The sequence below is a fragment of the Snuella lapsa genome, from assembly GCF_039539345.1.
Taxonomy (GTDB): Bacteria; Bacteroidota; Bacteroidia; order Flavobacteriales; family Flavobacteriaceae; genus Snuella; species Snuella lapsa.
Genome location: NZ_BAABCY010000070.1, coordinates 1 through 47,357 on the forward strand (window position 1 = coordinate 1; position 47,357 = coordinate 47,357).

Genomic DNA, 47,357 nt, shown 5'->3' on the forward strand with positions numbered 1-47,357 from the left:
ATGTTTCTAAGATATTTGTTTTGTAACAAACAGTCTTAAATTTTATGTCCGAATAAAGGTAACAACTCCAATTTTAGATGGTAAAGAAATTACGGAAAAAGATATGGGCTATATCGATCCGGACAATATATATTCTATTGATGTTTTAAAAAACAATGCCATTTCGTCCTTATATGGTGATAAAGCAAAAAATGGTGTTATTGCTATCACATCCAAAAACATCTGGAAAACTGAATTTATCATTGACCACCCTTTTGAATCGACTAAAAGTCAGAACTTATATAGCATCTATGGAACGGTAAGATCCCTTAACGGAACCGGGTTAGCATGAACCAACATTACCGTTAAAGGAACCACAAGAGGAGCATCCTCCGACTACGACGGCAATTACTCAATAAAAGTAGCCAAAGGAGAAACACTTATTTTTTCGTATAAAGGAATGATTACACAGGAAGCTACTGTTAAAAGTAAAGACAACATAAATATTATACTGATGGAATCGTCATTCAATATAGGTGATTTGCAAAAAGCCCTCATAATAATTGATGGTAAAGAAGTACATGATAAAACAATTGACGATCTGGATATTGACAAAATTGAATCTATTAGTATTTTAAAGAATGAGGAAGACATTAAAAAATACGGAAAAAAAGGTAAAAACGGAGTTATTATAATTACGAGCAAAAAGAACTAAAATTACTCCTTAAAAATTTTAAAAATGGCACCTTGTAGAAGGAGCCATTTTTTTTGTTTGAATATGAACAAAAGATGAAATTCCCTCAATAGGTCATTTTTTAAGTAAAATTCCCCTTGAAAATAAAATGCATTCAAAAAACACCCCTACAAATATTTAAAATTGAAACTATTAAAACATTATTTAGTAACAAATAACAACTTATACGTAGACAAAAAATAAAAAATAATAATTTAAATCATCTTTTTAGTTACAAATACGTATTCAAAATCATAGATTTTTAACAGATCCCTTGGAAGACATATTAGTAAATATATATCTTCAAAAAACATTGATATAGTTAAACTATTTACTAACCTTTAAAATCTAAAAACTATGATAACACTTGCCATGCTTATAATCGATATTATCTTTTCGATTATATAAACTTAAATACGTAAAACTTAGTTCTAGAATAAGTTTTACTATTTTTACCTCTTAAGTAAGGGTATAAATTATGAAAAAGCAAGTCTTCAAATTTTTAGCAAGGGTTAATAAACTAATTTTACCTAGCTATTCCAAACAGCGATTGGATCTATCAAAAGCTACAAAACTGCAAATGGCCATTATTGGGTGGCGCTGGTTTGTTACCAAAAATGCTTTGGATTGATATTTATCAATTAATCTATGACAATACAACAGATTTGGTTCTTTCATTGCGAATAGGCCTCTTTGTTTTGTCCCTATATAAAACAGACTAAAACAAAAAAAAAACACTGATAATCATACAATTAACAGTATTTTTATTTTACCTATAATTAGGTTCGTCGGGATAACAGGCAGATAACCTAATTCCATAAACATCTAAATATCAATTATTTATTAATTTTAAAAACAAACTGTTATCCGATTTGTTGACGATTCTATAAATGAACTTAAAGTAAAATACTTTACGCCCTGATAGTCTAAATATTAAAGATTATTTAGTAACATAGCAATACAAACAACTATAAACTTTATTGTTACAAAAAAGATATTCCTTTTTAGGGAATAAAACTATAAGAGAATTTGAATTAGACATGTATAACCTTAAACTAGCAGTTTAGTCATTCAACTAATTGTTCTGTTTTTTGTTGCAAGTCCAAACCTAAATAAAGAATTTCTTTAAACGAACTATCCTCGAGGCAGAGCCATAGAGGTAGTTCGCTCGTTTCATTTTGACCTTTTAGGTCAAAAACCGAAATTCTATATTTAGATTCCCATTTCCATGGGAATGACAATGTCAGTGGAAACCCCGACACAAAGCGTCGAGGAATTCTTTTCGATTAAAATTTAATCCGCTAAAAGTATTAGATTCTATTTAAATCCAAAAAAAATTATTTTCATTCCCATTAACACATAACAATTTCGTGGTTTTAGTAACACTAAGGCTTCATAAGTTCCAATGACAATCCCTCTTTTTCTGGATAGAGTGCCTTTTTACTTTTCATTTCATTAGCCAACACTTCCATCATGAACTTTAACTGCTTTGGATTTTTATCGGACAAATTATTGGATTCAAATGGATCTTCTTTTAAGTTATAAAGCTCATAAGTCGGGAGATCATCTATTTGATAATGATATATAATCTTCCAATCTGATTTAACTAGACTCGTAAAATAACTGGAACGATGACTATGAGGAAAATGATTAAGAAATAGTTCATCACGTTCATGGTTTTTGTTTCCACTTAATTGATCTTGTAATGAGAATCCATCCAAAACATATGCCTCATTGTTATTCACATTAGCGATACTGCATAATGTTGGAAAAATATCGAAGATCGTTCCCAATTGTTCCTGAATTGCATTTTGTTTAATTATTGTTTCTTTTTGACAAGGAACATCTTTGTTTGGTGTGATCCATGATGCTATAAAGGGAACTCTCATACCACCTTCCCAGTGGTTTCCTTTTTTACCTCTAATTGGTGAAGAACTACTGTAACCATCTTTAATAGGTAAAGGTGCATCCGAACCATTATCTCCTAGAAACAAAAGTAAGGTATTCTCTCCCAGACCAAGCTCTTTGACATGTTGAATGATATCTCCTAATGATTTATCTATCCCCTCAATTAAAGTTGCATAGGTCTGCGCCTTTTGTGATTTCCCAGAGTCTTTGTAGTGATGACTAAAGCGAGGATCAGACTGAAAAGGAGTATGGACAGCATAGTGTGCCATGTTAAGAAAAAAGGGCTTCCCATCTTCCTTGGCCTCAGATATAGCTAACTTAGCTTCCAATGTTAAGGCTTCTGTAAGGAATATGTCTTTGCCATGGTACTTCTCTAAACCACCAACGGCTCTTGACTTATTACCCGAAATATGTCCAAATCCATCAATACCAAAGTAACTACCGGGTTGTCCTATGGAACTACCGGCAATGTTAATATCGAAACCTAAATTAAGTGGATCTTCTCCTTCACTGTTAAAGGGTCCAAAATGAGCTTTACCTATATGAATCGTTCTATATCCGTGCTGCTGCAATACTCTGGGAAGTGTGAGCGACGTCTTAGTTAGTCCTTTCCAGTTCCAATCTTTTGGACCAAATTCTGTTCTATTGTTTTCTTCAGACCTAATCCAATTGGTAACTCTATGACGGGCAGAGTTTTGGCCTGTTAGAATTGAAGCACGTGTTGGAGAGCAAACTGAATGAGCATAAAAATTTGTAAATCGGATGCCTTGCTTTGCCAACATTTCCATATTGGGCGTTCGATAGAAATCATTCAACGAATGTTTCTCTGGATTACCGTTCGAATCTATTAAAAATGGAACTGATGTATCCATAAGACCCATATCGTCTATTAGAAAAACGATAATGTTTGGAGGCGTACTGTCCTCTGATTGTTCAGTGCATGATGTCACACCGAGTAATGACAGAACTATTAAAACTATAAAATTGGTACGCAATTTATCTTTTTGTTTCATGATTTTCTTTATGTTTTAATTACAAACGATTTCTATTATGGTCAAAAGCATAAAATTTCAATGGCCTATTATTTCTCACAAAAACCAACTTATCATTTCCGTTGGCACCTTTTAGCATGTTCACTTGCTTTACTTCGCCATCAACCAATAAACCACTTTGAAATGCTGGTAATGCTTTAAAAGTAGGGCTTCCTCCTTTGAGGTACATTCCGTAGCCGGCATCATTCCTGGGAGTTTCTACTTCTGATCCATATAAATTTCCGGCTACTATAATATCTAAGTATCCATCTTTATCAAAATCGAAATTTAAGATGCTATTAATTGATGACACTTGGGATTTCTTGTCTAACGGTACTCCCCTCATTTTTTGTTTATCCCCTGTATTTTCAAAATACATACTCGAAAAATTTGAAGCTTTATAATTTAAAGCATTATTCAAATTATCCGGGCCATAGACTTGTACCAAAGTAGCCTTCCCGAAGGCATCATATGACTTGAATTTATCCTTAATAAAAGGCATTTCATTAGACGAGCACTGCCTACCCCTTAAAGGATACAAATCTCCCCCGTTATAATATCCAAGAACTATATCTAAATCACCAGAATCATCAAAATCTTTAGTATAGACGTCAAAAGTTTCTTCTTTAGAAGCTTTGTATTTATAATTCAACCCTAGATTACCACATACCAAGTCCACATCACCATCATTATCGAAATCAGCTGCCGAAACACTGTTCCACCAGCCTACTTCTTCATTCAAACCGTAAATATCTGATTGATCAGAAAAGTATCCCTCTTCGTTAATAAAAACTTTTATAGGCATCCATTCTCCAACTATAACCAGATCTTTTAATTGATCATCGTTTATATAGGCCCAAACAGCATCTGTAACCATTCCCAAACGCTTAAGATCGGGCAATACTTCTTTTGAGACATCAACAAAACTTATGCTTTTACCTTCTGTTCTGTTCTCCAATAAATAACTGTCTGCCGGATATGGATATTTTTTTGGTATTTGACGTCCTCCAACAAACAAATCTTTATCTCCATCATTATCATAATCGTACGCCCGGACACATGATCCACTTGTAAAAAACTCTGGAAGAGCCAGAGGCCTTTTCACAAATGTTCCATTATCATTTTCATAAAATCTATCTTGGTAATACTTTGAATTTTCTTCACGCTCATTTCCTCCGCTAACTACATATAAATCCAAATCTCCATCATTATCGGCATCAAATAATGTCGCTCCAACATCTTCAAAAGTCCTGTCATTATAAAAATCTGAGTTATGTGTGGCTTCTTTAAAAGAACCATCATTCTTTTGAATGAATATTTTCCCTGAGTAGCCAAGAGCACCGCCTATATAAAAATCATCTAGACCATCTGCATTTAAGTCGCCAACCGCAAAAGCAGGTCCTTGTTCAGACATTTTATGTGGCAGCAGACTTTCCTTTTCAAAATCATTATAACTGTTTTCCTCATGTTTATATTGAATCAAATCAGTAGATATTACATTAAATAGTTTGCTTTTATCAACTGATTTTAGATTATTAACAACCTGTGCATCATTATAATCTATTTTAAGTACTTGGTTGGCTTTTATATTTTCCAACACCTGTTCTTTCCCATCATTCCAAACTACTCTAAGCTCCTCAACTATATCAGCTTTATCCAATCCAAAATGCAAATAATTCCCAACCGAAGATTGAAAACCTCTTGTATTATAGTGCTCCTTCATTTGCTGATTGCTACCACTTTTTACATATACTTTTGCTCCAATCCCCATTGTATTGCCATTAGGACCATTTAGCTTTAATTTTAAATAATTCCTATCATCTTTTTCGGATTGATTGTTTTTATAGATATGAGCAAAATCATCCATGTTATTAACAACAATATCTACATCACCGTCATTATCAAAATCGGCATAGGCTGCGCCATTGGAGGCGGTAAGTAAACTGTCTACTTTTTCAATACCTCCTACTTTAGAGAACGTAAGATCTCCCTGGTTCCTAAAAAAATAATTACTTTTCTTTCTTGTTGGCATCTTAGTCATTATGTGAGAGATATAAGCTTCTTTATTTATTGTCTTATTTTTTGAAAGCTCTTCTCTTACTTTTTTATGATACTTTACAAAATCATTATTTCTAAAATCCCTTTTTATGCCGTTAGAAATAAAAATGTCCTGCCAGCCATCATTATCCATATCAAAAAACAAAGGCGCCCAACTCCAATCTGTATTAGAAATGTTTGCCAGATGTGCAGTTTCAGAAAAAAAAGGAGTTTCGCTATCTAAACCAGTTCCATTGTTTGTTTGAAGTGTATTGAACATGTACTGATAGTGCAAACCTAAATCGACATGGTTATAAAATCGTTCTACATCCATACCACTCATACTGGTTTTTATACCGTAGTTATCTTCTGAAACCATATCCACACTCATAATATCCAACCAACCATCATTGTTGTAATCAGCGGCATCATTACCCATGGAGAAAAAGGAAATATGATTGGTAGCCTCTTTAATTTTTTCCGAAAAGGTACCATTACGATTGTTAAGATATAAATGGTCTTCTCCTGAAAAATCATGACTTACATATACATCCGGCCAATTATCGTTGTTAAAATCACCAATAGCCAATCCTAATCCATATCCCAATCGGTTATTTATAATACCTGTTTCTTCTGTAGCATCAATAAACTCACCTTTATCGTTCATATACAGACGCTCTCCACTAAGTTCTCCTTGTGCCTTAAGGTAATGTTCTAATTGAGCATCTCCATATATTTCTACGTCATGGTTAATTAGAAACATATCCAGATCACCATCTTTGTCAAAATCAAAAAAAGCAGCTTGTGTTGAAAACTCTTCTATATCGAGAAGGTATTCTTTTGCCATTTCTTTAAAAACTGGCAAACCGTTTTTATCTATTCCCTGGTTTACAAAAAGTTCGTTACGCCTTTTATTAGGGTCTTTAAATTGGCCTGAAGCACATACATAAATATCTAAAAGTCCGTCGGAATTAATATCCACTGTTGTAACTCCCGTTGGAAAAACAGCCTTTCCTTGTACCCTTGCGGTGTTAGTTATATCTTCAAACTTAAGATTACCTTTATTGATATAGAGTTTATTAGATTCTAAGTTGGACACAAAATAAATATCGGGAAGGTCATCATTATTAAAATCACCAACAGCAACACCTGCTCCATTATAATAGTACTCATAAAAGAGCCCATTCATATACAAGGTCTCTTTTAGATTATTTTTAAAAAAGATATTGGTTTGCTCTGGACTGCATAAGGAAAATAAAGGAGCATTTATATCTTGTTTGACTTCCTCTTTTTTTTCACAAGAGAAAAGTATAATTATCATTAAACATACACTATTAAAAAAATACCTTTTCAAATCCATTGAGTAGAATTTTCTCTATTAAGAATGGTTGATAACGGTCATCAGCCATTTCAAATAATTAGATGAAAGACCAGAAGCATTTTAGCCAATGGTCTTTCAAACTAAAAAAACTAATTTAAAAACTATAATTTAATACCCAGGATTCTGTTCAATACTTCCTTCTGATATCTCCACTTCTCTTGCGGGTACTGGCATTAAAACATGGTGTGATTGTATGTTTGCTCCAGGTTCAGCTAGCCAGGGTTCTTGTGCATTTCGAATAGTCTCAACAAAAACACCCCATCTCAATAAATCGAACTTCCTAATGCCTTCAAAACCTAATTCTGTGGCACGTTCTTTTCTTAATGCAGTTCTAAATTCACCCTGTGTTAAACCTGAAAGTGGTACCAAACCAGCACGCTCTCTTACTTTGTTTATGTACGGATAAGCATTTGTTGGCCCATTTAATTCATTCTCTGCTTCTGCCCTCATTAAAAGAACATCCGAATAACGAATCACGTAAGTATTCTGACTTCCATTGTTTGCTCTTGGTGAGTCACCATCGATATTTAAATATTTACCGGTGATTGGACCTGCTCCAGGTGTTCTTGGAGATTCTAATACGTTCCCATTTATCTCGGTTACATAGCTTATATCTCTTCTTTTATCACCTGGTTCAAACATAGCCAAGTAATCACTGGTAGGAAGCATATTTTCCCATCCTCCGCCTACGGCATTTACACCTCCTACTCCAGTATCTCTCGAACCTACCCAACTTTGTTTGAAGTCATTCCGCTCATCTTGCTGAAACTGAATATCAAATACATTTTCATTAACATTTCCGCCATCTAATCCCGGCATTAACACATACTCAGCACTTTGAGACCATAAAGCATTATAATCCGCTACTAATCCATACTGTCCAGAAGCAATAACCTCTTCTGCTCTGGTATTGGCTTCAGCCCACTCATTTTGTGTTAAATGCACACGTGCCAACATAGCTGTTGCAGCTCCTTTAGTAGCTCTACCTCCATCCGTACTTCCATAGCTTAAAGGTAACACGGCAATAGCATCTGTTAAATCTTGTTCTATTAAATTATAAACTTCTGCCACTGTGCTACGGGTAATCCCGACCAAATCATCAGGTTGCGCAACGGTTGTTAATATGGGAACGCCACCATAAACTCTTACCAGCTCGAAATAATAAAATGCTCTTAAAAATTTTGCCTCACCTATTAATCTCGCTTTCAAGTTTTCATCCATATTCACAGCCGGTACAAATTCTATCACACTATTGGCTAAAGCCACGCCTTGATAATTTCGTTGCCACATAACAGTGGCGTCTCCATTGTTAGCATTTAAATCAATAAACCACGATACGGGTCTTTTATTATGCTGACCTTGGAATGCTATGTCACTAGGTGTAAACCCGTAATAGAACGAAAGAATATGACTATGTAATCTGGTATAAGCAGCCGTAGTTGCTGCGATAGCATCAGATTCACTTTCAGGAAAACTACCAGGCACCAAAAAATCGATTGGTTCTTCTGTAATTATATCTTCGCATGATACCAGTGCTATACTGGTCATTAGAAATACTATATATAATTTAATTCTTTTCATCTTAATATTTTTTTAGAATGTTAAATTCAAACCAACTGTCCATGTTTTAGCTGAAGGATCTTGAGCTTGATCATACCCTCTTCTAACATTACTGTTCCCCCTATTAATTTCTGGATCATATCCACTGTAGTTATCAAACAGCAATAAATTCGTTCCTGAGATATACAACCTTGCCTTACTAAAGGGTAACTTGGAAAACTTTTCCACTGGAAAATTATAGCCCAAACTTATATTTCTAAGTCTTAAAAAAGAACCATCTTCCAAGACACCTGTTTCAGAAACTATCTCACTTCTAAAAATCCCTCTTACAGAAGGGACATTGGTATCTGTGTTTGTGGGAGTCCAACGGTTGGCAAATTTTTTAAATACGTTATTATCAAACGCAGTATTAATTCTGGAATCGGTTTCATTAAAAATATCGTTCCCTACTGTAAAGGCCCAGTACATAGAGAAGTCAAAGTTTTTATAACGAATAGTATTATTAAGACCTCCATAAAAATCAGGGTTCGGGTCTCCTATAATCCGTTGATCTAAATCATCAATAACACCATCTGGAACACCATCCGGCCCACTAATATCCTCAAAACGTTTTCCTCCAGGGAACACACCTCTTCCTTCCAATCCGGCTGCATCAATCTCCGCTTGGGTATTCCAGATTCCATCACGAACAAAACCATAGAAAGCACCAAGAGGTTGCCCCACTTCTATAACTGCCGAAGGTACATTTACAACACCTCCAATTCTATTAATAAGCACTTGGCCATCTTCATCGGGTATTGATAATACTTTATTTTTATTGGTAGAAATATTAAAAGTTGTTTCCCATGTAAAATCCTTAGTATCAATATTAACTGAATTAATAAGCAGTTCTATTCCCTGATTCTCTACAGTACCGAAATTTGTGGGTATCGATGAATTTGGCACACCCGCTAACCATAGAATATCTTGGGATGTAAACAGGTCACGGGTTTTCTTTTTATAATAATCTAAGGTCACTTGAAGTCTATTATTAAAGAACCCCATATCTACTCCAATATCTAATTGGTCTGTAGACTCAAACTTTAGTTGATCATTACCTAAACGGTTAAGTCCTATACCATTAGAAATATCACCACTATTACCAAATAGATAAGTAAATCCTGCACCCAAACGCGCTAAAGATGTTCCTCCGGCAGCAGGGTTACCCAATGTTCCAAAACTTGTTCTGAACTTTAAATCACTAAACACATTTAAATCTTCTATAAACTTTTCTTTAGAAGCTGTCCAAGCCAATGCTACTGAAGGGAAAAATCCATATTTCTCACTAGCAGCAAAAGCAGTTGCTCCATCCCTTCTACCGCTTAACGTTAGTCTATATTTGCTGTCAAAACTATAATTTAGCCTAAATAAAAAAGACTCAATGCCAGATTCGGAAGCATTGGACTCAGACCTAAATCTATCTGTTCCTGCATCAATATTATTAAATGTAAAAAAGTCTGTAGTAAACCCTCTTACGCCCACAAGACTACCCGAATTGAAAAAACGTTGTCTTGTATACCCTATGAGCGCATTTATATTGTGCTTTCCAATATCAGTAGTATAGTTAAGGGTCTGCTCAATTAACGTACTTAAGGATTCTGAATTACTAATCGTTGCTGTACCCCCAATGTTTTGCTGACCAAATAATGTTGATGGCGAATAATTTTCACTTTTTGAAAGCGATAAATCCGTCCCATAACTTAATTTATACTTTAAGTTTTCAATAGGCTCAAATTCAGCATAGACCGTTCCATAAATACGGGATCTTGTATTTTCATTAATGGTCTTACTAGGCCCCCCTATTGGGTTTTCTGCACTTAACTCACTGGTAACTGTTTGTATTGTAAATTCACCATTTTCATCTCGCACTGGAAGTGTTGGAAGGTACCCTCCAATATTTATGATATTGCTACTTCCCGGAAGCGTATTATTTCTGGTAATCACAATTGAATTTCCAATCTTTAATTTCTCTCCTAATTTAAAATCTCCATTCAATCGTATCTGATATCTTTTTAAATTACCTTCAAAATAAATACCATCTTGGTCAAAGTGGTTAGCTGATAAATAGTATTGTGCATTATCATTTCCACCGGAAATCGATAATGTATTACTAAAGGTAAGCGCATTATCCCTATAAACTTCTTCTTGCCAGTTTGTGCCTACTCCTAGTGATTCCGGGTTTGGATAAGCATCGGTATTCTGTACCTCATTTTGAAAGGCTCCATACTCTGCTGCATTCAAGAAAGGTATTAATCGATAAGGGGATGAAGTAGAAACAAAAGAATCATACTTTAATGTCATTTTTCCTTTTTTTCCTCTTTTTGTAGTAATTAAAACCACCCCTGCAGATGCCCTGGAACCATAAAGTGCTGTAGCTGATGCGTCTTTTAATATTTCAACAGATTCTATATCTTGAATGTTTAAATCTGAAGTGTTTCCGGTTCCTATAAGACCATCTATAACAAACAACGGATTACTGTTACCTGAAATGGAATTGGTTCCTCTAATACGTATTGAAGCGGCTGCACCTGGTTGAGAAGACGTTGGAACAACCTGAACGCCAGCTGCTCTTCCTCGTAAGGCATCATCTAATCTTACTGAAGGTGTCTCGGTAATATCTTCAGACTTTATTGAGGTTACTGAACCTGTTAAATCGGATTTTTTTACCGTACCATAGGCCACTACCACAACCTCTTCTAACTTTGCAGCATCTTCGCGCATAGTAACGGTGATATCTGTTTGATCACCGACGGCGACCTCTTGCGATTGAAATCCAATATACGATATTACTAAAACAGCATTATTATTACTTACACTTAAGGAAAACTTTCCATCAAAATCGGTTTGTGTCCCATTGGTAGTATCTTTTTCCAGAATACTTGCCCCAGGTAATGGTTGACCATTTTGATCTGTAATCGTCCCCGATATTTCAAGTTCCTGATCTTTTAACTCTTCTTTTATTGGCTTTTCTTGAACTAAAACTGTATTATTTTCTGTAACAAGTATTTTAAAATTTCCAGTAGATAAACTCTTTCTAAGCAGATCGTTTGTTTTAATCCTTCCTTTTTGTAAAAATACTTTAGGAAAATTGTCAAAGACACCTTCTTGATATATAAACTTATAATGTGTTTGATCCATTATAAGGTCAAAGACTTCATCAACAGTTAAGGTTATATCAGCACTTATCTTAATATTCGAGTTTTGAGATAGTACTCCTGTTGGGTTAAAGCTAAAAGCTGTCATGCAACATAAAAAAATAAAGGCTTTCATGACAATTGTAAATAGTTTTTTTCTAAAATAGAATAGAACATTCTTTAATTTAATTTCCATAAATTTGTCAAGTTATTAGTTAGTTAAACTTTTAATTAATTAATTAATTAATGATCAAAAAGGGAATTTTGAGTTTTGTACTTTCCACGGTTTAAACTCAGTTCCCTTTTGCTAATGTTTTTAGTTATTATTTCCTCATATGCTTCAAAATTTTTAATTATTATTAATTCATTTTATCTTATCTAGGTAAATTAAAGATCCTAGACCTCTTCAAGAGAATTAGCTTTATTTTAAAATGACGGTTTTGTCAACAATTTCATATTCTTTAAGCACACTTAACGTTTTAATCGTCATCAAAATTTCTTCAATATTTTGATCTTTTCCTAAAACCCCTTTAAATGTAATAGTTTCGAGTTGTTTATTTTCAAATATCACATCTATGTCATACCATCTTGAAATCACCTTCATAATATCTTTTAATGGTTTTCCTTTAAAACTAAAAATTCCATTTTTCCATGAAACAACATCTTCCACATCAACCACAGCAACATCAATACTCATAGTTTTAATATTTAAATTTGATTGTTCATTTGGAACTAAACTTTGCTTTGTATCTCCTACTTCTACATCTACTTTTCCTTCTACTAAAGTTGTATACACATTAAACTCATCTTTATAAGCTTTTACATTAAACTCTGTTCCATAAACTTCAATATCTTGGAAACTGTTATGTACTTTAAATTTAGTACCATTGTGTTCTGAACTAGGAGATACATCAAAATAAGCCTCTCCATATACCAACTCAACTTCACGTATTTCTCCGTCAATAAAACTTACCGGATATTTAAACTGGGATTCTGAATTTAACCAGACCTCTGTACCGTCTGACAACACAAGATTGAATTGACCTCCTCTCGGTATCGTCAAGTAGTTATATTTTACTTCTTTTGTTTTTCCGCCCTCCTTTTTATAGACAATTTGTTCGCCATTACTATTAGCATTTTGGTTCTGGAAAGACTTTCCATTACCTAAAGCAATTTGCGAACCGTCTTCTAACATGAGTATTGCATTGTCCGATCCCGGTTCTATACTTTTATTTGTATCAACTATTACTGGAGCCGTCTCATTTGGAGCATTAAATATGTTGTCCCTGAAAAAATACCCCAATCCAAAAATTATAATAGCTGCAGCTGCATATCTTATTATTTTACGAATCTTGAGCTTAAAAATAGTGCTTCTATCTTGCCTCTTTTTCTTCATTAAAGCAATCTTTACATTTTCACTATTAAACTCATTCAAATTCATATCTAATGCATAATTTATCTTCACAAAACGATCAAAACTTAAAACGTTATCTTTAGTCTTAAGCCAATCAGCTAATTTTTCTAATTCCTTTTCGTTAGCTCCATTCGTTAAGAATTTTACGACTATTTTTTCTATTTCATCGCTCATTTCTAATCTGCTTCTTTATACAAAAGACGTTTACCTATTCGAACACCCCACTCCTTACTTTATTTTTTTTTTATATTTACATAATACTACTTGATTCAAACCTATTGAACATTTGAAAACTCTTGATCTAAGCAATATTGATTTTTTAGAGAAATTAAAAAAAGGAAAACTAGAAGCCTACAACTATCTTGTAGATGAGTACCATCATGAACTTTGCGTATATGCTGGCAATCTTACTCGGGATATTTTCACTGCTGAGGACATTGTTCAAAATGTATTTTTAAAGCTATGGGAACAGCGGGAAAAATTAAATTCTAAATTCTCTATCAAAAGCTTTTTATACCGGTCTGTTTACCATGAATTTATTAATCAATACAGAAAAAAAGTTACTTTAACCGAAGTAGAAAAGGAATATAATAATAGATTAAATACTATTATAGAAGGTGAAAATACAGCTGAAATAACTAATTTAATCGCTATGGTAAAAGCCGAAATCCAACACTTACCCCCTAAATGTAAAGAAATGTTTTTATTAAGTAAACAAGAAGGATTAACAAATGTGGAAATTGCGCAATATTTAAAAGTTTCAACTAAGGCTGTTGAGCGTCAAATGACAAGAGCCTTCTCTATTATCCGAGAAAAAGTGGGTAAAAAAACGGATTCTATTTTGTTTTTGTTATTTGCAAACACATTAGAGTTAGAGTTAAACCAACAACGATTAGTTGAATGAATTGTTTTAAACAGTTCCCTTTTATTATGAATATGCTCCCAAATGGAAACAAAAAAACCAGTAAAAATGTATTTCACTGGTTTTCATTTAATTACATATTAAAAATTTTCTTTTAATACCCTCTTAGTCGGGATGACAGAACTATATCAATATTCCGTCATGTATTATTATCACTGATAATTGCACAATAATCATTTCGGTTGTACACCTAATTGCACACTATTTTCTAAAAGAACTATTAAAGAATATAATTTGCTTGTCTTTAACGTCATAAATATACAAATAAGTATTATAAAAATGATATTTATACATATATTCCTAAAAATGTTTTAACTTTTCGAGAAATAAATTTTTATCTTAAGTTTTCTTTCAAGTTAACAAGGCCAATATAGTGTTGATGCTTTTACAAACTTTTTATTTACTTTATTCAATCTTTAGCTTTTGCATTCCAAACTAAAACAGCTAAAATCATTGAAAGTATAGCTGCGCCTAACCAAAATATCCTTATCTGTGAAAAATCATAAGTCATTACTCCTCCTACCATTGATGAAGAACCCTCTATATATATCCCACTCATAACCTCCTGGATACCAGCACCAGCGTAACTAGCTATACCAATCAAACCCATAGCGGCTCCTGCTGCTTTCTTTGGTGCCAAATCCACGGCCATTAACCCTCCCAAAAAAGTGATTAAAATCCCAATTGCAAATCCATGTACTATCATTGAAATTGAATCTGTTAATACACTTGAGTTTGGATAAAATAAAAAGACCGATACTGATACTACATTAAGAATGCCTGCTACCAAGGCTGGTACATTTCTACTGCCTTTAAAAAATCTATCGGATATAAATCCTGATACTACCGTTCCTATTATTCCCGATATAGCTGTCAATCCAATAATTTGTGCTGCCTCAATATTACTGTAGCCTTTCTCTGCTTCTGCATAAAACACACCCCAACTTTCTATGGCATAACGAATCACGTACATCAATGCCGATGATAGCGCAAGTAACCAAATGGCGGGATTCTTTAATATAGCTTTTTGGGAACTGCTTACATCTTTGGGGGTATTTTCAATAGGCACTTCCCCTTTCTCTTTCTGCTCTAGTGAAACTACTGATGGTAAGCCCTTGCTCTCTGGACTATCATACAAAAATAGCTTTACCATTAAGGCCCCTATTACTCCTACTACGCCAGCACCCCAAAAGCCCCATTGCCAGCCTCCTATACCAATGAGTAATGGTAAAAGCGTAAAGGCTATTGCTTTTCCTATATTATGACTCGCACTCCACGCTGCATAATAGGTGCCTCGTTCTTTTGCTTTAAACCACCGGGTAAGAGCCACTACACACGGAGCTGCACCCTGTGACTGAAACCAACCACTTAATCCCCAAACGATAATGAATACCACAAAAACAGGAAAAAAGCCCAAAACTAAGTTGGCCAAAGCCGTAAACAGCAAGCCTATGGAAATAAATTTATTGACGTTTAGATGATCTGATAAAAACCCATTAACCAACTTACCTATGGCATAGGAAAAAAACAATGCTGAACCTATTTGCCCTAATTGTGCCGGATTAAATATCTCAGCATCGACCAGTGGTTTTTTTATAACGCTTAGGCTTAACCTGCACACATAGAAAAAAGCGTATCCGAATGTGGCAGAGAGAAAAACACTCCATTTGGAAATCTTATACTTTTTACTGGATATGGCTTTATCTTTTATTAATTCCTTTGCAGGCAATGGGGCAAAAAATTCTTTAATAATTTTAAACATAATTAAATTTTTAAATATTTTGATGAGGTTTTCTGAAAGGATATTATTTGGAAAAAGCGCAGTAATACAACTGCGCCATTTCACTTTCAACTAAACTAAATTAAGACTAACTCATGCTATGAATAGTTCTTAGTTATGAAGTCCTTTGCTCCTTAAATACTTCAATAATAATTCAGGTCTATCGGTTTGAATGATATCAATATCATTATCAATAAACCAGTCATAAATTTTTGGGTCTTGTACAGCTTTTTCATCATCATGACCTGCATTGTGCTGTGGCCATAATGCATTGACCCATATACTTGAACCTCTACCCCTGATATTTTTAAATTCTTTTATGAATTTGATACTATCATGTTTTACAGTAAATTCAAATGCAATGGGAATGTGGTCGGAAGACAAATACTCATCAACTATTGATTTGGCATTTTCATTGGGCAATCCTATTATTGGCATGAAGTGCACTTTATCCAAATAGTCTCCAAATTCACTTTCAACTTCGGACAAAGATTTTGCACCTTTAATTACCACTTGGTCTTGTGTTCCAGTTTCTTTGATAATTGCATAACATTTATCAAAAATGCTATAGCTCTTGTCCAGATTAACTAGTATTTCCCACTTTGCAACTTCTAATGCCTGTTTTAGAGTAGGCACTTTATGTGCGGTAGGTACTCCTAATCCATCCACTAAACGCAGTGTTTTTAGAGAATCTAAAGTCCATTCACTAATTAATCCCTTACCATTTGTTGTTCTATCTATGGTTTTATCGTGCATCAGTACTAATTGTCCATCCTTGGTTTCACGAATATCTATCTCCACCATATCTACCCCCATATCAATGCAATTCTGTATGGCCTGCAAGGAATTTTCAGGCGCGTTACGCCAATCTCCTCTATGTGATACAACAATAATTTGATTGTTATTGGAGTCTTCTAAGTTTGCTATTTTTTGTTGAATAGAAGTAACTGTTTTACTATCCTCATTTTTGGTGACTTTAGATTGTTTATTGTCCTTGCATGAAACTAGAACAACAATTAAAATCAATATTGTATTTGTAAAAAATTTAAACTTCATGTGTTTATTATTTTAGTTTAATTAACTATTGGATATTGGAGTGTTTCAGACCAATATCTTGTGCCATTATCTCCATTTATTGATAATATGGCTTTTATTGTATTACCTAGTTGGACTAGTTTTAGTTGTCCATAATTCAAATAAGGTATAATACTTCCTATTCTATATCTGTTGTAATCTTCCTTTAAAGCCTCCCAAGAATGTGTCATACCACTAGACGTTATTTCGTAAATTTCATAGTCTAAATCGTTAAGTTTTATTTTGCTTATTTCAGCCATATGACGATCTCCACTTAAAAATAACACTCCAGGGGTCTTATATTTTTGTAATAGATTAAAAATCCGCTGCCTTGCTATTGGAAAATTAGCCCACTTTTCATCTTTATGATCGGCTGGAATAATTTGTAATCCACTACCAATAATGGTCATACTTGCATTATTAATTTTCAATTCATTTTCAAGCCATTTCCATTGTTCTTCACCCAGTATATCACCTTTAAAATTAGGTTGACAAATTCCATTGACTCTTTTGATTCCATCTTGATTATATCTTACGTCCAATAAGATTACTTTTATAAAAATCCCTCCACCAATATTAAAATTATAAGAAGAGTAAACCCCTCCATTCTTTCTCATTTGGCTGTCTTTTGGTTCATCAAAAAAATCAAAAAACAGCTGCTTACTATCTTCTTTGAAACTGTAATTCTTATTTCCATCATTGACACCAAAATCATGATCATCCCAAGTCCCAATTACTTTAACCTTACTCTTTACTTTGATATAATCTTCATTGCTGAGTTGCTGTTGGTATTTTTGTCTTAATACTTCCATATTATCTGTATCTCCATATATATTATCTCCAAGCCAAATCCATAAATCAGGGTCATTGTTGATAATATCATCCCAAAGAAGTTGAGGCTCATTCTGTTTATTACAAGACCCAAAATTTATAACAAAACCCTTATTCAAATCAGATTGGGATAAGCATAATAGACTAATAAATAATGCTAAATGAAGAAAGATATATTTGCGCATAAAAAATACATTTGAAAAGCAGGTTTGCAGAAAAAACCTGCTCTCTTATTTCAATAAAAAATTATTTTATAACCAATTTACTTGTTGCCAACTTAATATCCTCTTCTACCTTCAGAATATAAATTCCAGCTCTTAGATTTGATGTTTTTATCGCTTCATTTGCTTCAACACTTTTTGAATATACTTGCTTACCTAGCATATCAAATATTTGAATAGATTTTGCGCGATTTGAAGCTGTTGAAATATAGAACTCGCCATTCTCAACGGGGCTAGGGTAAACCTTAAACCCTTCGATATTAACTTTATTAGTGGATAAGGTTATGGCGTTTACATTTGATGTATGCTTTGAGTTTTTACCATACATAGGCCAACCTCCAACTTGTAAACCAGTTGCGGAAGTTGTTAGTGCACTTAATTTACCACCAGAAGCTGTTTCAACTCCAACGTATATTGTACCATCTGAATCAATGGCAGCCGGAGATGTAATTTTGATGCCCAAACTTAAAGGTGTATAGGCTTCAGTTCCATCAGAATTAAGTACATAAAACGTTCCGCTTGTATCCCCAAAATATAATCTACCAAGATTATCTATGGCAGGAACTACTTCAATGGCTGCACCAGCGGTATAAGTCCATAGTATTGCTCCATTTGCAGGATTAAATGCTTGTATTTTTCCGCCAGCATTCCCTAAATACACAGTACCATCTGCAGCTACAGCAGGACCACCTTTTTCGGCATTTTCGCCTGTAAAGGTTACTGACCACTTTTCAGTACCATCTGCTGGGTTATACGCTTTTAAAACACCATCACCTGCCCCATTTAGTTTTGCGGAAGCATAAATTGTTCCATCATCTGCAAGTGCTATTGCTGAACTGGCATAACCACCTGACCCATATGTTGCAGACCATTTTTGCGTACCATCTGGATTAATTGCATAAATATTATCGTTAGTTGCAATGGCATAAATAGTTCCATCAGATGCAATAGCAGGTACGCAATTAAAATCAGTTCCTGTTTCAAAAATCCAATTTTGTGTTATCAAATCAAGAGTGAAGTTTCGAGCTCCTCTATCATTGTTATTACGAGTCATTATATAAACTTCTCCATTTGTGGCAAACGCTGGAGCTGTATAGCGTGCTCGAGAGTTCATATAAAAAGTACGTAAAGTATCACCCGTAGTGGCATTAAATCTATGTACACGCCTTCCATAATGTCCGCTTATATAAACCGTTCCATCAGCATTTACCGAAGGACTGGATATAATTTGATCTACTTTATCTTGTAAAGCCCCTTCATTGACATGTCCTTGCCATTTAAGAGTATTATTGGGATTTATGGCAAACAAATTCTCTGGAGAAGTTTCATAAGTGAGGGTATTCCGAGTTGTGTAATCGCAGGCTATGTAAATAGTGCCATCATCTGCAATGGCCGGACCTGAATAAGCTACTTTATCTGGTAATGTATAAGACCAGCTTTCAACTAATTGGCCATAAGATGTCATGGTTAATAATAGTCCTAATAGTGAGTAAAATTTTTTCACAATATTTAAGTTTTAGAATGTTAGTTACCTGGACGGTTCTGAAATAGAACCGTCCAATATTTGTTTAATAAATTGATTTTGAATTCCTTACCTACCTGAGTGCTTAGCGTTTTTTGCACGCATAGGCCAACCACTGGAAGCAGGACCTGTAGCATTTGTTTTTAAGGCATATAATTTACCTGTACCGTCTGATTGATCTGCTGCTACGTAGATTGTTCCATCGGAACCAATTGTAGCCGATGACCACACTCGAGAGCCTAATTGTGTTTCTTTCCATTTCTTATTCCCATCTGGGTCAATAACATGAAAAAAGCCTGATTCATCACCTACATAGATATTACCATCATTATCAATAGCAGGCGTTACTAGTGATTCTCCTAATAAATCATAACTCCATTTTATTGAGCCATCAGCACTATTATAAGCAATTAGTTTACCATCTTGTCCTGCTAGATATAAGGTTCCATCTGGAGCAATAACCGGTCCTCCTCTTGATACCTTATTTGTTCTACCCACACGCCACTTTTCAGTCCCATCATTAGGGTCGTATGCAATTAACACACCTCCTGATGTTGGATCTAAATTATTACCCTCTCCAGAAAAGTATACCGTTCCATCTTCACCAATTGCCGTTGCGCAAGCAGTCCAACTACCAAATTCTGATTTCCATTTCTCCGTCCCATCTGCATTAATAGCATAGAAAAAATCATCAGTATTTCCTACATATAAAGTTCCATCTGCCGCAATTGCTGGTGTAGCATTAAAATCTCCGCCTGCAGGGAAATTCCATTTTTCTGTACCATCGGGATTTATAGCAAAAAGTGCATCGGACTGCGAGCCAATATAAACAGTTCCGTCACTAGCAAAAGCAGCACCATTGTACCTTGGGTTACTCCCAGTATCAAATTGAAAACGTAATGTTCCATCTGGATTAAAAGAATATAAGTTGTCATCATAGGAACCTACATATATACTACCATTATCATCTATTGATACCGTACTTCTATTGATATCTCCTGTTGCATAGCTCCACTTTAATGAACCTCCAGAGTCTATCGCAAACATATTATCAGGACCATTTTTTGCACTACACGCTATATAGACAGTTCCATCATCTCCTACTGCAGGAGAAGCACTTTCAAACTTTGCTGGCAAATTAAAGACCCACACTTTAGTTGGTTCTGTGGTTGCCGTTGAAGGCTCTACAACCTTAATGGTTTTAGAAAATTCATTTGCATTGGCATTCCCTGTATTATCAGTTACGGTAAGGACAACTGTATATTCACCAATATCATAGGTGTGAACTGGAGACTGTTCAGTTGATGAATTCCCATCTCCGAAATTCCAGTCCCATGAGGAAATACTTCCATTTTGATCAAAGGACAAATCAGTAAATACTGAGGCATTACCCTCAATCACTTCTGTTTCATTGACACTAAACGCGGCGACTGGCTTGGTATCAATTGCAGCATCATCGCTACAGGAAAATATTCCTATCAAAAAAAGGAATAATCCATATTTAAATATATTATTAGTTTTTTTCATTTTAATATTTTTAATCGTTTAAATTTTGATATTGTAATCTAGATTTAACCTCAATGGGGTTATCTGTTTGCACTATACTACCGTTAACATCAATTACTTCATTTAATTGCGAAAAATTATCAGATTGAGGCGTAACACTAGTATTTACATAGGCATTTCTGAAAATATACCAACCCTTATTTTGAATTTGTTGCTTTAATGAATTATCAACAACATTATACTGAAGTACATCTATACTTAAATTTTGATATTGGTCAAAATCATTCTGATTTCTAACAATTGGCATTGGAACAATATCAGAGTTATTTACATTAATGATTTCTCTGATAACACTAAGCTCTGAAGAATAAAACAAGACCTGCTTTAACATACCATACTGATTTACTAAAGGGTACACTTTATTAAAAGATGCTTTTTTATCAATATCTAAATCGAGATATAATTTACTTCTGGATATTTCTAAAACTTCTCTTAATGTTGGTATTTTCTCATTGGTCAATGTTCCGTTTTCTTTATACAGATTAAACTGTTGCAGTTCTTGTAATGTAAAATCGCTTACTTGTCCAGAGCCATTTGTTGTTCTATCTATAGTTGCATCATGCATTAAAACCAGCTCTCCATCTTTGGTTTGGCGAATGTCTAATTCAACCATACCAATACCACTATTAATTGCATCGGTTATTGATTGCAAAGAATTTTCAGGCGCATCTGTGTGGTTTCCTCTATGAGCACAAACCATGATTTTTCCATTAAGCGCATTCAATTTATTCTTTAAAGTTGTTCTACCCGAAATATCATTGGATAGCGATACCATCAATTCTTTTGATACGCTAGTTTCAGAAGAACCACTCCTAACGATGAGCTTTACAATATAATCCCCCAATTCACTGTAAGTATGCGTTGGGCTTTTTAAAGTAGAAGATGTATTATCGCCGAAATCCCATTCAAAAGAACTATCAGACTCTAATCCTGTGCTTTCATTGGTAAACTGGATAGTTTCACCCACAAAAGACATATCTTCTGAAATACTAAAAGCAGCAAAAGTATTTTGAGCCCCACCCTTATCAACAGCATCATCCTTTGAACACGATGATACTATTAATAAGAATGAGATAATAGATATAAACTTTATTTTAACGAATGTGACATTCATATTGTTTATTCCCATTTAGGATTTTGATCTAAATTTGGATTTAAAAGAATATCTCCAGATGGAATAGGATACAAGTAATCTCTGGACTCATCAAAAGTTTTAGTTCTATCAGCAAAAGGCACTAAATTTCCATCTACACCATTTTCTAAAGTGATTACGCCTCCAATTTCTAAGGTTTGTGGTGTATTAAAAGCTGGTGAACCTTGAAACAATTCAATATCAAAAGAACCATTGCCATCCAAATCAAATTGCCCTAATCCAGAAAAATACATGCCATTGAAATGTTCTTCTAAAAGTTTACCATTTCTCCAACGCATCAAATCATCGTACCTAAACCCTTCTAGTACCAATTCCACTCTGCGCTCTCTTCGAATTTCCAGTATAACACCAATATTAGAACCTAAGACATTTGAATATCTTGATTGTAAAGCAGGGTCTGGAGAAGCATTAGCGTTAGCAAGATTTAAACCTGGCATTCCCACCCTTGCTCTTAACAGATTAATGGATGCATCTATATCTGCTTGGGTTAATGTTCCTAGTTCTGCCTTGGCTTCTGCAAAATTTAGCAAGACTTCACCAAATCTAAAGATCGGGATATCTTGATATCCTGTTTGAAATCCGTCTTGACTTTCGTCATTAACAAATTTGGCAATCTGATAACCACTTATAGATGCCGAGAAATCTGGAAGCACAGAAGAACTTCCCCCAATTCTTGTATACCCGGGTGTTCGAATGGTTTGTGCCATTCTAGGGTCACGATTTTGAGATTCTTGATTAAAATCAAAGGTTTCATAACCAGTTACTGAGGTAAATGGTGAACCGTCATTTAATAAGTAAGTATCAACAATTGATTTTGTTAAGCCTACATCGCTTTGTGTTGGTGATGTAAAATAATAGTTTATGTTATTAATAACATCTAAATCGATACTGTAACGCCTTGTAAGCATAATTTCATCTTCCTTGGCATCATTTGACGCGAACAAGTCTCTGTAATCTGAATTAGAATTTCCAGTTGAATAAAGTCTATATGGGCCTTCATCCATAACTCGCTTAGCGGCTTGTTGTGCTAAATTCAGTAAGTCATCGGCTCCTTGACCACCATGATACTTCCTAAAAGTCCCTTCAAACAAACAAACCCGAGACTTTAGTGCCAAAGCCGTCCATCTATTGACTCTATCAGAAGATTTATCCGTATTTAAATTTGAAATAGCTCTATCTAAATCTTCAATAATCTTTTGAGTTATAAATTCTCTAGAGTCTCTAGGTTTAAGCAGAAGTTCTGTGTCATCACTTCCAATCACTTCATCATACCATGGTACACCTCCAAATCGCTTTAATTTATTGTAATAAAACAGCGCTCTAAAGAAATAGGCAACACCGCTATATTCCATTTTAGCAGCTTCATCGGGAGAACGTTCATAGTTTTCAAAGAAAATGTTGACCTTTCTTAGGTCTCCCCAACTCCAACCACCACTACCGGCTTCAGCAGGTATTATACGATTTCCTGTTTGCTCTAAAGGCACACCGTTAAACAATACATTATCACTTAGGTTATCGTTCTCAATTATACCACCAAATCCCGGTAAATCATTGTAAAAACTGTTAGTATATAATTCTAGATCTTGTGCAGTATTAAACGAATTTTCTGGTGCAATTTCAGATAGAGGTGCTCTATCTAAGAAATCATCGTTACACCCTAAAAACAGAACTGCAATTATTAAAAAAGTTATAATTTTTTTCATTGTCATTTTTTTAGAGTTTTATATCAAGTCCGAATACGTAGGTCTTTGTAAATGGATAATCATTTCCATTGCCCAATTGCTCAGGGTCTACGGTACGATCTGGATTGTTTTTATATATTGGTGAAAACGTGAATAGGTTTGTTCCAGTAGCGTATAACCTTAAACTACTCAAATGCAATTTTTTAGAAATATTTTCTGGTAAAGTATACCCTAGCGTTATATTCTTTATTCTAAGGTATGCTGCATTTTGAAGGTATTTATCTGAATTAACTCCAAGCTGTGCACCTTCATAAGGACCACCACGTTCTGCATATACTGCTAATCTTGGGAAATAGGCATTTGGATTATCAGGTGTCCAAGAATTACTCTCTACACTTTTAGGATAAAAATTCTGATACTGTCTAGCAAATGGCCCCCAGAAAAATCCATTATCTGTCCCTGGATTCCAATCTCTTTCCATAATACCTTGTGCAAATATACTTAGGTCAAAACCTGCATAATCTGCTCCCAAGGTAATACCATAATTGTATCGTGGATTACTGTTCCCTATTCTTTTTAAATCTCCAGGGTTTGATAGTGTTCTGTCTCCTGGTGTAATTTCACCGTCACCATCTAAATCAGCAAATTTAATATCACCAGCAACTGGATGATTTATTAAGTAATTATTTTGAATTCTTTGGTTAACTCTTGTTTGGTCTGCATGTGACAGGTACTCATCATCCGTTTGAAAAAAACCTTCAACTGTGTATCCCCATATTTCTCCAACTTCTTGACCTACATAAAACTGTTCTATATCTCCATTAGGGTTATCAAACTTAGTTATATGTGTTCTGCTATCTCCAAGAATAAAACCTATGTTGTATTGGAACGGTTTATTACCTAAGCTAAATTGATCTTTCCATTTTAATGAAAGCTCAAAACCTTTTGTGCGTAAATCCGCAGCATTTTCATCAGGTTCATTAGCACCAAACACTGATGGCAATTGAGCTCCTTGTGTCAACATATCTTTAATATCTCTACGATACCAATCAAAAGTTGTTGTAAACCTATTATTAAAGGCTGCTATATCTATACCAAAATCTAAAGTCTCAGATGTTTCCCATGTGAAATTTGAAGAAACAGGATCTGGAGTAGATAAATAATTTATTCTACTTCCATCGACTATATAATTACTTTGTCTAACATCTAAGGTTGAGATATAATCATAGGCTCCTATATTTTGATTTCCTAATGACCCAAAAGAACCTCTTAATTTGACAGTTCCTACTATTGGTTTTATTTTTTTCCAAAAACTTTCTTCGCTTAATTTCCATGCAACTGACGTTGAAGGGAATAAACCTAATCTATTATCCACAGGGAAACGTGACGACAAATCAAAACGCCCATTAAATTCAATTAAATACTTATCAAGCATATTATACTTAACTCGAAAGAACCCAGCTCTAATAGCCCATTCCTCTTCTGTAGAGGTTAAGAAAATATTGTCTCCTGTGGCTAAATTGAATGAGTTTAAATTATCAGAAAGATTCCCATTTCTACTAGCAATATTTCTCTTAAACGAATTCCATTCTTGGTTATACCCCACTAAAGCAGAAAACGTATGGTCTTCCAATGGATTAAAAGAATAATCCACGTATGCATTTATAGCCTGATAAAGCGTTTTACGTTCTAATTCTTTATAAATTTGAGTATTCTCTTTATATAAAGAAACCCCTTCCCCATTAGGTTGATTTGTAAATGGTGTTGAAATTATTCGAACCCATTCACTTTGATTTCGGTTTCTAAAACTATAATCACCTTTTAACTCTATGCCTTTTGCAAGTTTTATTGCAACGTTGGTAGTATTAAAAACTTCAAAATCGTCTTCTTCAGCCCTACTCTTTCCATTCAAAATATCTGCAAATGTTCCATCTGCAATATCTCGGTTGTTAGTATATGCTCCTCTAATAATAAACGAACCATCTGGATTTCTAGGCAAATACAAAGGTGCTGCATGAAATGTATATTTTCTCCAATCTTCACTATTATCAGAGCCACTTACTCTTCTTGCATTGGTTGCTGGTTCTGAATAGTCTTTATTGAATACGTTTATTGAGTTACCAACCGTTAACCAGTCATATGGTTTGGCTTCAATCTTGGCTCTAAGCGTATATGTATTTAGTACATCTTTATTGACTTTATAAATACCATCTCTTTTATAATATCTACCAGATAAATAAAAATTCATTTTTTCACTACCCCCAGAAAGACTCAGATTATGTTCTGCTGACATTTGTTGGTCACTAAACAGTGTATTCCACCAATCCGTATTACCATAATGCACATAACGCTCGGCACCATTTACATCTTTAATTAAAACAGATGGTAATGTTGGATCTAATCTCCTTGCCTCTAAATAAGCGTAATCCTCTGCACTATAACCCAAATACGTACTTGTGTTTTCCAAAAGACTTAATTTGTCACTAAGACGTGCCCATTCTAAACCATCCGTAATAAAATTATCAGTTCGAATAGTTGGAGAGCTCCATCCGTAGTTTGTGTTGTAGTTTATTTTAATATCACCAGATCTTGCATTTTTAGTGGTAATCAATATTACCCCAAAAGCTGCTCTTGCTCCATATATGGCTGCCGAAGCAGCATCCTTTAAAACAGAAATAGATTCAATATCCCGAGGATTAATCCTATTGAGGTTTCCTTGAACGCCATCAATTAAAATTAAAGGACTACCTCCATTAATTGACCCTATACCCCTTACATCAATATTAGCTTCTTCATTGATACTCCCATTATCCAATGTAATATTTAAGTTAGGCGCAACGCCCTGTAAAATTTGACTTGTATTTGGGCCAATATTATTCTCTATTTGTTGAGAATTAATAGACTCAACTGCTCCGGTTAAATTCTCCTTCTTTACGGAACCATACCCTACTACGACAATTTCATCTAAAGCAGAAGCGTCTTCAACAAGCGAAATGTTAAAGTTTGTTTGTCCACTAACCAGAATTTCTTGAGTTTTATAACCTATGTAAGAGACTACCAAAATTGCGTTTTCATCTTTTACATTTAAAACAAATGCTCCATCAAAATCGGTTTGTGTTCCATTAGTAGTACCTTTTTCTAAAATATTAGCTCCAGGTAAAGGTTGCCCATTTTGGTCATTAACTTTTCCTGATACTGTTGTTTGTTGCGGCTTAGTACTATTTTGCACCTCATCTTTGCTTTCCTCAATTACAATAGTATTTTTTTTAGAAAGTTTAAAATTGACATTACTACTTGAAAGTGTATGATTAAGTAGTTTGGATAATTCTATAGCCCCTTTTTTTAATTGTACTTTTGGTGCATCATCAAACAAACTTTCCGGGTATAAAAACCTGTACTTTGTTTGTTTTTTAATAATTCTAAAGACTTGATGAACAGATACTTCCTTATCCTGATCAATAATTACTTTTTCTTGAGAAAATCCATCAATTGAATTGAACCCAAAAACAGCAGTGCATAGTAAAAAGATAAATGTTCTCATAATAAACATTAGTAACCGTTTTCGAATGAGTGAACGGACATCAATAAATTTAATTTCCATAAATTTGCATAGTGTTAGTTAGTTATACATTAATTAATACATTATCAAAAGGTCGAAGTTTGTGACACCGCCAAATGTTCAACTTCGATCTCTTTTTATTTTAAGATTATAGTTTTTCCTTTTATTTCATAGACTTCAATTATTTTAAAATTCTTAATAGTCTCCAATATTTCTTCTATTTTTTGGTCTTTCCCTAGAACACCAAAAAACTTAACTTCCTCTAATGATTTGCTGTCAAAGATTATGTCAACATCATACCATCTGGACAAAACCCTCATAATTTCATTTAGTGGTTTTCTTTCAAAACTAAAAACGCCTTCTTTCCATGAAATTTCATTGTATACATCTACTTCTTTTACTAAGAAATTTTTAGTATTAACATCAAGGCTTGACTGTTGATTAGGCATTAAATTTTGTTTTCTGTTTTCATAATTAACTGTAACTCTACCCTCAACTAATGTTGTATAGATACTAGTCTCATCTCTGTAAGCTTTAATATTAAACTCTGTACCTAAAACTTCTATTTCTTGTGACTGATTGAATACTTTAAATTTAGTTCCTTTGTGCTCTGTACTAGGTGATACCTCAAAATATGCCTCTCCATAAACCAACTCCACTTTGCGCGTTTCTCCTTCAATGAAACTTACAGGATATTTCAATTTAGATTCTGAATTAAGCCAAACCTTAGTCCCGTCTGACAACACTACATAGAATTGCCCGCCTCTTGGTATAGTCAAGTAATTATAAATAAGTTCTTTTGTTTTTTTATCATCAATTCTATATACAATCTCTTCTCCATTACTATTTGCATTAGCCGTTATGAAAGAAACTCCCTTTTCAAGATCAACTACTGAACCATCCTCTAATGTTAAAGTAGCTTTATCTGTACCTGGTTGAATTATATTTGTAACTATAACAGGTGTGGTCGTATCCTTATCAAGTGATTTAAACAAAACATTTTTAAAAACATAGATAGAAATCATTATCCCAATAAAAACCGCTGCATATTTAGAATATCTTTGTATTCGTCTAACTCTAAATTTCCTTTTTTCCCTTTTAAAAAGAGTTGAGATTAATTTTTTAGTTTTAACAGTATCTGTAATTTTCAAATTGTAATCAATTGAATAATTAACCTTGACATAATTTAAAAATTCTTGTTCGTTATTAGGTTTTTTAATCCAAGCCTCTAAATCATCTAATTCCTTAAAAGAAGCCTGATTGATGAGGTATTTTGCTATAATTCTCTCGTTTTGTTTTGACGCCATTCGGTAGTACACTTTTAATTAAGGCGAAGCAAAACTTAACAACCCTAACTTTTTTGATACTTTTTTTATAATTTCGCAATAAAACACATCAAATTGTATTAATTTATAAATGGAAGCAGTTTTTAAAAATGATACTGTACTTATAAAAGCCCTTAAACAAGGAGAGGAAAAAGCTTATAATTTTTTAATTAATAATTATCAGCAAAAACTACATACTTATGCCTATGGTTTAACTAAAGATTTTGACCTGGCTGAAGATGTTGTCCAAAATATATTTATTTACTTATGGAAAAATAGATTGAGCTTAAAGGATAACTTTTCTATAAAAAATTATTTGTATAGAGCGATTTATAATGAATGTATTGATTATTATCGTAAAAAGAAAGCTGTAACGGCTCTAGAAAAAAAATACATTGATGCTTTAAACTATATTGTTGAAGAAGAGAACGAAAGCTCTATGGAAAAGCTTATTTATCTTGTAAAACGAGAAATAGAGAACCTGCCTCCTAAGTGTAAACAGACATTTTTATTAAGCAAGCAAGATGGCTTGACCAATATAGAGATTGCTGAATACCTAAATGTTTCCATAAAGTCTGTTGAAGCACATATAACAAAAGCATTTTCAATTTTAAGAAAAACTGTTGGTGATAAAATGGATGGGGTTTTGTTTATATTGTTTGGAATTGATAAAAATAAAATTACTTCTAATTAGAGTTTTAAATACTGTACACTTTATACAAAAGAACCATTAAAACATAAAATCTACTATTGTAGAGGCTTATTATCATAAAAAATTCCATATAATCCACATTTGTAAAACTAAGGGGAAGCAAGAGGGTAGCGTGCTGGCGCAACGCTACGTTCCATTTGCTCCGCAAAGCCCCTGTTTATGGAGTGTTTGAAAAAGGTTGAAAATTTAAAAATCAGGTTTTGACACAAAACCTCTGGAATATCCTATAAACAGGCTTTTTTTTGCGTCAAAATTTGAACAGAAGGTTAAAATCATGTATGGTTTAATCGTAATTTCTATCCTTTATTTTTCTATTATTTTTTGAAGTTCTATTTAATTGGCAAAATCCAGTTTTTTACGAAAAAAACCGCTCAGCCCAGTAAAACTGTTGATTTTTTCGTAAAAAATTACAAATTGGTTCTATTTGATGCGTTTTGTATGCTTACTAACGCACTCGCTTTGGGCGAGTTTGTTGCATTTTTAAAGTATCGGATTCTCATTGCTCGATATGGGATTGATTTGAAAAATTATCCATGAATACCCAACCTCTGAATCCAATACTTTAAAAACGGATGTATTTACCTGTTAAACAACTTTTAAACGCTGCGACCTCCGGGAGCAGTCAAGGTTGTGTCCACAGACACACATCTTGAATTCCTTATCCCCTATGGTTTTTAATTTACCAAAGACTGTTTTTGTTTTTTAGTCTCTAACCTTTGAAGTAAGCTTTCAATATCCTCGCTAATCTTTGTTTCGATAACTCTGGCATAAATTTGGGTCGTTGTCAATTTGGTATGCCCTAATAGTTTTGATACGGTTTCTATGGGAACGCCATTTGATAACATTACTGTTGTTGCAAAAGTATGTCTGGCTACATGAAAAGTGATTTTCTTATTGATTTTACAATCATCTACTATCTCTCTTAAATATTTGTTCGCTTTCTGGTTTGAACAGAGTGGCAGCACTCTATTAAAGTATAAGGTATCTGGATGTTGTTTGTATTTTTCAATGATTTGTTGTGCTTTTGGCAATATTGGTATTTTAACGGTTTGATTGGTTTTCTCTCGTTTGGTAAAAATCCAATACCTATTATCTATTCCTTTTACTATTTGGTCTTTGTTCAATTCTTTGGCGTCTATATATGATAAGCCCGTATAGCAAGCAAATAAAAAGCAATCTTTGATTTTTTCCAATCGGTCATTTTGATAATAGGTGTTTTCAATTAACTTTAGTTCTCTCTCTGTTAGGTATTGCCTATCGAACTTTTCAAACTTGAGTTGAAATTGAACGAAAGGATTTTTAGATATCCATTCCATCTTTGTTGCCAGGTTTACCATCTTTTTAAATCGTTCAATATGCTTCATAACACCATTATTTGAAAGTGTCAATTTTCCTTTCTTATTTTTATGTGTTCTTAAAAACTGCTCAAAATCACATAGGAATCTATAGTTCAACTGTTTCAGGTAGATGTCATGTTGCTTTAGTTTCTCTTTTAAAAACTTGTGCAAATATCTTTCTGTAGTGTAATAGTTCTTTAGAGTTCCAAACTTCAATACTGAAGTCATTGTATCGTTATGATACGCGATTAATTCCCTCAATGTTTTATGGACATCATCTATACCTAAATAGCGTGCTTTAATGGCCTGTGATGTAATAAGTTTATCTTCTTCTAATAATTGCTTATGACAGTTAAGTATTTTAGAATATACACTGTCCAGATAATTATTAAAAGCTCTTATCTCAGTTGATAATCCTCGTGCTTTTCCTTTGGAAACATCCCAATTGTTCACCGGAATGCTCCTTTTAAGACTGATTTCTGAGCGTTTCCCTTCTACTGTTATTCTGCAATAGATATTTAAAAAATTGGAATTGCTGCGCGATTTTCTTGAAAAGAAAATAATCGCAAATGTGTTGTTTGACCGCATGTTTGACGTCTTTTGTTAAACAATAATTTTTGTAAAGACGAAAGTCAAATCGTTCTTAAAAGTTCTATGAAATTACGAAATTTTGAACAAAAAAGTGTACACCTAATTGCACACCTATTTAATGGTTTTATTTGCTTTTATTTGGAATCAAATAAAATGGCTAAAAACAAAAAACACTGATAATCATACAATTAACAGTGTTTTGATTTTACCTGAATTAGGTTCGTCGGGATGACAGAACTAACAGTCATTCCGTATATCATTAATAATCAAAAAGTTACTTAAATTTCTCAAAAACAGGTAACCGAATAGGTAACTTTTGCTTTGATTTTATTTCGATTTGATTGTACTAATATAATGGAAAACTGTTAATTAGATAATATCAAATCTGATTAATTTTTATGATTTCAATATATAAAAAAAGCGTCTATAAAAGACGCTAATTAAAAGTTATAAATTGATATATCACTTATGCAGAATGAGCTTTCTACTCCCTTTCAGTTCTAGTAATTCCAAAAATCGGAAAACTAAAATTAAGTGATAGCATCTGTTAGTTCAACAGGTTCCCATAGGCATCCAAAAACAAAAAGGCGACCATGTAAATTTCTTTACATAATCGCCTTTAAAGTTAATTAAAAAAAAGAGCTATCTTTTTCAGTGGCCTCCAATATCTATTCCTTTTTTTCAAGAAAATACATTGTTAAACTTCACTTCTATTATACACTTTACTAAGAGATGTTTTTCTCGGGAATCCTTCCCTCGTAATCAATCTCACAACAACATACCCCACAAAAGGGATCAGACCATGCGGAATCCTATATAATGTTGCATATAAATATTGATGTGTTATGGACAGAGAAATATCGTAAGTCAATCCACTCATAATACGTGCAAAAGCAGTTAAAAGCCCCCATAAGACCGCGTACAAAAATGCATATTTCGTGAGTTTAGGAAAAAATACCGCAATGGCAACCACAACGTCAATAACTCCGGCAACATATAAAAATTGCTTTGCCCAACTTTCCGTAACCACTGGTAAAATATTCAATGTCATAGTTACAAAATTGCCCGGTAAAGGATAGACATCACCCATTGCATACAATCCATGACTTAAAAATGTCAAAGAGACCAGCACCTTTATAGAGACAAGAAGTTTTTTATAATTAATCCTATGATAATACAATAACAAAAAGGGAGAACCAACCTGAATGGCATGCTCAAAAAACATTGCGCTTTGATATGCTCTCCCTTTGGTTTGCAATATTGTAAGAAAGAACAAACAGACCCCTCCAGCAAAAAGAACAGTCCTAATAAATTTATTGGTCTTTTCGTTTACCAATAAACTTGCTATACTACATACTATATAAAAAACACCAACTGACTTAATAATGGATTGAATTGTAAAATCAGCCTCCAAATTAGTTACATAATCTTCCCATTTTACACCAAAAATATTTTCAACCAATGGACTTAATAGGTTTTGATCCCACAACAAAGTCCTAAAAGGTGCATCCCAAAATAAATGCTCATAACCTCTTCCAAAGAAAACAAAGAAAGCGGACAGCTTTAATAAAACAATTAAGCTTTTGTTATTCATAATTATCACTTGTAGTCAAACAATTCATTTGCTTTTAAAGCCAATTTAAATATCTATATTATCCTCATTATTTCTTAATAAAACGATGATTGGAAATTATATTATCCATGGCATCTGTAACAATCGCGAAATAGATACCAGCATGTAGCCCCTCAACATGGAACTGCACCACATTTCCATCTTCAGCATTGGCAAGGCGTCTTTCAATCAGCTGTCCAAAATTATTATATATAGAAATCCATACCCCATTGCTTTTCGAAATTCCTCTAAACGATATACTAAGTTGTTCCCTTACAGGATTTGGATATAATTTAATTTCAAGAGAATTAACCTTATTTTCCAATACCTTACTTTCACTACCCGACAATAATTTCATTTTACCGAATGTAGATTTCGACGATGAACCGGAACAATATTGAATTAGCACATCATCAATATAAACCGCATCGTTATTACTTGAAGCATCGCACCGTAATCTAAATACCGTATTACTCGTAAAAGGTCCAGGAACTATAATTGATTCGGTATAGTTGGTATTGTTATTAAAATCCGTACCACTTGCCCATGTTTGTAATGTTGTAAATACAGATCCACCATTTGTTGAAATCTCCAACATAAAGTCTTCATTATTTTCCATACCCACCGGATAATAGGAAAAATTGAATGTTACTTCGTCTACACCCGATAAATTCAAAGCGTCTGTATACATGGATGAATCAGAACCACTGTTATCCCTTAACTTAATACTCGCACTGTTACTGGTTCCGTTAGTCGCAGAGGTAACTGCATCACTGCCACCATCGTTCCAATTCCCAAATCCTCCTTCAAAATCGTCCGATAACAGATCGGTACAATTGGACGTTGCCACCACAGTAATAAATCCTATCTTGGTTATCGTATCATCACCTTCATCATTGGTTGCCGTTAAAGTCACATTATATGTTCCAGCCACTGCATAGGTAACAGATGGATTTTGAACCATACTGGACGATGGCGAACCGCCTTGGAACGACCATAACCAAGATGTTGGATTTCCTGTTGACACATCACTAAAATCAACGGAATTCCCTTCTTCAATAGAGGTCAAGTTAGAAATAAAATCAGCTGTAGGAGGCAAGGCGTTCATGGCACTAATATCCTGTGCTGTTAGGGCTTCCGAATAAATTCTGACATCACTAAGCTGCCCAGTAAAATATCTGTTTAAATGATCGGCCCCTATTTTAACATCACCTCCATTGGTTGTATTAATTGTAACAGCGTTAGGCGAGACGGTTTCCAATTGCCCATCTACATATAACTTTACATCACTTACATTCGGTGAACCATCGTCTTCAAAAGTACAGGCTACATGGTGCCATTGTCCATCGGCTACATTTGTACTTCCAACAGTATAGCCCCCTCCTACTTCCAACCTTAACTCACCTGTAGATTCCAACCTAAAGGTCCATTTAGTCGACGATGACGCTACTCCCCACGAAACAATAGAGTTTCCTGAAGCGGTTGTTTTTATCCATGCCGTAATACTTCTGGCATTAGTTGCCAGTTCGCCTTCATATTGGGATATGCTTAAATAGCTGGCACCATCAAAATTTGCAACTTGTCCCTTAGCTGCATCTGTAGTAAAGGTTACGCCACTGTTGGTAATAGTTCTGTTGTATACTGAACTATCTGTAAAATCACCATCCAATAGGTAATGGGCCTGTAACGTTGATGATATATTCCCGATAAACAATGTAATGATATCGGAAGATGTGGCCCCTTCATTATCCGTTGCTATAGCTTCAACCGTTGCTTCTCCATTTACAAAATTATGTATGGTACTGTAAGGGCTTGTTGTATCAATACCAATCGAAATTCCGTTTACTTTAAATTCCACAGAACCGATTGTTCCATCACTATCAAAAGCATCGGCCGTTAACATCACATTAGAACCATCCAATACATTTTCTTGATCAGCATGGGAAGTAATAGATACACTAGGAGAAATATTGGAAGATCCTCCAAAGCTATATTCAATATGCAAAACCGGAGCATTCCCTCCATCAATGGAATAGGCTCTTCGCATGGCTGTTCCTGCACCTAATGTTACGCCGGTGGCTTCAATTTTTATCACTACCCTGTTGCCCGACATCCAAGATCCCAAGTCTACGTTGGCCTGTATCTGTGAAGCAATATCCGAGGTTCTCTCTGCTACAGTTGTATTATCTGCTGTCCATCCTGACGGACTCCAAGCACTACCAGTTAGATACGTGCGCCCACTTACATTACTACTAGTCGTACTCAACTGCGATGGATTCGCACCTGACTCAACCGACACTAAATAACTGGCAGGGTCTGATAACGTGGTCTTGGCCGTAAACTGGACATAAGCACTGGTTACTGTAGCCCCTGCAGGGATATCTACCTCAGAAAATTCTATACCAATAATTTGATCGCCAGCCGAATAAGCACTATCATAAACCAATTCCAAATCGGAACTGTTGTCTATAACGGTATTGTTAGCCTGCTGCTCAACATCTTGGCTTGCTGTTATGTTCAATGTATTTGAAAAAGTTCCTATCAACAAGGTTATGGTATCAGCAGAAGTAGCTCCACTATTATCTGTTGCAATGGCCTCTACTATTGATCCTCCATTTCCAAAATTATGGGTAACACTATAGGGAGCTGATGTATCCACACCAACCGAAACACCATTTACCTTAAATTCCACCGAAACTATACTCCCATCGGTATCGGAGGCGTCGGCCGTTATAGTTATCCCCGTACCATTAGGCAACACTTCCTGGTCCTGATGGGAAGTGATCGCCACAACAGGCAAGATATTGCCACTGTTGGTTATAATGACAGTATCACCATTTGACGGGATCCACACTTGTACACCGGAGGGCAATACGCCCGGAGTTTCATTATTGGAGTTCTCTCCTACCGTATTGGCATTGTCCACCATAATCGTTTTTAGTTCAATCCTATCGGAACTAACGGTTACCCACTTGAACTGATTGAACGATCCTGAATCCCTAGTCCATGATTTATCGTCGTCACTTACTCTCAATGGTGCTCCCCAGCACCCTTCTCCAACAAACACTATCCCATTGGCACTATCCACTTCAAAACCTTCATCACAGTTGGCACCCGATGAACATGGTTTAACAGGATAGGTTGTTTTTACGGTATGGGAATCCGATTCGTATACTAGGCTAATTCCATTATCATAAAACAATTGACCCCAACTGGTGTATTCATCATTGCCTTCAGTTTTATTGGATTGGTGCGGACGCATTGGCTTATGGTACTGAGCTGATTTCCATACCGAATTGTCCGTTGCCAGCTTACCCGACAACCAAGTGTACTGATCGCCACCTGCTGCGATTTCTGAGTTAAGGGTATAAATGGTATACAAGTTTGCTCCAAAGGTGATATCGTAATAGACATTGGTAGATGGCACGTTAAATAGATTATATATGGATGCATTTGAGGACTCATGGTTTCCCCTAGTGGGTACAATAGGAAACATTCGTCCATCTGTAGCTGTGGTAAGCTGCCAATCGTTCATCCATTCGATCCACTCTGAAGCACTGTCTCCGTTGGTCATGTCTCCTCCAAAAAAAACGGCTGTAGGCTTTAGTTTAGAAACCATTTTGTTGGCATTCTGACGGGGCACACGGTTGTTCCTCGAATCTCCTCCGGCAATAAACGACATGGGTTGATTAACATTGGGGGCCGTTCTAAACCAAAATCGTTGGCTAGTCCCTTCGTTGTCATGGATCACAAAATAATACACGGTATCGGGTAAAAGCCCTGTAAGTTTCGCAAAATGATTGTTCATGCCCTTATAGGAGTTGGATACAATGGATCCAACAGGAAAGGAATTGCTGTAGTTCTGATAGGCTGTACCATGGTCTATGGTACCATAATACACCATTGGAGAGCCACCCGATATCTGATCCCAGGCTATAGTTATGGTTGTGGCTGGATCATCGGTTATTACCAACCGGTATCTTTCCGTATTAGCAAAACTTAGAGTCAAAGTTAGTAAACTTATAACTATACTAATAAATAGGTTTTTTTTCATAAATTAGGTTTTTGTAGTCAATAATTTCTTAATTACAAATATTGCCTATAAATAATAAAATATAGAGGGAAATTTCAGCTAAAAAGGACTATTTATTAATCAGCTTGGCCTTTGTTGTAATTTTTGCCTAACAATAACGATGCGCCTTGCCTTATCCCAAGACTGAGCTTGGTAGGTTTTACTGCAAATCTCAATACCATAATCTATAGTTATACACGCCTGTTGTTGATCTATCAAGCGTTACATAGGGTGTAGGAATCTAGCGGCTACAATATAGTTGAGTTCATGTGCTTCCTAATAATCAAATACATCCTTTTGGCAGAAGCCCAAATCCAATCGGACCAATCCTATCTTTTTATCACTAAAGATAGATAGTGTTTCTGCCAGAAAGTCCGTAAAGTTATTGACACTACTTGAGTTACCACTACGTAACCAAAAGTTAGCTACCATGCGCAGTTCACCTACAAAGGCAATTAGGAGATGATGAGATATCCTGTCCTTTTTCTTTGGGTTATAACCTTTCTTTGCTCCGAGTTGGGATCCATAACGTGTCATTATGGTAGAATCGATATCTAGGGTAAAATGGTCTATGTTTATATTTTGAAAGAACCAAGTAAAAAAGTGCTTGGATACATTTTGATTTATGGACTGGTCAAACGTTTTGAAGTAATGTTTATAGGCATCTTGTCCAGGGGTTTGTTTCCAATTAAAAATCTTTCTTAATGCATTATCAGCTCGTGTAACTTCAGTATGCAATAAACGATTAAGCACCGCACCAAATACTGCTCATAAAAAACTCTAAAATGATAGACACTTTATATCCTCGATTAGAGTTTTGAGCGGGCAAGTATCTACAGGATTCTAAATGGATCCTAAGACTCATTTTACCCATCATTTGCTTAAAAAAAACCCATGCCAACCCAAGGTGTAATCTGTTAACTGTCAAAGGATAAATCAAACTTCATAACTAAAATTTTCTAACGCTCAGCGTTAGGGATTAACACCTTAAATCTAAAACTTTTTTTCTAATGATGAATTTGGGTTTAAATGATCGCACGAAAACAAGAAAACCTCATAACCATAAGATTTCCAGTCTTTTTGCTTCAGATTTATTATTTAAAAGGTTGGAATCATTACTATTACTACATGAGAATGATGAGGGGGACTAGCCCTAATACAAATACGACAATAATAATTTTTTTCATGTTTTATATAATTGATCAACTCCGAAATACGCAACAGATCTAACTTTGCATATTTCGGAGCTACTTATTTTGATATCATCTCTTTTTCAATATGGCTGTCCAGCCTCCTCCCTTAGCTAGGTTGATTGTTTTTCTGGTATTTCTATCCACATTGATTTTTTCAATTTTATAATCTTCTGCATATCTGTTGGCATTTGCTCCATCTTTGAAAATGGTCATTTCAAAATCTCCTTCCGGAAGGAAAGAAAAGTCTATATCCAATGTTCGGGCTTTCCAGTTGTTCATGGCACCGACATACCAATTGTCTCCATTTTTACGGGCAATTGCCAGGTATTCGCCAAGCCTCGCATGCAAGGCTTTAGTTTCGTCCCATATTGTTGGTATCTGAGAAATGAACCTAGCAGTATGCTCATCTTTTTGGTATGCAGATGGAGCATCGCATAGCATTTGCAAAGAGCTTTCAAAAATGACGTACATGGATACTTGATGTGCCCTAGTACCCAGACTTATCGGACGTTCAAAATTTATGCTATGATTTTTCTCTTGCGCATTTCTCATGGCTCCCGGCGTATAATCCATTGGGCCTACGGCCATCCTGATAAATGGCAAGGTCAGGTTATGTTCCGGAGTGATGTAGTTAGCCCATTTGTTGTGTTCATTGCCTCGCACGCCTTCATAACTCAATACATTGGGATAAGCTCGTCTAAGACCTGCCGGTTTGAATGCTCCATGATAGTCTACCAACAATTCACGTTTTGCACACTCCCGGGCTATTTCCGTATAGGAGTTCACCATATACTGATCGGCACGTTGCATGAAGTCTACTTTGACTCCTTTGGCTCCCCACCCGGCATAGGTGTCTAATATTTCAGTCATGTTTTCATCCAATGGTTTCCACAGACACCAAAGGATAATGCCTACACCTTTTTCTTTTCCATACCTGATGAGTTCTTTTACGTCTATGTCGGGATTGAAACCTAATATCTCCGTAGTAGATTTTGTCCATCCTTCGTCTAATATCACATATTCTATGTTGTATGCTGACGCAAAGTCTATGTAGTACTTATAGGTTGCGGTGTTTAGTCCTGACTCAAAGTCTACACCATATATGTTGTTGGCATTCCACCAGTCCCAGGCTACTTTTCCTGGCTTGATCCAGTTGGTATTTTCGATCGCCAATGGTGATGATAACTTAAAGACCATGTCTTGCTCTATAAAGGTCTTGTCTTCATTACTGATCACAAAAAACCGCCAGGGAAAGGTACGTGTTCCGTTGGTTTTGGCAATGTACGAATGCTCTTTGGTAATGATGACATTTCGGTCTACTCTTCGGCCGGGTTGTGGCTTTATTTCTGCTACTGCTTTGGGAAACAGTGCTGACAGTTTGTTGGATGAATTACCTTGTAAGAACATGTGGGGATAGTCATAGGTGTCTGCTTCTGAATACAGAATGCGGATGGCATCGGTTGTATTGAACATGACAGGCAGTGAACAAAATTGTCCGGATGCAATGGAGTCTAGCTTTTTGTCTAAGTATAATCTCTCGTAATGGGAATACATTGATTTTTCTTCCGGAAACAAGGATCGTGTACCACTTCTAAATGTAATGTCCAGGGTTTCCGAGTTGATCTCAATTTCTCCTCGTTTTTTTGTATGAAATCTATATGCCACGCCTTCGTCATAGACTCTGAACTGTAACCCAAACCCTCCTTTGAACTTTAGTTGCAGCTCGTTGTAGACATCTTGTATTTCCTTGCTTTTATGTGGTACTACCGCGGTAATGGGTGCATTGTATGTTATTGTCTTATTTGACAAAATTTTTGGATTTTCTGCCAAAGGTTTGCCATCTACACTCATGTCTATTTTGACTTCCGGCAATACTTCCACACCATATTTGGTAACTGACCAGGTGATTTGTTTGTCTACGTTGACATTGATTGTGGTTTGATTATCTCTGGAGGATATTTTGAAATTCTGGGCTACTGTATGTTGTGATAGTCCTAATAATAGGGCTATTGTAAACAGGGTAAGTACTTTATTTGTCATGGTCATTTTATTTGTTTTTTTAATCAATGGTGTCATTGTATGTAATCAAAAGTCTTTCTTATTTAAAATATTATTCTGGCATCAGCAGCTTTACCATCACCGGGTTGTGATCGGAAGGCATTTTCTGAATGCCTTCTTTTTCATAGGTATCCCATATAACGGTATTAGATTTTACCTTGTCTTCCCAGTGGTTACTCAGAAAGATATAGTCAATCCTCTTGTAGTGATTGAGCGTATCGTTAGTTGCTGGTTTCCATGAGTTAAATGTATTGTATTGTAGAGAGTCTTCCGGAATTTTTGACTGAGTCATGTAGTATGAGTCGCTCAATAGTGCTGTACTATTCAGTGTCTGATATGCTTTTGAATCCGGGGTAATATTCAAGTCTCCCATAAATATGACCGGGAATGTACCGGCGATTTCCTTAACTTTCTGAAGTGTCAGCGTTGCACTGTTATTTTTGGTGGTTTCATTGGCATAGTAGTAGTGGGTATTGAAAACGTAAAAAACAGTTCCTACTTGTTTGTCTTCAAATTTACCCCAGGTACATACTTTGGCTTTGCCTCCATAGGCAGCCTTCATCAAGTCTTCCGGGGGTGTGTCGGGACCTCCCGTAGATAGCCAAAAGCTGCCTTGTGCTTGCAGGTTGAACTTGTCTTTTTTATAAAAAATATCGTGGTGGTGGTTTGATTTGCTATCTGGCTGGTTATCGTCACTCACCCCAAATCTCTGATAGTCAATCAGGAGTACTTCCATATCATTTATTTGATGCTTAAAGGGTTCTTGAACTCCGAAAACATCAAATTGATCAGTTTTGATCAGTTTTGCGATTTGTTCACTGCGTTCTTTCCATGAGTAACCTTTTTGACGGTCGCAATTGTTGTCATAGCGTATGTTATAACTCGCAATAACATATTCGGTAGTATTGTTTGTATCTGCCTTGCATTCTACAAATAGTAGTGATATACTGATAGCCATCACCCTTTGTAGTAATCCGATTTTAAGACTGCTTTGCTTTGTCATTTCTTGTTTCTTCAATCTCATAAAATTGTTTACTCAACGTTACCAGCTCCTTTTTTGTCTTTTTTTTAAAAGGGGATAAAATATTGCTGACAAAGGTTTATCATCTTTATAAAAACGATCTCTTCTATTTATTAACTGTATGAATTTACCTACAGTAAAAACGTAATAAATTAGTCTTTATTAAAAGCCTTTATTCTCGTTGCTCAAATAATAAGATCTTTATTTTTGTTACAACCAAAAGTATAAATAAACCTTATGGCTTACTATTATTTTAGTTGGATATACACAATCTAAATTTTCTGATCTACAAGAGCCTATTATTTATCTTCTTTTTCAAAATCAGTTTCATTAACCCAACCTGCGGTAGGATTTTCACCATTTATATAACGTTCATAAAAGTTTCTGTCTTTTTCATGAGAGTAGAGATAGTCATCAAAAAGGTAGCCTTTTCCAAACATGCGAGGATCTCCCTGCTCTATTAGTTCATTTTCCAGCTGAGATTGTAGACTGCTTGCTATTTCGGCATAACCCTCTTCATCCACCAAATTAGTGATACACTCGGGATCTTTTGTTATATTGTACAGTTCAAACCGTTTTCTTCTACCAAAACTGAGTTGCCACAGGGTAGTATCTACTCCATTCCTCCTGTCATTGATGATCCTGGTTTTGGTAGCTCCGCCATCGCAGTTCAGATACCCCGTGATTGGGTTTCCTGCTGGCCATCTGGAGGTTTCAAAATTGATCACAAACAAATAGTCCCCTTTGCGTATGCCCCTAATAGGATAGCCTACATCGTTTGGCCTTCCTACATCATGGCGTTCTTTACCAATAAGGACATGATCCCTTGATGGTGTCACGATTCCAGATTGATTAGAGAATAGGATATCAGTAAGACTTTTTCCTTGTATGGCTTGCATGCCTGATGATTTTTCGCTAATTTCTGCAACCTCCAAAAAAGTGGGAGCCAAATCGGTAAAGTTTACAATATCATCAATTACCCTTCCAGGGGTCTTTATCCCATTTTTCCACATAATTGCCAAAGGCAGATGATTGGAATATTCATAGGCTTGCCCTTTTACTCTTGGAAAAGGCATGCCATTGTCTGATGTGACTACAATTAGTGTGTTTTCTAATTCGCCTGCTTGTTCCAAAGCTTCAATCATCTTGCCTAAGTGAAAGTCAAAATATTCAATTTCGAAGGCATAATCCAGCATGTCATTTCTTACTTCTTCTGTATCCGGCCAAAAGGCTGGTACGATCTTAATATCGCTCAGCTTTTTATTTCCTTTGCTAATGCCACTACCATATTCATATTCTCTATGTGGCTCTAAGCCTCCATACCAAAAACAGAAAGGTTCTCCTGCTTTTTTTTCTTTTAAAAATTGACTGAAATTAGCTGAGTAGTCTATTGTTGACATACCCTTTGCCGGTGGGGTTGTTCTGATTTTATTGTATTTCTTGCCTAATACAGGTCTTTGGTCTCCTGCTTCCGTTAGTGCGACAACTGGCGCCAAACCTTTGGCTGTATACCCTACATGGTATCCGTTTTCTACGAGGGTTTCTGCAAATGTTTTAAACTTGGTTGGAAAATAACTCCAATGGTTTCCAGCTTCTTCTAATTGCCAAGAGTTCCGGCCTGTTACTATAATGGAACGAGATGGAGCACATTTTGCATTGGGGGTATAGGCGTTTGAAAACAACAGGCCTGCTCCTGCAATTTTATCAAATGCCGGCGTCTTTACAAACTCACTGCCATAGGCACTCAGGTGTTTGTATGTAGCATCGTCAGAGATGCAAAACAGGATGTTTGGTCTGTTTTGTTTTTCTACTGTTTCTTTTTTTTCTGTGCTTTGACAAGCAAAAACAAGCACACTCAACAATGCCATGAGCAAACTAATTTTCATCTGATTTATATGTAACATATTTTTAAATTTAAAATAACGATCGCTTTGTCTTTCTTTTAGAAAATATATGATTACCAAGTACTCGAGTTATTAATTATGTTAGATTTATAATTCAATTTATAGTCAACACAAAAGAAATTGATTCACTCCCCAAAACAAGGAACTAAATATTACTAGCATTGTACCTATAGTACCTAGAAGTCTTATCAGGTTTAATCCATATGAAAGACCAATAAAAGATGGAGCCCCCAATCAGTATACAATCTGCTCAATGATCAAATCTAAGTCTTACTCTACGATGGTAATTAGCCTAGATAGGTACAGCCGCCTTCCTGTTATAACTACCAGATAACACATTCACTAAACATATTTTTTTCTCATACCCCGTATTTCATTCAAGATGTACAGCTAAAATTTTTTGAATAGGTTCCCATTTGTATTACCTATCAAAAACATTTCGCAATAATGCCTCCAAATTTTTATCATAAACAAAGTTTTAATAATTTACTGTAATATTCTTTGCTTTTTATCCAAACCACATAGCTATATTAAACAACAAAACTGTCGCTCATTGACTCTATTTCTCTGTAAAATACTATAGAAATACTAATATTATTATTAACTAGACTTTGTTTTTAATTTGAATTAGCCGGAGCCTCATACTCTGGATTTATCCCCATCGGTACTGGAGCATTTATTTCCTTTCTCCATTCCTGAAGTTCTTTATACAACTCCTTCACTTTATCAGGATATTTTTCAGATAAGTTGTTCTGCTCCCTAATATCTGTTTCAAGATCATACAATTCGATGTCACCGTCTTCAAAATACTCATGAAGTTTCCACTTTCCTTTTCTCATAATACTACCAGGTCTCGTTCTAAACAAAGAATCCCTAGCTTTATCTTTTGCAGGATTTATACTTTGCAAATAAATAGGGAAATGCCAAAATAGAGATCTTTCTTCCAATGGTCTATTTTCAGTCAGCAATGGCAAAATTGAAATACCATCAAGGTTAAGATTTTCTTTTAAATTAACGACATCTAAAATTGTTGGAAAAATATCCAACCCACTAATAGGTGTACTATCAATTCTTGTGTCTTTAATCGCTTTTGGCCATCTTATTACAAACGGCACCCTAATCCCACCTTCATAATAAGATCCTTTTCCTGCCCTAATTGGAAATTGAGAAGAAACGCTAGCCAAACCACCATTATCGGACATAAAAATGACCAATGTATTATCTGAAATATTTAATTCATCAAGTTTGTTTAAAAGATTACCTATATTTTCGTCCATTGATTCAACCATAGCTCCGTATTTCGGATCAAACCTTTGATCTCCATCGAGCTTGTCTTCATACTTTTTTACCAAAGCTTCTTTTCCTTGCAAAGGTGTATGCACCGTATAATAGGGTAAATACAGAAAAAATGGTCGGTCTTTATTATCGGCCAAAAATTTAATTGCCTCGTTAGTTAATCTATCGGTTAAATACTCCCCTTTTTCTCCATCTTCTAAAGCTGAATTCTTATATGGACTAAAATAAGACCTTGGATGACCTGCATGTGATCCCCCAATATTGACATCAAACCCCTGCGTTAATGGATCATCACTCAAATGCCATTTACCTACAGAAGCTGAAGAATAGCCCTTTTGTTTTAAAACTTCTGCAATCGTTACAAAACTACTATCCAAAACCGTTGTATTAGGAGTAGGTATTAACTTTCTATCTTTCGCATCCCCTCTTTCCGATGACCCTACTGTATAAATTCCGTGTCTTGGCGTATTCTTCCCGGTTAAAATACAAGCCCTACTTGGAGCACAATTAGCCGCAGGAGCATAGCCGTTATAAAATACAATACTCTCCATCGCAAACCTATCCAAATTTGGTGTTTCATAAACAAGACTTCCCATAAAACCCGTATCGCTCCATCCAAGATCATCTACCAAAATAAGTACAATATTTGGCTTCTCCTTTATGTCCTTCTTTTTGCTATAACCATATAAATAAATCCCAAATAAAAACATTATCATTAAAAATGCTTTTAATCTATATATTCTAAATCTACCCATAAAAAAAATTTTACTTATTATCAATAACCCTTTTTATATATTTAACACAATAGTAATGCTTCCATCACTACCATATCTTTTTTGGGGAACGTCCCTTGGCCATAAGCAACCAAGGGACGTTTTAATTTATATTATTTTTTCAATATCTTTTTTGAATTCAATACGGTTCCTTTTTCAGTCTTAATCACGCACAAATACATCCCTTTTGTAAGTTTATCCAGTATTATGCTGTTTTTATGGTTTTTAATTAAAATCTGCTGTGAAACTAGCTTTCCATTTAAAGTAAACAAGTACACACTGGCTTCTTCTTGCCTCATGTATGATACCTCCAACACATCCGATACAGGATTAGGATAAACTTTGATATTCTCTTCAGACGAAATATCTTTCATTCCTGAATCTTTAAGCACTCCTTTTTTACCCCGTATTGCCTTAGACTGAGATCCAGTTATACATTCGCTTATCAAAACATCATCGATAAATATTTCATCGTTATTACCAGATGCATCACACCTTAATCTAAAGACCGTGTTGTTGGTGAATGGACCATTAATTGTTATCGCTTCATTATACCTAACATTGTTACTAAAATCCGTTCCACTTACCCAAGACTCAACAGTTGTATATTGTGATCCTCCGTTAGTAGAAAGTTCCAAAAAGAAGTCTTCTCCATTTTCCATACTATTGGGATAATAAGAGAACTCAAAAGAGACTTGATTTAATGTAGACAGGTCTAATGAATTCGTGGTCATGGCCGAAGCACTACCAGAGTTGTCCCTCAACCTTATACTGTATGTGCCCGTATTGGCATTGGATGCCACTCGAACAACATCACCACCGCCGTCATTCCAGTCGCCAAAACCGCTTTCAAAGCCATCCAAACTAATATCGTTGCAGGGCATAGCAGCCAAATCTGCCACTTCTTGAACTGTCAATGCCCTGGAGTATATTTGAACGTCGTCCAAAGCCCCTTGCCAATAATAATTGGCATTATATGATGTGGCTCCAATTTCTACGCTATTAGTTGCCGTATTAGTATTAATTGTTGTGGTTTCAGAATTATGGGAATCTCCAGTATCAGGCTGGTTGGTATAGTAAACCCCATCAATATAAATCTTAACGTCTTTTAATTTATCACCATCTGTAGGATCATAAGTTACTGCAATATGTCGCCATGTATTGTTATCCAAAAGTGTCACCGAAGAATCGTCATTCTGAACATTACAAGATCCTCCTTCAACCCTAACATTACCATTTTCTACCATAACATTGAACATCTGACCAGTAGCGTTGGTTCCCCATGAAACAATGGTCTTTCTTGTGCCAACATTACTTGTTTTTATCCATGCGGCAACCGTTCTAGCATTACTTCCTGAAATACCTTTGTAATTAGGTACGGTGATTGTATTATTGACATTAACAGTATAAGCGTTTTGTCCATCATATCCCGCTTCATAACTTTCAGTTCCAGAAGTTACACCGTCCCTTGAATACGATGATTCATCCTCTAAATTATTTTCATAGTTATGATGCAATTGCAAATCACCACTGCCGGCACTGTTCACGGTAATATAACCAACCTTAGTTTCGATATCCTGTCCAACAGCATTGGTTGCTGTTAATGTTACATCGTACGTCCCAGCCGTGTTATAAACAACACTTGGATTTTGGACAGTACTTATGCTAGGTGTGCCTCCAGAAAAGGTCCATGACCATGAGGTAGGTATTTCGGAAGACGTATCAGCAAAATTGACCGTTCCACCTTCAACCACAGAATTAACATCCGATGTAAAATCTGCTGTAGGAGCTTGCTGTTGTACAACATCATCTAGATCTGATCTCCAAAAGCCCCTGCCATCGGTAGAGATCGTTAGGAAGCTCTCCTGGCGGGTGACCCCATAGTAGATCTCCATTCCAGATACACGTATGGCCGGAAGCCCGTTCGAATAGTCGAT

At 35.1% G+C, this 47,357-nt stretch carries 28 protein-coding genes; 5 read left to right on the forward strand and 23 right to left on the reverse strand.

The window, feature by feature from the left end:
- The first annotated feature begins 103 nt into the window (after nt 1–103).
- The 3 genes from ABD792_RS13135 (at nt 104) to ABD792_RS13145 (ending at nt 1,343) form a co-directional block, all read left to right on the forward strand.
- The gene (locus ABD792_RS13135; RefSeq protein WP_345006693.1) at nt 104–331 is read left to right on the forward strand and encodes a hypothetical protein; all 228 of its coding nucleotides are present in this window, start codon (nt 104–106) and stop codon (nt 329–331) included.
- A gap of 63 nt (nt 332–394) precedes the next feature.
- Nucleotides 395–694: a hypothetical protein gene (locus tag ABD792_RS13140; protein ID WP_425568166.1), complete on the forward strand. Its 300-nt coding sequence runs from the start codon at nt 395–397 to the stop codon at nt 692–694.
- Between the two features lie 496 nt (nt 695–1,190).
- A complete protein-coding gene (locus tag ABD792_RS13145) occupies nt 1,191–1,343 on the forward strand; it encodes an SsrA-binding protein (protein ID WP_345006694.1) in 153 nt (50 codons plus the stop codon).
- Nucleotides 1,344–2,097: 754 nt separating this feature from the next.
- Here the strand turns inward: ABD792_RS13145 and ABD792_RS13150 are convergent.
- The 5 genes from ABD792_RS13150 to ABD792_RS13170 form a co-directional block, all read right to left on the reverse strand.
- Nucleotides 2,098–3,633, reverse strand: coding sequence for a sulfatase (locus ABD792_RS13150; protein WP_345006695.1), 1,536 nt, complete (start codon nt 3,631–3,633; stop codon nt 2,098–2,100).
- 19 nt (nt 3,634–3,652) lie between these two features.
- Nucleotides 3,653–7,009, reverse strand: coding sequence for a VCBS repeat-containing protein (locus ABD792_RS13155; RefSeq protein WP_345006696.1), 3,357 nt, complete (start codon nt 7,007–7,009; stop codon nt 3,653–3,655).
- Between the two features lie 168 nt (nt 7,010–7,177).
- Nucleotides 7,178–8,650, reverse strand: coding sequence for a RagB/SusD family nutrient uptake outer membrane protein (locus ABD792_RS13160; RefSeq protein WP_345006697.1), 1,473 nt, complete (start codon nt 8,648–8,650; stop codon nt 7,178–7,180).
- Nucleotides 8,651–8,662: 12 nt separating this feature from the next.
- Nucleotides 8,663–11,998 carry a SusC/RagA family TonB-linked outer membrane protein gene (locus ABD792_RS13165; RefSeq protein ID WP_345006699.1) on the reverse strand — a complete coding sequence of 1,112 codons (3,336 nt, stop codon included), beginning with the start codon at nt 11,996–11,998 and terminating at the stop codon, nt 8,663–8,665.
- A gap of 225 nt (nt 11,999–12,223) precedes the next feature.
- Complete coding sequence (locus ABD792_RS13170) at nt 12,224–13,390, reverse strand: FecR family protein (protein ID WP_345006700.1); 1,167 nt, start codon at nt 13,388–13,390, stop codon at nt 12,224–12,226.
- A 112-nt stretch (nt 13,391–13,502) separates the two neighbouring features.
- Here ABD792_RS13170 and ABD792_RS13175 point away from each other — a divergent pair, with 112 nt between their 5' ends.
- On the forward strand, nt 13,503–14,120 hold the full coding sequence (locus ABD792_RS13175) for an RNA polymerase sigma factor (RefSeq protein WP_345006702.1): 618 nt from the start codon (nt 13,503–13,505) through the stop codon (nt 14,118–14,120).
- A gap of 427 nt (nt 14,121–14,547) precedes the next feature.
- Here ABD792_RS13175 and ABD792_RS13180 read toward each other — a convergent pair whose 3' ends face one another.
- The 9 genes from ABD792_RS13180 to ABD792_RS13220 form a co-directional block, all read right to left on the reverse strand.
- Nucleotides 14,548–15,900: an MFS transporter gene (locus tag ABD792_RS13180; RefSeq protein ID WP_345006703.1), complete on the reverse strand. Its 1,353-nt coding sequence runs from the start codon at nt 15,898–15,900 to the stop codon at nt 14,548–14,550.
- Between the two features lie 129 nt (nt 15,901–16,029).
- Complete coding sequence (locus tag ABD792_RS13185; protein ID WP_345006705.1) at nt 16,030–16,974, reverse strand: glycerophosphodiester phosphodiesterase family protein; 945 nt, start codon at nt 16,972–16,974, stop codon at nt 16,030–16,032.
- Nucleotides 16,975–16,991: 17 nt separating this feature from the next.
- Nucleotides 16,992–18,008 (reverse strand): alkaline phosphatase D family protein, encoded by a 1,017-nt coding sequence (locus tag ABD792_RS13190; RefSeq protein ID WP_345006706.1) that lies wholly within the window; start codon nt 18,006–18,008, stop codon nt 16,992–16,994.
- A gap of 61 nt (nt 18,009–18,069) precedes the next feature.
- A complete protein-coding gene (locus ABD792_RS13195; protein ID WP_345006707.1) occupies nt 18,070–19,548 on the reverse strand; it encodes an outer membrane protein assembly factor BamB family protein in 1,479 nt (492 codons plus the stop codon).
- Between the two features lie 87 nt (nt 19,549–19,635).
- Complete coding sequence (locus tag ABD792_RS13200) at nt 19,636–21,093, reverse strand: outer membrane protein assembly factor BamB family protein (protein ID WP_345006708.1); 1,458 nt, start codon at nt 21,091–21,093, stop codon at nt 19,636–19,638.
- 10 nt (nt 21,094–21,103) lie between these two features.
- A complete protein-coding gene (locus ABD792_RS13205) occupies nt 21,104–22,246 on the reverse strand; it encodes a glycerophosphodiester phosphodiesterase family protein (RefSeq protein ID WP_345006709.1) in 1,143 nt (380 codons plus the stop codon).
- Between the two features lie 5 nt (nt 22,247–22,251).
- Nucleotides 22,252–23,988 carry a RagB/SusD family nutrient uptake outer membrane protein gene (locus tag ABD792_RS13210; protein WP_345006710.1) on the reverse strand — a complete coding sequence of 579 codons (1,737 nt, stop codon included), beginning with the start codon at nt 23,986–23,988 and terminating at the stop codon, nt 22,252–22,254.
- Nucleotides 23,989–23,998: 10 nt separating this feature from the next.
- A complete protein-coding gene (locus ABD792_RS13215; protein WP_345006711.1) occupies nt 23,999–27,508 on the reverse strand; it encodes a SusC/RagA family TonB-linked outer membrane protein in 3,510 nt (1,169 codons plus the stop codon).
- Nucleotides 27,509–27,663: 155 nt separating this feature from the next.
- Nucleotides 27,664–28,833, reverse strand: a complete 1,170-nt coding sequence (locus ABD792_RS13220) for a FecR family protein (RefSeq protein ID WP_345006712.1) — start codon at nt 28,831–28,833, stop codon at nt 27,664–27,666.
- A 109-nt stretch (nt 28,834–28,942) separates the two neighbouring features.
- On the opposite strand from ABD792_RS13220, the gene ABD792_RS13225 reads away from it, so the two are divergent.
- Nucleotides 28,943–29,545 (forward strand): RNA polymerase sigma factor, encoded by a 603-nt coding sequence (locus tag ABD792_RS13225; protein WP_345006713.1) that lies wholly within the window; start codon nt 28,943–28,945, stop codon nt 29,543–29,545.
- A gap of 692 nt (nt 29,546–30,237) precedes the next feature.
- Here ABD792_RS13225 and ABD792_RS13230 read toward each other — a convergent pair.
- The 9 genes from ABD792_RS13230 to ABD792_RS13270 form a co-directional block, all read right to left on the reverse strand.
- The gene (locus tag ABD792_RS13230) at nt 30,238–31,488 is read right to left on the reverse strand and encodes a site-specific integrase (RefSeq protein WP_345006714.1); all 1,251 of its coding nucleotides are present in this window, start codon (nt 31,486–31,488) and stop codon (nt 30,238–30,240) included.
- A 700-nt stretch (nt 31,489–32,188) separates the two neighbouring features.
- Nucleotides 32,189–33,085: a hypothetical protein gene (locus tag ABD792_RS13235; protein WP_345006715.1), complete on the reverse strand. Its 897-nt coding sequence runs from the start codon at nt 33,083–33,085 to the stop codon at nt 32,189–32,191.
- 67 nt (nt 33,086–33,152) lie between these two features.
- A complete protein-coding gene (locus ABD792_RS13240) occupies nt 33,153–37,157 on the reverse strand; it encodes a LamG-like jellyroll fold domain-containing protein (RefSeq protein ID WP_345006716.1) in 4,005 nt (1,334 codons plus the stop codon).
- 294 nt (nt 37,158–37,451) lie between these two features.
- On the reverse strand, nt 37,452–37,913 hold the full coding sequence (locus ABD792_RS13245; RefSeq protein WP_345006717.1) for a transposase: 462 nt from the start codon (nt 37,911–37,913) through the stop codon (nt 37,452–37,454).
- 524 nt (nt 37,914–38,437) lie between these two features.
- Nucleotides 38,438–40,408, reverse strand: coding sequence for a glycoside hydrolase family 97 protein (locus ABD792_RS13250; protein WP_345006718.1), 1,971 nt, complete (start codon nt 40,406–40,408; stop codon nt 38,438–38,440).
- Between the two features lie 70 nt (nt 40,409–40,478).
- Entirely contained in the window at nt 40,479–41,444 is a 966-nt protein-coding gene (locus ABD792_RS13255) for an endonuclease/exonuclease/phosphatase family protein (RefSeq protein WP_345006719.1), read from the reverse strand.
- 302 nt (nt 41,445–41,746) lie between these two features.
- Entirely contained in the window at nt 41,747–43,333 is a 1,587-nt protein-coding gene (locus ABD792_RS13260; protein ID WP_345006720.1) for a sulfatase family protein, read from the reverse strand.
- Nucleotides 43,334–43,968: 635 nt separating this feature from the next.
- On the reverse strand, nt 43,969–45,402 hold the full coding sequence (locus tag ABD792_RS13265) for a sulfatase (protein WP_345006721.1): 1,434 nt from the start codon (nt 45,400–45,402) through the stop codon (nt 43,969–43,971).
- Nucleotides 45,403–45,533: 131 nt separating this feature from the next.
- Nucleotides 45,534–47,357: LamG-like jellyroll fold domain-containing protein (locus tag ABD792_RS13270; protein WP_345006722.1), on the reverse strand; the 1,824-nt coding region annotated here is incomplete at its 5' end.

Excerpts from the sequence above, each read along its gene's own strand:
- ABD792_RS13160 (WP_345006697.1), bottom strand. The coding sequence starts at position 8,650 with ATGAAAAGAATTAAATTATATATAGTATTTCTAATGACCAGTATAGCA.
- ABD792_RS13190 (WP_345006706.1), bottom strand. The coding sequence starts at position 18,008 with ATGCGCAAATATATCTTTCTTCATTTAGCATTATTTATTAGTCTATTA.
- ABD792_RS13145 (WP_345006694.1), top strand. The coding sequence starts at position 1,191 with ATGAAAAAGCAAGTCTTCAAATTTTTAGCAAGGGTTAATAAACTAATT.
- ABD792_RS13150 (WP_345006695.1), bottom strand. The coding sequence starts at position 3,633 with ATGAAACAAAAAGATAAATTGCGTACCAATTTTATAGTTTTAATAGTT.
- ABD792_RS13185 (WP_345006705.1), bottom strand. The coding sequence starts at position 16,974 with ATGAAGTTTAAATTTTTTACAAATACAATATTGATTTTAATTGTTGTT.
- ABD792_RS13240 (WP_345006716.1), bottom strand. The coding sequence starts at position 37,157 with ATGAAAAAAAACCTATTTATTAGTATAGTTATAAGTTTACTAACTTTG.
- ABD792_RS13265 (WP_345006721.1), bottom strand. The coding sequence starts at position 45,402 with ATGGGTAGATTTAGAATATATAGATTAAAAGCATTTTTAATGATAATG.
- ABD792_RS13250 (WP_345006718.1), bottom strand. The coding sequence starts at position 40,408 with ATGACAAATAAAGTACTTACCCTGTTTACAATAGCCCTATTATTAGGA.
- ABD792_RS13210 (WP_345006710.1), bottom strand. The coding sequence starts at position 23,988 with ATGAAAAAAATTATAACTTTTTTAATAATTGCAGTTCTGTTTTTAGGG.
- ABD792_RS13220 (WP_345006712.1), bottom strand. The coding sequence starts at position 28,833 with ATGGCGTCAAAACAAAACGAGAGAATTATAGCAAAATACCTCATCAAT.
- ABD792_RS13155 (WP_345006696.1), bottom strand. The coding sequence starts at position 7,009 with ATGATAATTATACTTTTCTCTTGTGAAAAAAAAGAGGAAGTCAAACAA.
- ABD792_RS13225 (WP_345006713.1), top strand. The coding sequence starts at position 28,943 with ATGGAAGCAGTTTTTAAAAATGATACTGTACTTATAAAAGCCCTTAAA.
- ABD792_RS13200 (WP_345006708.1), bottom strand. The coding sequence starts at position 21,093 with ATGAAAAAAACTAATAATATATTTAAATATGGATTATTCCTTTTTTTG.
- ABD792_RS13230 (WP_345006714.1), bottom strand. The coding sequence starts at position 31,488 with ATGCGGTCAAACAACACATTTGCGATTATTTTCTTTTCAAGAAAATCG.
- ABD792_RS13135 (WP_345006693.1), top strand. The coding sequence starts at position 104 with ATGGGCTATATCGATCCGGACAATATATATTCTATTGATGTTTTAAAA.
- ABD792_RS13235 (WP_345006715.1), bottom strand. The coding sequence starts at position 33,085 with ATGAATAACAAAAGCTTAATTGTTTTATTAAAGCTGTCCGCTTTCTTT.
- ABD792_RS13215 (WP_345006711.1), bottom strand. The coding sequence starts at position 27,508 with ATGAGAACATTTATCTTTTTACTATGCACTGCTGTTTTTGGGTTCAAT.
- ABD792_RS13260 (WP_345006720.1), bottom strand. The coding sequence starts at position 43,333 with ATGAAAATTAGTTTGCTCATGGCATTGTTGAGTGTGCTTGTTTTTGCT.
- ABD792_RS13165 (WP_345006699.1), bottom strand. The coding sequence starts at position 11,998 with ATGGAAATTAAATTAAAGAATGTTCTATTCTATTTTAGAAAAAAACTA.
- ABD792_RS13170 (WP_345006700.1), bottom strand. The coding sequence starts at position 13,390 with ATGAGCGATGAAATAGAAAAAATAGTCGTAAAATTCTTAACGAATGGA.
- ABD792_RS13205 (WP_345006709.1), bottom strand. The coding sequence starts at position 22,246 with ATGAATGTCACATTCGTTAAAATAAAGTTTATATCTATTATCTCATTC.
- ABD792_RS13180 (WP_345006703.1), bottom strand. The coding sequence starts at position 15,900 with ATGTTTAAAATTATTAAAGAATTTTTTGCCCCATTGCCTGCAAAGGAA.